The following is a 57671-nucleotide window of genomic DNA, read 5'->3' as shown; positions in this document are numbered from 1 at the left end:
CCCCATCAAGGTTACGTCCATCCATAGGTAATACCGAAATATGGTGATAGCTGCCATACATCGCTGGGCGCATTAGGTCATTAAAACCACTGTCTACAAGCACATAGTGGCGACTACCCATATCTTTAACGGCTCGCACTTCTGCTAATAGTACCCCAGACTCAGCAACTAAATAACGTCCGGGTTCTATTTCAAGTTCAATTTTGTGCCCTAAGTGTTGTTCGATGCGTTGGCGAGCGTTATCCCATAGGCTGTAATAATGCGGTACATCGATTAATTCATCACCTTCACGATAAGGGGTTGATAACCCACCGCCTGCTGAAATGGCATGAAGATCAACCCCTGCGGTTGTGACTAACGCCACCATAGAATCACACACATCGGCAAGATGTTGATAGTCAACCCCTGAGCCAATATGCATATGGATACCAACTAGCGATAAATTGTAATGGCGAATTTTCTCTAACGCTGCAGGTAAATCTTCATGCCAAATACCGTGCTTACTATTTTCACCACCAGTATTGGTTTTTTGGCTATGGCCGTGACCAAAACCTGGATTGATGCGTAACCAAACAGGATGGCCAGCTTTTTGTTCGCCAATTTGCTCAAGCATGTCAATAGAGCCTGCATTCACAGGGATATCTAGCTCAGTCACTTTCGCTAATGTGGCTCTATCGAGCACATCTGCTGTAAATACGATTTCTGAGTTCTCACGTCCAGGCTGGAACCCTGCCACCAGCGCACGTTCTATTTCCCCTAAAGAAACAGAATCGACTTTAACGCCTTGTTGTTTCATTAAGCGCAGAATATGAATATTCGAACATGCTTTTTGTGCAAAGCGGACAGTATCAAAAACTTGTAATTGCTTGATACGCTCAATAATCACCGCGCTATCATAAACCCAAACAGGGCTACCATACTGCTCAGGTAATACACGTAAATATTCAGGTGTTAAATATTGGCTTGTTGTCGTTGCGAATGAAGTCATTGTCTTTCTCGTTTGCAAGTTTTTATTATATTAAAAGCTATTATTCAAAGAATAATACGGGAAAAAAAATATCTATTTTGCTAAAGTCTATTCATATTTGATATAGACTTTATTTAAGGACTTCCTATGCAAGCCATTTCATGGCGGCACATTGAAATATTCCGTGCAGTAATGACAGCCCCCAACCTGACGGAAGCCGCTGCACTGCTAAACACCTCACAACCAACTATCAGCCGTGAACTTGCTCGCTTAGAATACCTTTTACAGTTTAAGTTATTCGATAGGGTCAAAGGACGTCTACAGCCAACAGCACAAGGATTACGGTTTCTTGAAGAAGTCGAACGCTCTTATTATGGTTTGGAACGCATTAAAAACTCAGCGGAAACTATCCGACGCTTCGAACATGCCCAAATCTCGATAACCTGTTTACCTGCTTTCGCGCAATCTTTATTGCCCCATGTTTGCCAATCGTTTATGGAAAATTACCCTGATGTCAGCATCACAGTGATCCCGCAAGAGTCTCCTGTTCTTGAAGAATGGTTGTCCGCTCAGCGTTACGATTTCGGTTTAACAGAACATTTGCAAATGCCTCCGGGCACTGAACAACAAACACTGGGAAGTTTAAATGAAGTGTGTGTCTTACCCGCAAACCACCCTTTAGCCCAAAAAGAAGTCCTAATCCCCAATGATTTTCAAGGCCAACGTTTTATTAGCCTATCATTAACTGACAGCTATCGTCAGTTGATTGACTCAACATTTGCGGAGCACCATGTCGAGCGCAAAATGGTCATGGAGACGCATTCAGCATCATCTATTTGCGCTATGGCACTAAAAGGGATTGGGATTTCTATTGTTAACCCTTTAACTGCATTAGATTTTCATCAACAATCTGCTGGGAAGTTGGCTCTGCGCCCACTCAGCTTTTCCATTCCTTTTACCGTTAGCTTGATAAAACCTATTCACCGCCCTTCATCACAATTGACCAATATTTTTACTCAACATTTAGAGGATAACTTTAATCAAATAAAAACCCAGCTAATTTCCGCGCTGTTGCATCAATAACTGCCAGTGAGGTGAAGTTGCAAACCAATTAGCGAGATAATCAATCACCACCCTCAATGCAGTTGGCATTTTTTGCCGACTCGTATACACAGCGTAAATACCTAGAGGCATTGGCGTATATTCAGGTAATAGTTGAACTAACGCCCCTGAGGACAAATGATCAGCAACAGAATAATATGGTTGCATAGAGATACCCGCGCCCTGCAATGTTACCTCAGCGAGAAATACGGATTCATTAGCACTTAATCGCCCATCAACCAATACACTATGCTGCATACCTGCCTTTTCAAAGACCCATAAGCTACGACCAAAAAAATTGTAGGTTAAGCAATCGAGTAAAACTAAATCTTCTGGTTTTTCGGGATGTTTTTTCCCTTTTAAAAAATCAGGTGAAGCACAAATGACAGAATGGCAAGTTGACAATGGTTTTGCGATTAAACTCGGCTCCAGCTGATTAGTAATACGGATAGCCAAGTCAATTCGTTCCTCTATTAAATTAACTGATTTATTCGATATTTGCATATCTATAGCCATATTCGGATAGAGTTTCATAAACTCAGCAATAGCCACAGAAAGTGCACTTTGGGCAATAGATTGTGAGCAACTAATGCGCACTAAACCGGATAATGCTTTTGCATCAAGCTCTTGCTGCACAGGGACCATTTGGGAAATAGCATTAAGTTGCAAAGATTGTTGATATACCCCTTCCCCCGCTGAAGTTAAACTTAATTTCCGCGTGGTACGATTTAATAAACGCACTCCCGCCCATTGTTCCATTTCCGACAAATAGCGAGTCACCATCGCTCTCGACATCTCTAATTTTTCTGCTGCTCCACTTAGGCTGCCTTGTTCAACGATAGTAATAAATACTTCTGCTGCCTTTAATCTATCCATACCACTCTCATTTGACCGAATTTTGCAACAAACAACACCTAATTATGGGGTTTTTCATCTTATCATTGCAATTTAATATACACGCCATGCAAAAAACAAGCTTTCCTGTATAACTTTATTTTAGGATACAAAATGAAATTTACCTTATTAGCTGCAACCGCGTTATTCGCCACTACGATAAATATGACCCAAGCTGAAACACTAACATTAGATGTTTATAATCCTGGAAATAACAGCGTATTTCCGGTTTCCTCTGAAATTATTAGCGGTTCAAGTGAAGTGGTGTTAATTGACGCACAATTTCAAAAAAATGATGCACAACAATTGGTTGATAAAATTAAAAAGCTCAACAAGAAATTAACCACGATTTATATTAGCCACTCAGATCCAGATTACTATTTTGGGCTCGATACCCTAACAAACGCCTTCCCTGAAGCTAAAGTGGTCGCGACAGCAAACACAGTTGAAGCCATTAAAGCAACTAAAGATGGCAAACTGGCTTACTGGGGTGGTGTATTAAAAGATGAGGCACCTGCCCATATTATCGTCCCTGAGGTCATTAAAGGAGATAGCTTCACAGTTGATGGTGAACGACTTGAAATTAAAGGCCTTGATAGCGCATCACCAGATAGAACTTATGTCTGGGTTCCATCATTAAAAGCCGTTGTAGGGGGCGTTATTGTTTCTGACAATATTCATGTTTGGGTAGCAGATACACAAACAGAAGAGTCACGTAAAAATTGGCAGCAAACATTAAAAGACATCAAAGCACTGAACCCAATAACCGTTGTTCCCGGTCACTTTACGGGAGCATCTAAATTAGATACAAGCACGGTTTCTTTTACTCAAAAATACTTACAAGATTTTGAAAATGCAGCAAAAACAAGTAAAAACTCAGATGAACTCATCCAAAAAATTGCGGTAAAATATCCACAATTGGATGACAAATCAAGTTTAGAACTTAGTGCAAAAGTTGTTAAAGGCGAAATGCAGTGGCCTCAATAACCAAGTGATACTCACTATTACAGCCATTTTGCGCGGTATGTTCCGTAGCAACTCACTGAATGACTAAAAGCAATTTGGCTGATTTCACCGAATGATAGTGGTATTAATTTTTTGATGATAATGATACAACTTAACTAAAATTATTTAAAAAGATCAAATAGAGAGAACTATTATGAGCAATATCACCCTACATTATATTTATGACCCTTATTGCGGCTGGTGCTATGCCGCTGCGCCTTTAATCGAAATTGCCAACCAACATCCAAGTATCAACATTGAAATGCATGGTGGTGGTATGTTAGCTGGCAATGCACGCCTACATTTAGATGATAATTTTCGCCAATATATTCTGCAAGCTGATAAGCGCATTGCATCCATGACAGGGCAAGTATTTGGCGATGACTATATAAAAATGCTACACGAACCTAATTTGGTTATGGACTCAACACCACCGCAAACCGCTATATTAGCGGCAACCAAGCAAGGCAAAGGCTTTGAGATGCTTAAAGCCATTCAAAAAACACACTACATTTCAGGACGCCATATTAAAGATACCGCGGTACTTCTTGAGCTCGCCAAAGAAATTGGCCTCGATGTAACCCAGTATGTGTCCGACTACAGTGAGTGTGAGCAACATGAAACTGCGGCCCACATTGAAACAAGTAAGGCTCTGTTAGCGCAGTCAGGTGCATCCGGTTTTCCAACTCTGTTAATACAACAACAGGGGAAATGGTTACGAGTTCCATTACAGAATTACCTCGGTGAGCCGAGTAAATGGCAGCAATTTTTAGATTCTTTGGTAACCGCAGCGTCTTAATAATCACCCTTTTTAATAAGCCACCTTTCAAATATGCGCATAAGGTTGTCATTTAATTTAATATTCAATTATTGATAAATACAACCATGTGCTAGCACTAATAATTAACGCGGGGCCAAATGGAATCGTCTTCGTTGTTTTAGCTATTTGCACCCCAGATAATATCTCGGCGTGGGCTAGATTTACCAGTTGCTTTTTTTGGTATATTTTAGGCCATAGCCCAAAGTTAACCCAGTATTGTAATAGCCCCAACCCTGCAGCGGTGGCCAAAAAGTAAGGTAACTCCCAAACACCAAGCCAAGCCGAACAAGCGGCAACGAGTTTAAAATCCCCTCTCCCCATTTGTGGTCGATAAGTTTGTTTTTCAACCAGTGTAACCACCATTAACATCACTAAGTAGCTGATCAGTACTGCATAAATAGCTGAGACTACATTCCCATTTGGTAAGTGAATTTGATATAGCAACCCCACCCATAATAATGGGTACGTAAGAACATCAGGGAGATAACCTATTTTATTATCAATGATAAATAATGGTATTATTAAATTAATATATAATGTTAAAAATAAAATAATACGTAAATTATTAGATGAATAATATATTATAAAAATTAGTACACTATATATTAGAAGTAAAACAGTATTTTTAATAATAATTTTGGATTTATCAAAATGAACAACGGGTAAATAAATAAGTAGTTTTTTAGTCGTAAAAAAGGATATTAGCAGCATAAAAAAAGAAGAAAAAACACAAATAAAATCAATGATATTTATAGATTTATCATTTTGACATGATAATGTAAATTGCTCAGACGGCGAAATAATAGATATAACCGATGATATTAAAGTACAGAGTAACTCCCTCATATTAACTCCTTATTCCTTTATGGAGATAAAAATAAATATACTGTGAATTTCTGCTATCCCCAACACTTTAATTCCGTTGAGTAGAGTCGGTTTATTCGAATATCATGATCTTCTAGTTTACTTTCATCACTGTTTAAGATGTCACCTATGGCACAGACATACTATAAAAGGTCAGTATTTCGTTATAAACTAGGTAGCAGCGCTTGAGTTTAACAATTCAACCCCCATATTCATCAAAGTTATATTATTTATTAACCCAGTCTGTACTAAGGAAAAGCTATGCGCATTCCACGCATTTATCACCCAGAGCCTCTTCAAATAAACACAACAATTTCTCTTGGTGATGATGCTGCAAACCATGTAGGTCGAGTACTGCGCATGACTGCAGGCCAAAAACTCGAACTTTTTGATGGCAGCAATAAAACCTTTAGTGCTGAAATTACTGAAGCAACTAAAAAAAATGTATTCGTACACATTAAAAATAGCCAAGTTGACGATAGAGAATCCCCTCTCGATTTACACCTCGGGCAGGTCATGTCTCGTGGGGAAAAAATGGAATTTACTATCCAAAAATCTGTCGAACTCGGAGTTAATACAATAACACCTTTGTTATCAGAACGTTGTGGTGTTCGCCTAGATGGCGAACGGCTCGAGAAAAAATTACTTCAATGGCAAAAAATTGCGATTGCAGCCTGCGAACAATGTGGCCGCAACCGAATTCCAGAAATTCGCCCAGTACAAACCCTTGAAGCATGGTGCGCGGAAACTGACGGTGCATTTAAAGTCAATTTGCACCCACGAGCAACAGAAAGTATTAATACGTTACCCACTGAACTGAAGAAAGTACGATTGTTGATTGGCCCGGAAGGTGGCTTGTCAGCAGACGAAATTGCCATGACAGCAAATTATCAATTTACCGATATACTGTTAGGGCCTCGAGTATTACGAACAGAAACGACTGCGCTAACCGCTATCACAGCACTACAAGTGCGCTTAGGTGATCTGGGGTAAGGAGAAAAAATGATCAAGCTCGGTATAGTGATGGATCCTATTTCATCCATCAAAATTAAGAAAGACACCAGTTTTGCAATGATGCTGGAAGCTCAGCGTCGAGGTTATGAAATCCATTATATGGAAATGAATGACCTGTATTTACACCAAGGTGAAGCTCGCGCACAAACAAAAATCGTGACAGTCGAAGAAAACCCAGAAAAATGGTACGAATTTCATGGGGAACAAGATATCCCCCTAAGTTCACTTGATGCCATTTTAATGCGGAAAGACCCGCCTTTTGATACTGAATTTATCTATGCGACTTATATTTTAGAAAGAGCGGAACAAGCTGGCACCTTAATTGTGAATAAACCGCAAAGCCTACGTGACTGCAATGAGAAACTCTTTACTGCTTGGTTTGCTGAGTTAACACCGGACACATTGGTCACGCGCAGCCCACAAAAGTTAAGAGAATTTCACCAAAAACATGGCGATGTCATATTCAAACCACTAGATGGTATGGGTGGCGCTTCGATTTTCCGTCTTAAACAAGATGACCCAAATGTGGGCGTAATTATCGAAACGCTAACGGAACATAGCTCCCGTTACTGTATGGCCCAAAACTTCCTACCAGCAATTAAAGATGGTGATAAACGTGTCTTGGTGGTGGATGGTGAACCTGTTCCTTATTGCTTAGCGCGAATTCCAGCTCAAGGTGAAACCCGAGGTAACCTTGCAGCGGGTGGCCGTGGGGAAGCTCGTCCATTAAGTGAAAGTGACTGGGCCATTGCACGTGCCGTAGCGCCAACATTAAAAGAAAAAGGCTTAATTTTTGTTGGCCTTGATATCATTGGTGACCGTTTAACCGAAATTAACGTGACTAGCCCAACGTGTGCACGGGAAATTGAAGCCGCATTTGATATCTCCATTACAGGTATGTTAATGGATGCCATTGAACGCCGTCTCAATAAATAATTTATAGTGGTGGTTTATCTTCACTGATGGCTTTTATTATTTTCACACAATAAAAGTCATCCGTTTTATTTACCACCTATAAGTTTGCCTTTTATTGTGTTCTCTCAATTGTTTTAAATTTGCTGGAGTCTAAGTTTGAATCTGCAAAACCATTTTCTTATCGCCATGCCATCCTTAACAGACCCTTATTTTGAGCAGTCAGTCGTTTATATGTGTGAGCACAATGAAAAAGGGGCGATGGGGATTGTGATTAACAAGCCTATTGATGATTTTTCTGTCGATAAGATGCTTAAAAAACTCGAAATCACGATTTCAGATAAAATTGATAACCGTAATTTAAAGAAGCCTGTCATTGCGGGTGGTCCCGTGGCTGAAGAGCATGGGTTCATCTTACACACACCGATAAAAGGCTTTTTATCGAGTCTGCACTTAAATGATGAAGTGATGGTGACAACGTCAAAAGATATCTTAGAGACTTTAGGAAGTGAGCACTCCCCCTCAAACTCTTTAGTTGCACTAGGTTATGCAAGCTGGGAACCTGGCCAACTTGAACGTGAAATCATGGAAAATAGCTGGTTGACCGTTGAAGCTTCTCCTGAGCTTATTTTTGATACACCAATTCATGAACGCTGGACTGCTGCAGCTAAATTAATTGGTATTGATATTCATACTATTTCAATGCAAGCGGGGCATGCTTAATGTCTGGAAGAACTTTGTTAGCCTTTGATTTTGGAACCAAAAGCATCGGTGTGGCCGTTGGACAAGAAATTACAGGTACCGCGCGACCATTAACCTCACTAAAAGCCAGCGATGGCCGCCCTGATTGGCAACAAATCGAAAAGTTACTTAAAGAATGGCAGCCTCAGTTGGTTATTGTTGGCCTTCCCCTTAATATGGATGGCACGGAACAACTGGTTACAAGCCAAGCCCGTAATTTTGCAAATCGAATTCATGGCCGTTTTGGTGTTAAAGTCGAATTACATGATGAACGTCTTTCCACGGTTGAAGCAAAAGCAGGCCTTTTTGAACAAGGTGGTTATCGAGCTTTGAGTAAAGGAAAAGTAGATTCTGCGTCTGCTGTTGTGATCCTTGAAAGCTGGTTTGAGCAACATATTTAAGCATTGCGTATTTTACGTGGTTATTTTTAGCTTAACCTCATGCAATGGTGCCGTTCTGATGTAATTTGCTTTACACTATGGTCAATAGCCGCTATTCATGTAAGACATGAATAAAATAGTATTGAATAAACCATATTGAATAAAATAATGACCATTCAAAATAATATCTCTGATGTCACCGCGCGTATTGAGCATGCTGCCGCAGAGTGTCAGCGCTCACCACAAGACATTACGCTACTCGCGGTAAGTAAAACCAAACCTTGTGAGGCTATTTTAGAAGCTATAGAGGCAGGCCAACGCCAGTTTGGTGAGAACTATGTACAAGAGGGCGTTGAGAAAATTCAATATTTCTCTGATAGAAATGACTTAGTTTGGCATTTTATCGGCCCATTACAATCGAATAAAAGCCGCCTTGTTGCTGAGCACTTTGATTGGTTCCATACCTTAGACAGAGCCAAAATCGCTCAGCGCTTAAATGACCAACGTCCAAGTGGAAAAGCGCCCCTCAATGTGCTAATTCAAATCAATATCAGCGATGAAAACAGTAAATCAGGTATAACACTCGCAGAAGTTGCAGACCTTGCGGCGCAAGTCGCTACGATGCCAAACCTTGTGCTACGGGGCCTGATGACGATCCCTGCACCTGAAACGGATTATGAACGCCAATGTGCTGCGTTTCATCAAATGAATGAGGCAGTTAAGCAATTAAAAACCACTTACCCCACTGTTGACACTCTTTCAATGGGGATGACTGACGATATGCGTGCAGCAATCCATTGCGGCTCAACACTTGTTCGCATAGGAACCGCTATTTTTGGCGCTCGCCAATATCACCAATAAGATAGGAGAACAGAATGCAACATCGTAAAATTGCCTTCATCGGCGCCGGAAATATGGCTCACGCCATCATTGCTGGGCTGGTTAACCATGGTTACCCTGCATCGATGATCACGGTGTGCTCTCCTACACCGGTACGTCGAGACAAACTGGCCGAGCAATATGGCATTATCAGCAGTCATGATAACTTAGCTGCGGTCAAAGCCGCTGAGGTCATTATCCTAGCGGTTAAACCACAAATGATGAAAGAAGTGTGTGAACCGCTGCAAAATGCCACAAACTTTGACCAAAAATTAGTGCTGACAATCGCCGCAGGGATCCCTGCAGAGCGTTATAATGATTACTTTGCACACCAACTGAATTTAGTACGCATCATGCCAAATACGCCATCGTTGGTGGGTAAAGGTGTTAGCGGGTTATTTGCTCAAGGGAAGGTTTCTGAGCCAGACAAACAGTTTGCTCAAGAGCTGATGCAAAGTGTTGGCTCCACGATTTGGTGCCAACAAGAGCAAGACATCAATAAGATTATTGCCATTACTGGTAGCTCCCCTGCCTATTTCTTTCTGTTTATGGAATCAATGCAGCAAAAAGCAGAACAACTCGGTTATGATAAGCAACAAGCTCGCGAGCTCGTTCTGAATGCAATTGAAGGGGCTGTAGAACTAGCTAAGTCACAAAGTGACACGGACTTTTCGGCTTTACGTGAACAAGTCACCTCTAAAGGCGGTACCACCGCGATGGCTTTAGAGCAATTTTATAATGGAAACCTTCCGCAAATTGTTGCCGATGCAATGCAAAGCGCAATAAACAAAGCAGAAGAAATGGAAAAACTTTTTTAAATTAATCGCGGAATTCACCATGCAGACCTTAGTATTCGTCGTTACTACCCTGATCCAACTGTATATTTTTGTATTACTACTGCGCGTATGGATGCAGTGGGTACGCGCAGACTTTTATAATCCTTTTTCGAAATTTGTCGTTAAAGCAACACAGCCTATCGTCGCACCATTACGCCGAATCATTCCTTCTTTTGGCGCGATAGATACCGCTTCAGTGGTTGTTGCGTTTGTTTTAGCTATTGCAGCCATTATCTTTGGTATGTGGGCAACAAACTTACTCCCTATTTTAGGTATAAGCATTTTACCTATGGGATTGATTTTATTATTAACCTATACCGGTAAATTAATTTTTTGGATGATTTTAATCCGTGCAATTCTAAGCTGGGTTAGCCAAGGCCGTAACCCAGTAGATTATTTATTATACCAATTAACCGAACCTTTAATGGCGCCAATCCGTCGCATCATTCCTGCTATGGGCGGGTTAGATTTCTCTGCAATGATTGTGATGTTTATTTTAATCGCATTGAATTACCTGCGTGTAGATATCTCACTGATGATTGACCCATCATTGACTGCAATGATGTATTCCATTGGTATTATGTAAAAACGAGTTTTAAATAATGCAAAAAGTTGTTTTAGCCACCGGTAACCCCGGAAAAGTGAATGAGTTAGCTGGCCTACTACGTGATTTTGGGATGGATATCGTCGCACAAACCTCATTAGGCGTTGAGTCCGCAGAAGAAACGGGCTTAACTTTTATTGAAAATGCAATCCTAAAAGCGCGTCATGCAGCAGCACAAACCGGGTTACCCGCAATTGCTGATGATTCAGGAATTTCCGTTGATGCCCTTGGTGGCGCGCCGGGGATTTACTCTGCCCGCTACGCAGGTGAAGAAGCAACAGACGAGCAAAACCTAGTTAAGCTATTAGAAGCAATGAAAAATGTGCCTGACGACCAACGTCAGGCTCAATTCAACTGTGTGTTAGTTTATTTGCGGCATGCAGAAGACCCTACGCCATTAGTATTCCATGGCCGTTGGCATGGTATCATCACCCGTAAACGCAAAGGTCAAGGCGGCTTTGGTTATGACCCCATATTCTATGTTCCAGAATTAGGTTGCACCTCAGCAGAGCTAACGAAAGCAGAAAAGCAAGCCGTTTCACATCGTGGAAAAGCACTCACGATGATGTTGGATGCGCTAAAGAATGCTTAAATTACCCCCGCTGAGCCTGTATATCCATATCCCTTGGTGTGTACAAAAGTGCCCTTATTGTGACTTCAACTCACACACACTTAAAGGTGAGATCCCTCAGCAAGAATATGTGGCACACTTATTGGCCGATTTAGACACCGATGCAAAATTAGTTGCAGGACGTTCGGTGAAAACTATTTTTATTGGGGGCGGAACACCCAGTTTATTAAGTGCTGAGTCAATGCAAGCTTTAATGGATGGCGTACGTCAGCGAGTTGATTTAGACCCACATGCAGAAGTTACCATGGAAGCAAACCCTGGTACTGTTGAAGCTGGTCGTTTTGCAGGTTACCAAGCCGCAGGAATTAATCGTATTTCTATTGGCGTACAAAGCTTCGGTAACGATAAACTAATCACTTTAGGGCGTATTCATGGCGCTGATGAAGCGAAGCGTGCTGCTCAGTTAGCCGCTAATCTTAATTTAAGAAGCTTTAACCTCGATTTAATGCATGGGTTACCCGCGCAAACTCAGGTTGAAGGTTTATCAGACCTGCGCCAAGCTATTGAACTTGCCCCTCCGCACCTGTCTTGGTACCAACTCACTATTGAACCTAACACTCAATTTGGCTCACGCCCTCCGGTATTACCCGATGACGATACACTGTGGGATATTTACACTGAAGGCCATAAATTATTGAGTGCGGCAGGTTACCAGCAATATGAAACATCCGCCTATGCTAAACCCGGTTACCAATGCCAACACAACCTCAATTACTGGCGCTTTGGTGACTATTTAGGTATCGGTTGCGGCGCTCATGGAAAAATTTCTTTTGAAGATGGTCAAATTTTACGAACCGTAAAAACAAAACATCCTCGAGGTTATATGGAGGGCCGTTATATGCACCAATCCTATGACGTTGGCGCTTCCGATAGACCATTTGAATACTTCATGAACCGCTTTCGCCTTCTTGAAGCCATGCCACGCGCTGAATTCACCCAATATACAGGGTTACCAGAATCAACAGTTAGAGCGGCTATTGATGAAGCTTTAGCTAAAGGCTATATCACAGAAACCGTGAATGAATGGCAGATTACAGAGCATGGAAAGTTGTTTCTCAATTCGCTATTAGAGCTATTTTTAGGTGAAGAATAGCGGCTATTCGGTTCATTTATAAATTACTTCACTGATAAATTAGATGAAAGCCCACTTCAAACGAAGTGGGCTTTTGTTTAGAGATAAAAATGAAATAGACAAGAATAACAATTGAGGTAATACATATTGCCACCATCAATAAGACAGTGGCAGATATCTGTTATAGAGCATTCACCACCGCATTAACTTGCTCTGTTAAGCTAACTAAACCGCCACCTGACAAGTACCATAAGTCAGATTGCAGGTAAGTAATTTTGCCATCTTTATAAGCTTTGGTTTCTTGAATATTGCTATCTTCAAATACTGTTTTATCCAATTTACCTGCACCAATCGCTTCGCTACGGTCAACAATCAGGATCACATCTGGGTTAGCTTGAGCAATAGTTTTGGTATCCACAACACGGCGTTTTGCTTTATCTGCACTTTCATCAACCGGTAGGTCAGCACGTTTTGCTTTCACAACGTTGTAAACAACGGCTTGGCTATTTGGAATTAATTTGCCGTCATTATGCATCAATACTAAAACTTTTTTATTGGAATCAGCCGCTTTCTTCTGGGCGTCTGCGATGACTTTATCTAATTGGACTAACTGCTCATCAACCGCTTTTTGGTTACCGTAGAGCTCACCAATCACACTAATATTGGCTTTTACAGAATCAATATAGTGTTTGCTATCAGAGCCTAAATTGATAGTGGGTGCAATTTTTGATAACTCATCATAAGACTTACCTTGACGACCTGTGATCACAATCAGATCAGGTTTTAATTGTGCGATTTTGGCTAAATCAGGTTGTTTCATTCCACCTGCGTTTTCCATTGATGCAGGAATACTGCCTTTTATATAAGCAGGAGCATTGCCAGTTGGTAGTGCAACAACCTTGTCACCTAAGCCGAGTTTTTGCATTGAGTCATAAACACCGAAATCAAACAGAACCACTTTTTGTGGTTTTTTCATGACTTCAGTTTCACCTGATAGGTGTTTGATCGTCACTTTTTCAACGCCTTGTGCTGTAACCGCATTTGGAGTGAAAGTGGTAGATTCAGCGCTAAGAGCAAAAGGCGCAGAGAATGACAACACAGAAACAAGCAGAGCAGGAATGAATTTTTTCATTTAAATGATCCCAATTTAGTCATTAAGCCAAACCCGCATTGTAAAGTGAGTGGCTTAGATGTCAATCAAATAAGAATCAATTTCATTTTCATTCCCATTAATGGAGTTAATATCACACAAATTGATGATAACGATTATATAGATAAATAAAAAAACAGTAATGTACAAAAATACATTACTGTTCATAAGGTTATTATTGATTTTAAATCGATCAGTGACTTTTGATTGAATTAAGTAATGAGACGCGTTGTTGCTCTATTGAAGTCACTTTAGAACAAACTTGTTGGCCGAATTGCTGGAAGCTTTTCTCTTGTTTTTTCCATTCAGATTCAAGTTCTTGTTGTAACCCGCCTAAGTTGCCTAGCATACCTTGTAACGCTTTATTGGCATCACCACCCGATAATAATTGCTTACGCCCCATCTCATTAATGCTGTCTTGTAAAATACCGCCTAAGCTTTCATTGACTAACTCGCGCCCTTTCGTTTCAACCGTTTTCATGGCTTTATGGTGAAACACATAACCATTGGGACGAGTCTCAATAATTTGGTTGATTTGCCCATTAAGATCTTTTTCTAATTTTGTTAACCGGTTACGGATATTGCTGTCACTACCAACCACTTTAACGACAACTTTGTCTATCGTTTCCCTTGAAGTTGATAATTTTTTTTCTGATTCTTGTTTTATCCAAGGTAAATCCTGACGAATATCGGCTTGGTAACGAATAGCTTGCTGCTTTTGCGCCTCTGTTGCAGCCACATTTTTACCGTTAAGTGTGATTTCACCGTTTGGCGTAATTTTTAAATCACCACTCGCACCAATGACTTGTACACTTTCGGGTGTCATAAAGATGTCATCCTTTGGTGTTACAGAACAGTTATAATCTGCAGCTTGGCTCGTCGCACAAGCAAGGAGTGAAAATGCAATTAATGTACGGCGTAACATAAAATCTCCTAGTAGAGCATTAATTAAAAAACAGAACGCCCAATTCGTTTCGATAATAACTCTAAAGCCGCACATCCGACTAAAGAGTTCCCCGCCGAGTCTAGCTCAGGTGACCAAACCGCGACCGTAAATTGGTTTGGTACTACGCAGACAATACCCCCGCCAACGCCAGACTTACCGGGCATTCCTATCCGAAATGCAAACTCACCAGAGCCGTCATACATACCACAAGTCATCATTAATGCATTGATTTGTCTTGATTGCAGCGGTGTGATGATGGGGTCAATAGAGCAAGATGACATTCCTTGCGATGTTAAATAAGAAAAACATCTCGCTAATTCAACACAGTTCATACTTAGAGAGCAATAATGAAAATAAGTTTCGAGAACTGTTAAAACATCATTTTCAAAATTCCCAAAAGATTTCATAAGATAAGCAATGGCCGCATTACGGCTGGCGTGTTCCAGTTCTGAGCGAGCGACAACTGTGTCATAGCTAATATCCGGTTCGCAAGACAACTTTCGGACAAACTCCAACATACGCTGTTTTGGTGCACTAAGGCGTGATTGCAGCATATCAGCGATAACAATGGCTCCCGCATTAATAAACGGGTTTCGAGGTATCCCCTTTTCCATTTCAATTTGAATTAGCGAATTAAATGGTAGCCCGGAGGGTTCTTTACCTACTCGGCTCCAAATTTCCTCTTCCTCATAACGCGTCATTGCAAGCGTAAGGCTTAATACTTTTGAAATAGATTGAATTGAAAAGCGTTGATATGCATCCCCTGCGGTAAAAATATCACCATCGATTGTGGATACAGCAATACCTAAATGGTGGGAAGGCACACAACCTAAAGCAGGAATGTAATTTGCAACACAACCTTGCCCAATCAGTGGGCGAACTTGGTCTAGGATATCGTTGAGTAGCTGGTTAGAAAACATGGCGCTCAAAACGTTGACTCCAGATAGTATTTGCAACAGAAAATAAAGGCACCCAATTTTTGGATGCCTCTTCAAGCGACTGAAAGTTCAGTTTATTTATTGAGGTTGACTCAATAAAATTATTCTTCCCACCAAACATCAAAAAGCTCAGAAACGACGACGTCATTCATACCTTTTGATTTTAACCAGTTTTCAACAATTTGACGGTGCTCTTCGGTACATTTGCCAATTTTTTGTAGGCAAACGATCCCTTCCCAGCTCATATAGCCACTTGCTTCAAATGCTAAACCATTCGGTTCAATCGCTTCTGCAATCAGTTGGTCAACGGTGCTGTCAACTTCCTCAATCGGCGTACCTTCTTTAAAGCTCCACTTAACGGTAAAGCCTAACTCTTGGAACTCATCCAAGCGTAATTTTTTACGTAAACGACGACTACGTTGTTGTTTAGCCATTATTTGATCCTCTCAAACATTAAATCCCATACACCGTGCCCTAACCGCTGGCCGCGCTTTTCAAATTTTGTTTCTGGTCTTGTTTCTGGACGAGGAACGTAATCACCTGATGGCGATAAGTTTTTATACCCTTCGACACTCGTCATCACTTCAAGCATGTGCTCTGCATAAGGCTGCCAATCCGTTGCCATATGGAAAACACCACCGATAGCTAGTTTACTACGAATTTTTTCTGCAAACGGAACTTGCACAATACGGCGCTTATTGTGTTTCGCTTTATGCCATGGGTCAGGGAAAAATAACTGAACCATTTCAAGGCTTCCATTTGGGATCATGCAGTCTAAAACTTCTATTGCATCATGGCACATCACCCGCAAATTGGTGACATTTTCTTCTTTTGCTGATGCTAAACATGCGCCAACACCGGGAGCATGAACTTCGATACCTAAAAAGTTTTTATCTGCATTTTGAGATGCCATGGTCACCAATGAGGCGCCCATCCCAAACCCAATTTCCAAGGTAACTGGATTTGAGTTATTAAATACTTTGGCAAAATCAAAAGGCTCATTGATAAAATCGATGCCTTTTTTTGCCCATTCTTTTTCTAATGCGTCTTCCTGACGTTTTGTCAGACGCCCTTGACGGCGGACAAAACTACGGACTCGGCGCATAACCCGCCCATCTTCATTATATTCGGGGGAGATAACATTATTGATCATAATAAAGGTTCTAAAATGAATGCCCAATTAAGTTAGTGTGCCAACAATCAAGTTTATAAGGTGATTGGTTACCAAATTTATCAATTTACAGCCCTAAATGCCCAAGTTACAGTGAGTACCCTTACCCTTGAAGCATGATGGATATCGGAGTTTAGCAAAACTTCCACAAGGATGCAGTTGATAATTAGCTAACTTTACACTAAACAACACAATAGCGGTTTACAGCCCTCTTCGTCTATGTTGCAATTCCTGCCATGACTGGAAATATCAATAAAAAATAAAATTATCAATGGAAGCTCAACAATTTTCATCTGCAGTGCTTGACTGGTATCACAAATACGGTCGTAAAACGTTGCCATGGCAACAGGAAAAATCGTCCTACCATGTTTGGTTATCAGAAGTCATGCTGCAACAAACCCAAGTGAGTACTGTAATCCCCTATTTTGAGAAGTTTATCTCTCGTTTTGAGGATGTTACCGCCCTTGCCAACGCACCTCTTGATGAAGTTTTACACCTATGGACAGGACTCGGCTATTACGCTCGGGCTCGGAACCTCCATAAAGCGGCACAAGTGATCGCGACTCAATATGATGGCTCGTTTCCCACTACATTTGATGAAGTATTAGCGCTACCCGGTGTTGGCCGGTCCACTGCTGGGGCAATTTTGTCTTTATCGCAAAAACAGCATTATCCTATTTTAGATGGTAATGTTAAACGTGTATTAGCTCGAGCTTATGCGGTTGATGGCTGGCCGGGTAAAAAAGAAGTCGAAAATCGCTTGTGGGAAATCAGTACTGATGTCACGCCAAAAGAGGGAGTTGAATTTTTTAACCAAGCGATGATGGACTTAGGTGCGATGGTCTGTACTCGCAGTAAACCAAAATGTGAGCTGTGCCCACTTAATTTTGGTTGCATGGCCTATGCCAATCATTCATGGCAAAACTACCCGGGCAAAAAGCCTAAACAGAAAATTCCTGAAAAAAGTGCTTGGTTTCTAATTATGCATCACGGTGACAGTGTGTGGTTAGAACAACGCCCACCATCCGGTATTTGGGGGGGGTTATTTGCCTTCCCACAATTCAATTCTTTAGAGCAACTCAATGATTGGTTGAGAGAATCAGGCCTTGAATATACTCAATTAGAGCAATTAATTTCCTTCCGTCACACATTTAGCCATTTCCATTTAGATATTATCCCTGTAAAAGTTAACATTCAGGCATTTAATTCTGCCATGGATGAAGGCAAAGGACTCTGGTATAACTTACACTTAGGCGCAACTATCGGCCTTGCAGCCCCAGTTGAAAGTTTACTAAAACAGCTCGCCTTACTACCTGATATTTGAGGAAAAATTAATGAGTAGAACCATTTTTTGTACATTTTTACAACGTGATGCAGATGGGCAAGATTTTCAGCTTTACCCAGGTGAGTTAGGAAAACGTATTTTTAACGAGATTTCAAAAGAAGCATGGAGTCAGTGGATGACAAAGCAAACCATGCTTATTAATGAAAAGAAACTCAATACCATGAACCCTGATGACCGCAAAATGTTAGAACAAGAAATGATTAATTTCTTGTTTGAAGGCCATGATATCCATATTGATGGCTATACACCTGAAAAATAATCTGTTTGTCTACCTACTAAGTAGGTAGACTTTTGCCCCAAGACTGTGAATCGTATGAAAAAACTATTTGCGCTGAGTTTGTTAATTCCCTTAATTGTTTCTTGTTCTAGCAAGCAAAAATCTGACTTTAACCCTAATTATGTCAAAGATACCAATGGGTTCGATATTTTAATGGGCCAATTTGCCCACAATATTGAAAATATCTGGGGCATTAAAGAAGTGTTAATTGCAGGCCCAAAAGACTACGTTAAATATACCGATGAATACCGAACTCGTAGCCATATTAATTTTGATGCGGGAACCATCACGGTTGAGACAATTTCAGCAATAGAACCTTCACAGCACCTAAAGAAAGCTATTGTCACCACCTTATTAATGGGAGATGACCCTAATTCCATTGACCTCTATTCTGATATTAATGATATTCCTCATAGCAAAGAACCCTTTTTATTTGGCCAAGTGCTAGATAACACAGGAGAAGCTATTCGTTGGGAATGGCGAGCCACAAAGTTTGCTGATTATCTGATAGAAAATAAAATGCAGCGCCGGCAGTCTGGTATGAATATTGTTTGGTCCGTAACTATGCAACTAGTACCAAACCATTTAGATAAACGGGCTCATAAATATTTACCTTATATTAAAAAATCTTCAGCCAAATATGGTGTTGATGAATCATTAATCCTAGCTATCATGCAAATTGAATCGAGTTTCAACCCTTATGCGGTTAGCCGTTCTGATGCACTTGGTTTAATGCAGATAATGCCAAATACAGCAGGGAAAGATGTTTTCCGCTCACAAGGGAAATCCGGTGTTCCTAGCCGTAGCTATTTATTTGACCCAGAGAAAAATATTGATACAGGCACTGCTTACTTAGCTATATTGCAAAACAGCTACTTAGGCGATATTCGTAACCAGACCTCACGCCGCTATGCGGTCATCACTGCCTATAATGGCGGAGCTGGTAGCGTATTACGTGTCTTCCACAGTGATAAAAAACAAGCAGCACAACGTATTAATAATTTAGAGCCTGGAGAAGTGTATGAAACTTTATCCACTAAACACCCAGCGGCTGAGTCACGTAATTATCTTATCAAAGTGAACAAAGCACAGAAAAATTATCTCCGCTAAAATTTTTCCAATATCGCATGCCAGCCAAAATTGGTTTTTAGGCTGGCATTTGTTATTAACCTTAATAATTTTATGTATATTCGATTAAAAACTGGCTAACATGTTGAAAAAAAGCGCATACAGTCAAAAGTTTATTGAAAGCGCCTTGACTCAACCAATGAAATCAGGTTTAATACGCTCCGTTGCCCGGATAGCTCAGTCGGTAGAGCAGGGGATTGAAAATCCCCGTGTCCTTGGTTCGATTCCGAGTCCGGGCACCACTAATTCTCAACAGACGTCAAATGACGTCTGTTTTTGTTTGTAACGCCCGCTAAAATTAACACTCCGCCAAAGTTTCACCTCAACTGAATTCTATTCGACTCTACCCACATCAACCCTACTGTGCAGGTACAATTGCGGGTATACACTAGTTCGATAGAATCTTGTACCCTCTTTATCTGGCACTATTGCAAAATTTAAGTAATAGGTATGCTAAATTAATTATTTTGTTACTGAGAATTGTTTGGTGAATGCATTTAAAGCTCGTCATTTCACAGGTATTATCATCCTTTGAGCTATGCATTGGTACTGCAAATACGGTATCAGTTATCAAGAACGCTTGGAAATGTTGGCTGATGGTGGTGTAAATTTAGTTCACACGACAATCTATCGCTGGGTTAAACGTTATGCGCCAAAAATAGAAAAGCGGTTATGTTGGTATCGGTGTAGTCCCTCCGACCTCAATAATTGGCATTTAAACGGAACTTATATCAAAGTGAATGGGAAAGGACGTACCTTTACCGAGCTGTCGATAGCCGGGTGCACAACATTGAATTTTACCTCTCACCACATCGTAATACCAAAGCTACCTATCGGTTTTTAAGAAAAATATTCAATCGAGTTAGAAATAGCAAATCCTCAGGGTTATCAATACAGATAAAGCCTCACCTTATAGTCGAGCTCTCAACCCTCTCAAAAAAGAAGGAAAATGCCCTACACATGTAGAGCAACGGCAAATCAAATTTCACAATAATGTCATTGAATGCGATCATGGAAAATTGAAGCGCGTGATAAATCCCACCTTAGAATTTAAATCAATTAAAACGGCACATGCGACTATTAAAGGTGTTGAGGTAATGCATGCACTTCGCAAGGGTTAAGCTGAACATTTGTTACTATGCTCAACCGCTAAGCGAAATGCACCTAGTGAATCGAGTCTTTGGTATGTAGCCCATTTCGAGTTGAAAAACTCAATCTCACCACTTTATTTGCAACAGTACCCTTAATTGGGATTCTGTTATTATTTTAATGGGTCACCTATTATTGAAAAACAATTTCAATATAAATAATCTTCATTATCAGGTAATATTTATTTAGCTACCTTACGACCCACATTTATTAAAATGAAGTGTAGCCTACAAATTCGCGAATACTTCATAAAACGAGGTTAAATGGAATGTGTACGAGTTTATCAATAACAGATAGCCAAAATAATATTTACCAAGGGCGAACATTAGAATTAACGGAAGACCTGCCCTCTTGGATAACATATTATCCTGCGAATACTTTTTTTCAGAAAAAAGCCCCTAACGGGGAAAATGGTATTAATTATACATCTAAATTCGATATTCTTGCGATAACGACCGAAGTTTATTTTGATGGAGATAACCATAATATATTCCAAGGGTTAAATAGTGCAGGATTAACGTTTAGTGCAAATATGATTTCTGAAGCAGAGCTTACGCCAATTAATCCGGAAAACTATTATTTATCATTGCCTGTTACCGCATTAGGCGAATGGGCTTTATCCCTTTTTAGTCATGTTGATGACGTTAAAAAAGCGGTTGAAAATGGTTACTTTTGGTCCCCTATTCTTGTTAATTTTAGGAATTTAACATCACCATTCCACTATGCTTTTTATGATAAACACGGTGGTAGCATTATTGTTGAAGCCGTAAATGGCAAATTACAGGTTTTTGATAACCCTACTCGTGTCATGACTAATGGGCCTGATTTTCAATGGCATTTAAAAAACCTGAATAATTATACTCAGTTATCAAACCTAGATATATCAACAAGTTTACTGGGTAATATTCGAGTTACTCAACCTGATAGTGGTATTGCAACATCAAATCTACCTTCGTCTGATACATCTGTTGGGCGTTTCATTCGAGCGGTTTTTTATAGTACTTATGCGCCAAAAGTTGACAATGCAAAAGACGCTATGATTACACTCGCTCACATTATGAATAATTTTGACCGTACTAAAAATATGACTGTTGATAATATGGGGGAAGGAGAAGGCACTCAAAATAGTTTACTTTCTGAATATACTGTTTGGAGCTGCTTATCTGATTTATCTAATGGTGTAATATATATTAGAGGTTATGGCGAAATGAATTATAACCAATATTCAATTAGCCAATTTAGTAGTGCAGGAAAACCTGTATTTCAACAACTGGACATTTATTAATTTATAATCGCAGAAGATAAATACTAGGTTATCTTCTGCTATCTCATAAACCTATTTTATCGTAGCGTCTTCATATTTTGGTAAAGCCCTTTCAATTTCACCTAATGCAAAGGCTAAATCCACAGCAGCAATAACTGAACCCGTATAAGAATCAATATGAGCAAGCTCGGCTGTTAATAATGCAATTTCTGCGGCATTAATTTCAGTCACTGTTCCTAAACCATTTTTATAAAAATCAACACTGGCGGTATAACTTAATTGAGTTGTTTCGACTAGGTTTTTCGCCGCTTTATTGGCCTCAACCGCTGATTTTAGTGCATTCTCAGTTAAACTCATCTCTCGAATCGCCATTTCTTGGCTTTTCCGCAAATTCTCTTGGGCAATAAGAATATCCGACTGAGCATTCTTCATACGTGCTTGCCTTATTCCCCCTTCATAAAGCGGAATACTGATACCTATCAAAATATTTGAAGATGAAGAACTTTGGTTGATACCCGGTAGTCCTTGCACATCTAAACGGCTGTTTCCCCCCGCGACGGCCCCCGCTAAATAGACTTTAGGGAAATAGTCGGATTCCACAGATTGGATCGTTTTCATCGCTGCCAGTGTAAGTTCATAGTTAGCAAGCACATCAGGGCGCTGGGCTAACGCATTTCTGATCCGTTCATGGGTCAACGGTGCGATATTATCAGGCAAAACATCGTTATCATTATATTGAATATTAATTGCTTTCAGTGGAGATATACCGATGGTAGAGAGTAATAATTGGTATTGATCTCTTTCTTTCCCTTTAGCTAATACGTTCTGAAACTCTAATTGTGAAACTTGCTGCTTCGCTAATGCAACATCCAGTACGGTTGCTAGCCCACGCGCTTTTTTTTGCTCTACGGCATACAATAAACGCTGGCTTCGCTCCAAAGCTTCATAAGTTATTTTTGTTTTTTTCTGTGCTGCACCATAAGCATAATAAGCAATGGTTACATCATGAATAATTTTTTGGTGAAGTAAATTAAAGTTAAGGTCAGAAGCTAAAGATGCATGTTTGGCTGCATCAGTTAATGCTCCTCGCTGACCAAAATCAAACAATAGCCATTGAAACGTTATCGCAGGGATAAAAACATGGTTAGAAACATCAATTTTATCGACTAAATCATTATGTGGTAACTTCAATGTTCCACGTTGATAGCCACTTAATGCTGTTGCAGTTATAACGGGTAAATAGGTACTTTCAACCATTCCCACATTGGTTGCGGCTTTTTTAGCAAGCTCCCAAGCAATACGTGTTTCAGGATTATTTTTTTGTGCAACATCGATAAGGCTTGCTAGGTCATATTGATCTTTAAATACTTCGTTATGTTCAGCATATAAATTCTCTTCAGGGGAAGAGATATATGTGTCAGTTTCATATTGTAAAGGCTGCAGCGCTTTATCCATAAATGAACGGCTCGTATCGACACAACCGACAAGAAAAATGCTGAATATCGAGATGAGTAAATATCGTTTTTTGTCATATCTCATTGATTGGGTCATTGTCATTACTTCTCGCTCACTAGTTCTTTAATGACTTGCTCTTTTTCTTGAGCCGATAAAGTTGAAGGTATCGTATTTAAGACATCATATTTCAAATCACTGGCAGATTTTAAATTTGTATTCGAATCAAAATGATCTTTATGATTAAAAGGAATAAATTCAGACGAATAATTTTGGTAACTATCTACTGAAACCTTGGTTAAGAATTGGTTTAAGAAATGAGTTAAAGCCCCCCCTTTATCTTTAAAGTGGGTTTCGAACATCAATAAATTAATATCATCTTTTGTTTTAATAATGCCCTCATTGATTGCAGCAACCAAGCTGAGAGCCTCGACATTGTTATCATAAGATTTTAATTTAAGTGCCGCATAACTATCTAGAATATTTCTAATTTGAGAGTTAACTGTAGTCATGATAGAGACTGGCCACACTTTAGTGAACATAATGTACATGACAACATTACCTAATAGGATACCGAGGATCCTATCGGAAGCAACATCCAGATCATAGCTCGGTTTAAAACCATGAAGAACGGTTAATAAAAATGCCAGCCCAACTTGGACTCCTGCATAGGATATACGCTCATTACCCGCAGCCACCCATGCAGCAGGCAAGATACAGAAAAAGATGAGTATCATTAGGCTAAAAATATCGGATAAATGAGGGATAATATACACAATCGAAATAACCCCGATTAATGCACCAATTAAACACCCTATAATACGCAGCGTTAGCTTATGTACTGTTTCACCAACAGAAGTCAATGCAACAACGTAGCAAGTGATCATCGCTGTGTGGATCCCCTGCCATTCAAAATAGTCATAAAAAACATAGCATATTAGTGCAGCACAGGTTGTTTTGATGGCGAAATATTTATGGTTTGGATTTGTAAAAGCGTCTTTAACAAAAAAGGGATTTTTAGCTTTAGGGTCACTCCCCACTTTCTTCTTAAATAGAATATCTTGAAAATCAGCCAGTATTTTCTGGTTTTCAAGGTAACTATTTTTTTCGCTTTTTAGCGTTTCCAATTGTTCAATTTGGTTTTTTTCCAAACACTGCGCAATAAATTGACATTTTTCCGCAAGTAATAGACGAATTTCAGCAGAAGTATCATCGGGTAAATTTAAGGACATGATCAGTATTTCATACGAATTATCAACCATGCTATCTAGCCACTGGATTTCCCTTTTTCCTTTTAGAAAAAAGAGTTTGATGAGCATTAGGTTCCGTTTACATTCAGCCTGCGTACTTAAAGCTTCACTAATTTGAATTGAATACGGCATTTTCCCTAAAAAAAATTGGTTTGCAGCCAAAAAACGCTCAGCTAGCTTATTCATTAATAATTTTTTAGGGCTAATCCCAAAAAAGTAATTAAAGATAACCACCAATAACATGGGGGATACAGCCATTAATAGTGCGTATAAAAGCCCTCTTGTTGCGGCATCGCCAAAAGGAACATCATCAATCAATGTCATTAGAAATGCAATTACAAGGGCAATTAAGTTACCGACATCACCAAGGCTGCTCGCTGAAGACAAATACATAAATAACCCTGAGAAAAGGGCCATAAAGAAAAAGCGCAACATCACATTTTGAATCGTAAAGTTAAACAATATAAAGATTACACAGACCGCTATACTGCATAGCACTATGACACCAATACATAACAGAATATTTTCAATCGCATTGGCTTTAACAAGGTAGATAATTAAATAGCAGCTAATCGCCGATTCTGGAATTTCGTATAACATCGCAATGCCAGCCATTAATGCGCACAGTAAAGCAATCCGCCATGTTGTCGCGAAACGAAAATTAAATGGCAACAAATCTTGTTTTATTTGTTGAAGAACCAGTAAAGCTTTAGCAGTCATCATCTTGGGATACAATATTAACAGTGGCAGTCGCACCAACACGCATCAGATTTTTCGGTGGATTTTCTAAAATTACTCTCACAGGAAAACGTTGTTCAACACGCACCCAATTTAAAGACTTGGGGACATAAGGTAAGTCTCGAGGTATATTCAACAGATCAGTAGACATTACTCCCCAACCTGCACCTTGTACTCGGCCTTTAATAGGTTGTTTGTTATTAATCATTGAATAAACAACTGCACAGCTGCCCATTTGGATGTTATCTAACTCTGTTTCTTTAAAGTATGCGGACACAAACCATGTCTCTGTATCAATTAAGGTAAAAACAGATTGCCCTGAAAGGACAAACTCACCCGCTGATATCGTTAGTCCAACAATATACCCATCACTCGGTGCCTTAATTTCCGTGTTACCCAATTCCCACTCAGCCATGGCGAGTGATATTTTTAATGACTCAACAAGTGCTTCTTCAGATTTGGTGTTATTAATTAATGCTTCTGATGCCACATTTTGTTTTTGAGCTTGTTTTAAGCTGACTTCTGCATCACGTTTTAAGGTTCGGGCGTCATCCACTTGTTGAGCGGTAACAAAACCTTTCGCCAACAATGGCTCTAAACGTTTTAAAGACTGAGTTGCCAATGCAAGGTTAACTTGTGCACGTTTTATTTGCTCTTCAGCCACTTCAGAATTTGATGTTTCAGCGACAATCACTCTCTTTTTGTTGCTTAACGCCGCTTCTGCAACAAGTAACTCGGCTTTAGCTTGGTTCACTCGTAGAGCATACATAGTCGGGTCAATGGTAAATAATCGATCGCCTTTTTTGACTTCCTGATTTTCTTTAACATAAAACTGGCTTATCCGTCCCGGAACGACAGAAGAAATGTTAATTTTATTGGCCTCAATCACGGCCTCTTCACTTAGTGGATTCAGAATCGATGATTGCAGGCTTTTCCATAGTAATAGTAATAAAGCCGCAAATATGCCGATTGTGAGAATGACGGCTATCTTTTTTTTATTTTTTATATTCATAATTTAATGAGAAAAATAAAGTAAGGATATGGTAATAGAGATTGTCAACAAGACACCAAAGTAAAACATCAGAGGAAAAGGTAACTTATCATCAATTTCTAAATAAACGAGAACAACACGCAATAATATAGCGCCAACCAATCCAATTAAGACACATAGCATCCAATAAGGGAAATAAGCGCCTAACATTGGGAATAATGGGGAATGTCCTTGGTTGCATCCCATTAACAATAAGGATAGCAGGCTAACGCTGATAATATGGCGATATTTTCTAATTAAGCTCAAGATAACTCACCTATCATATTATGATTAATTAACTTATTAATTAATCACTACTATAACTCTTTTTAAATAATAATCGAATGATAAATCGAAAGTTTATTAAACCTATAAAATGAAATGAAATAAAAAAATGAATTAAAGATACATAAACCAGCCACTAAATGCCGAGAACCCTCCCAAGAGGGCAATTGAGGGTTACTTCAAAAGCTATTTTTGCTTTATACCTACCGGTAAAAATGACTAAACAAAACGCCCTGTATCGCAACTAGCTTATGCGGATAACACTAAAAGTTAGTAACAGCTTATCATTTGTTTATCCGCTTATTTAAAATACCAATTAACCCGTTATTTGCCTCTCACCTTGCGTATCAACCAATAAGCGCTGGTTAATATACTCAATCGCCTCATCTATAGTCATGATTTTATTCACAACATTAGTAATTCCTTGCCCAATAATGACTTCAGCTTGGCGCAAATTAAACAACTTACCGTTTGGAATTGAAGATTCACGGATACCTCGATTTATTTCTTGATAAGCCAGTGGCATCCATGGATAGCGATAGCAAACCTCTTGATTATGGCTGAAATCTTGATGATTACTGTTTCCACCCAACAAAATGAGGTGATCCATTACTATTGGTGAATAAAGCCAACGATAAAATTGTTCTGCATAATGTGTTTTTTGGCTATAGCGAGATACCCCTAATGCCCCACCCCCCAATTGAGGGACTCCCCCTGGTACAGGGGCAAAACCAATTTTAGGGAAAATATTACTGTGAGCAACATCGTTAAATAGGTTCATATAAGCAATCAGCATAGCAAGTTTCCCTTGCTCAAATTGTTCGACTGATTCGCTCCACCATTTATTATGAATATTTTCTGTAATAGAAACCTGGTGGAGGTATTCATCTAATACCTGACCCGCTAATGGCATTTCTAATCTAGGAATATTACCATTACTTATTAACTTTCCTCCTGCCGCGTAATACCTTAATAAGTACTCAGTGGCAATTAACCCCGCACTGCCTAACGTCGTTGATGCACCGATAGGCCGTAAAAACTCACCTTCTTCATGTAGCTCTGTAAAAAATTGGGTTACCTGATCGTATTCATCAAAAGAAGTCGGTACTGTTAGTTCTTGTCCTGTTTTCTCGTAATACATTCTTTTTAAAATAGGATCTTCAAAGAGATCTTTACGATAAAATAACATTTGTGCACTGGCATCAAATGGCATTGCATAAGCAGTATCATTCACCAAACTAAATTTTTGCTGTGTTGGTAAGGAAAAGTTACTTAATAAATCAGTCACCCCATTCCCGACTTTATCTAACGGTTGCAAGATGCGTTCCGCAAACCAAGGAAAGCAGGCCATATCGATACGTAGTAAATCATAATAAGGATGTAAATGGAGCTGCCCTAAAATTTGGTAAACTTCATCATAAGGATAAACTGCTAAATTAACCTTAATTCCTGTTTGTCGATAAAAATGTGGCAGTAGCTTTTTAAGTGCGTTTGTTGAAGGGCTGGGTAAAATGAGTAAATTTAAGGTTGGATCGGATTTATTGTCAGTAATTATTGCCGATGTTGCCGTATAAAGGTTACCACTTTGATTACGAACGTAGACAGTATTCTTCCCCACCGTTTTCTTTGCGTGATCTTCTCTCATCAGTTCATCGACCACTTCCAACCCTAATTGTGCATAGTTCATTGGGAAACAATGTAACCCTTTTAGTATCGGAGGAATGTTACCACTTAAAGCAAAAATTGCAGGGCAATCACCTTCACTACCAAAAAAACTAGCTTGGGTTAAAAAACTAGCTTTTTCAATGTCTTCAGCAACAAATAAATCGGGTATTTGCTCCTCAGAGAAAAAATCAAAAGCTGCCTTATAAGATTCATCATTAGAAGCACGAATAATAATAAATTTTTTATTCGGGGCCTGCTGTTTAAGGTTATTTTGTAACTCACTGACAAAGGTGGCGTGCTCTAAATCACCATGATCATCGCTAAAAATACCCACTAGCTGGCTTCGACTTGTCGCAATTTGTTGGCAAATGGCATCAGCTGCCTGAGAGTAATCCAATGTGAAAAAATGGTAAGCGTTTACAGGCTGACGATAAATAAAAATAATTTGAGAAGCGGCTAATTTTAAGGTGTCAAAATAGATAGCGGCATCCTGCAAACAACTGACTGCTACGACTTGCTTATAGCCACCAGCGGCAATTTTTTGTAATGCATCGAGTTCTGTCGTCTCCAGATCATCCGTCAAGAATAGATCATAAGTTATCTCTGGATACTGAGCCATAGATTGCCTAAATGAATTAAAAAATATTGCATACTTATCAGACACCAATTGCGGTAAAAGTATTGCTATCTTTTGGCTCTTATTGGTTCTCAATAATTGAGCTTGTGTATTTAACTGGTACCCCATTTGCTTGGCGGCTTTATAGACTGCTTCAATTTTCTCAACACTCACATTCCCCCGCTTATTCAAAACATTAGAAACGGTTCCATGAGAAACACCTGCTAATTTTGCGATATCCTTGATTGTTGCCATTTGTCTTTTTCACCTTGATTATTGCTGCCAATAGCATACCTGAATTATTCATCGCGACTACCGATAATTGATTTGAACGTTCCACTCTCAATTAGTTTATAAAACAAACGAATAAAATAAAGATTACTTTTCTTGCCTTTCTTTTGCAGGGCAATATTAAACAATAACAAAATCAATGACATAAAAAATAATCTTTGAATGAGATCACTGATCTAAATAACATTTATTGGCAATAACAACCCCCAGCATTACTATTGGAACGTTCAAATTGATTTATTTTTTGTTTGAACACCAACACCAGGGATCAAAAATTCCAAAATAAAACTATAAAATACAGGTAATTATTATGAAACTTCACTTTTTAGGCACCGCGGCTTCTGAAGGCATACCAAATCCTTTCTGCCGCTGTGAGCACTGCCAAAAAGCAAGAGAGCTTGGAGGAAAAGATATTAGAACCCATTCTTCCGCCATTGTGGATGATCTTATGTTGATCGATGTTTCCCCGACATTTAGCTATCAGTTAATGCGTGACGGAATGGATGCAACTAAGTTTGAAAGCTTACTATTTACCCATACTCATCCTGACCATTTTAATGTCGGCGATTTATTCAGCCGCATGGAAGGTTATGGTTTTGAAATTCACCATCCATTACATATTTTTGGTAATGATCGAGCAATTAATGGCTGCCTTGACGTTCTACCCGGCTACAGTAAAGAGCGTTTCGATTTCCACTGTTTAATCCCTTTTGTCACCGTCGAAAGGAACGGTTATAAAATTACGCCATTACTTGCAAACCATGCTAAATGGGAACTTTGCTATGTCTATCATATTGAAAAAAATGGAAAAGCTATTTTTTATGGACATGATTCAGGTTGGTTCCCTGAATTAACCTGGAAATGGTTGGAAAATAAACAACTTGATATCGTCGTATTTGAATGCACTTACGGGCTCAATGGGAAAAACCGTACAGATAATCACATGAGCCTAGAAACCGTCTTTGCAGCTAAAGAAAAACTGCAGCAACAAGGCTGCCTGCATTCAGAAACTCAAATTGCTGTTTCACATATTTCCCATAGTGGCAAATTACTTCATGACGAATTAGAAGCGGTTTGTGCACCTTATAATATCCGCGTTGCTTATGACGGATTAACGCTAGAAGCATATTAAGAGGAAAACTAATCATGGATATGAAAATAACCTCTCGCTTACTGATCATGATGTTTGTGCAATATTTCATGCAAGGCGCATGGAATATGACAATGGGACTTGTGTTAAGTACTTATGGGATGGCAAACATCATTGGTAATGCTTACGCTTTATTAGGTGTAGCAACCATTATTTCCCCTTTATTCATTGGTATGGTTGCTGACCGTTTCTTTGCTTCACAAAAAGTAATGGGAACACTGCATTTAATTAATGCGGCCGTTATTCTATGTGTTCCTCAATTTATTGAGGCACAAAATAGCGGCATGACCCTGTTTATGATTTTTATTATTGGGCTACTGTTTTATCCAACAACTGCGCTTTCTAATAGCATCAGCTTCTCTCATATTAATGGTGTGAAATATTTCCCTATTATTCGTGTATTTGGCACATTCGGTTTTATGGCTATCGGATTTATATTAGGGGAAATGGGCTTCTCAGGTAGTACTATGACTTGGTATATCGCATCCGCTGTTGCTGTATTACTAGGTTTCTACTGCTTTACTTTGCCAAATACACCACCAAAAGCGAAAGGTAAACCTTTCTCCGCTAGAGATATTCTATGTTTAGATGCACTTTCATTATTTAAAGACCGTTATTTCGCTATCTTAATGTTTAGTATCTTTGTATTAATGATACCGAAAACAGCTTACTCCGCTTATATCCCTGTATTTATTAAAACACTTGGATTCGATAATGCAGCATCTATCATGCAAATTGGTATTGCATGTGAAGTCCTATTTATGTTTGTGCTGTCATTCTTCTTAATGAAATTCGGTTTCAAAATCACCTTACTTCTTGGCGCAGTAAGTTGGATTATTCGTTCAATGTTATTTTCCTATGCTGCAGTAGATTCCGGTTTCTACTTCATTATTTTCGGATTGATGCTTCAAGGATTATGCTGGGACTTCTTCTTTACAGCAGGTGATATCTACGTTGACCGTAAAGCAAAACCTGAGATCAGAGCGCAAGCTCAGGGTTTACGCTTTATTGTTTCAAATGGCTTTGGCTTATTATTTGCTTCAACAATTTGTGGTGAAATCTTTAATTCAACTGTCACAGAGGCAGGTAGCGCAGCATTACCACAATGGGGAACATTCTGGCATTACCCAGCTATCGTCGCCGCTGTTGTCACCGTTTTCTTTATCTTCTTCTTTAAAGACGATGTGTCTAAAAAGAAAAATGGGGAAAATGAAAAACCAGCAAATCGCGTTACAGCACAATAATAATTAAGGAAAGGGTAAGGTCACGTCAGGAGCAAGCCATGGATTTATTTATACAGTTTGTTGGCACCATTGGCCCTTTATCACTATCAAGTATTGCTAAACTACTAGCCGCCTTCGTTTTAGGCGGCTTAATTGGCTTAGAACGTGAATCAAAAGGAAAACCTGTTGGTTTTAAAACTTGTGTCATTATCGCCGTTGCCAGCTGTTTATTAACCATCGTTTCTATTCAGTCAGCGGAATATTACGCCAATATCTCTGACAATATACGTAGCGACCCAATGAGATTAGCTGCACAAATAATTAGCGGAGTGGGCTTTCTAGGCGCTGGGGTTATATTGCATCGTCGTGATGATGCCATTTCAGGTCTAACAACTGCAGCCATTGTTTGGGCTTCAGCCGGTGTTGGAATTGCCTGTGGTTCAGGGTTCTACTGGCATGCTATCATCGTTACAATCCTTTTTTTCTTAGCAATACAACTCAGTCCTCAAGTTGCTTTATTTCAGATGAGAAACCAAAAACTAGGAAAAATTAAAGTTCGAATGCTATTTACTCATGAAAAAGGTGTTCCTTTGCTTATTGAGTACCTAAAAAGCCACAAAGACTTAATTGAGAATCTCACCATCAGAGATATCAAGAAAGAGCGTGTCGAGGTAAATTTAAAGCTATTAGTACGCCAAAAAATCACTTTACCTGAATTTTACTGCTCCTTAAAACAGTTGGAGTATGTCCACTCTGTTTCTTTAGATCACTAATTCTTTCTTTTTCAAAGTGATATATTTTCGCTAAATAAAATGTGAATTATTTTAATAACCTGTTTATTTTAGCAGGTTATTTATCTATAAATTCCCCATCGACACTATAAGTGCCGTAAATCCTCTGGAATATTCTTTTTTAAAATGCGCCAAAAGTCCTCTGCAGTTTTATTTAGCCTTGTATCCATACGGTAGATATAAGCTTGGATAGGTATCGTTAATTCAGGCGTATCTAGACAAACGAGTTTCTTTTCTTTCAATTCATTCACTACAGAATAAATAGGCAACCATGCTATGCCATGACCATCCAAAGCCATATTTTTTAATAACTCACTCATTGATGACATAAAAAGTGTTTTCGAATTGATCGTACCAAATTCACTTAACCGACGATTAACTAACCTTCCCATATATGAAGCACTTGTGTAATTCAACAACGGCACTTGAGGTTGATAGATGTCAAATAGCGGCTTACCATGCTCATCTGCGGCACAAATTGGGTATAATTCAGATTCAAATACATTCAATGAGGAAAATGGAGATTGCATGAGATCTTCATCATAAAATGAGATAATAAAGTCACTCTTCCCTTCTCTCAATGCGTTGACAACTTGTACGACATCAATGGCTTCAACATGGTAAACAAACTCCTCACCGTAACCGGACAGCCCATGGACTAATTTAGGTAGTAATGTTAATGACAACGAATGAGCGGCAGCAATTTTAATATTTGGTAGACTCAATACATTATGGCCGGATAATTCATTTAAGTTACATTCCAGTTGTTGTAGTAAACTACGTGCTTGGGAATGGAAAATTTTGCCCTCTTCAGATAACTGTAAAGGGGAAGTCGTTCTATCAAATAATTCAACACCAATAGCTTCCTCTAACGCTTTAATACGACGGCTAAACGCGGGCTGAGAAATATTTCGTTGTTCTGCGGCATGAGAAAAATGTCGGCACGACTCTAGTGTTAAAAAATCATATAGCCATTTTGTTTCTATATTCTTCATCTTATTAAGCCTTAAATTGACTTGCTGTTAAAATATAAGAAATTAAAAGTATTTTTATTGATATTTTAAGTTAATGATTAGTTAAGCAACCAAACAAAATTTGTAGATACATTATTTGTATTATGCATAGACCTACTATTTAAAACATTAACAAAAATCAAAAATTAATTTTATTTAATTTATTTACATCATAAAACCTAGTCTATTCAGGCTCTCAGAGCAATTTATTAAAATAACTTTATTTTGAATAAAAAACTTAATGCATATCTTGCATCAACCCATACTTACTTGCATTTCTCATCCAAGATAAACATTGATAAATATTAGCCATAGGTTATGGCAGTAATATTTAGGTTAATAATTATTTTAATGCCAACCTATATGTTAAATAAATGAAGGAATATAAGCATTTATTGATTTTTATTTTATAAAAAAGCTAATGAAATGCAGGGGTATTAAAATGAAAGGTTTAATTGGTGTATTAGGTGGTATGGGACCTGCCGCTACTGTCGATTTATTTAATAAATTCGTTAATTATACCGTAGCAAATAGAGACCAAGAGCATATCCCTTTAATTATATCATCTATTCCTGATATACCAGATCGAACAGAGGCGCTATTAAACCGTGGTGAATCTCCTCTACCTTTAATGACTGACTATCTAAAAAAACTAGAAAATGCAGGTGCTGAATGTATTGTTATTCCTTGTAACACCGCACATTATTGGTTTAGTGAACTGAAAGATATTTGCCACGTCGATATGCTAAGTATTGTTGAGACAACAATGAAAGAAGTGCTAGCAACCAAGAAAAAAAATATCGGATTACTTGCAACAAATGCCACTATGTATATGGGGTTGTATCAAAAAAATATAGAAAATAAATATTTAAACTGCATCACGCCTGATAAAGAAAGCCAAGACAAAGTTATGGAAAGCATTTATTTATTAAAATCAGGAAATAAAAAAATGGCTGAGGCCATTATGAAAAAACAAGCTGAGGCATTATTCTCCCGAGGTGCAGAAATTATTGTTCTTGGCTGCACTGAAGTTCCCGTCATTCTTGAAAATGAAATAAATAATTATCCAGATAAATATATCGACTCAACCAGTACCTTAGTCAGAGCAAGTATTCACTGGTATGAAAGTAGAGTCGGAAAACAAAATTTAATGATAAATAAAAATATTTAATTTTATATCAAATATCAAAAATTAATTTTTAATATTACTAATGACAATATATTGTCTATTGGAGACGATTATGGTTTGGCTAGAAATCATTGTTGTATTAGGTGCAATATTCTTCGGTATACGGATGGGGGGAATTGGTATAGGACTCTGCGGTGGATTAGGATTAGCAGTTCTAACCATTGGGTTTGGTTTACCTATTGGCTCCCCACCTGTTGATGTTATTTTAATTATTATGACCGTCGTGGTAGCAGCATCTGCGTTACAAGCTGCAGGTGGAATGGATTATCTCGTACGCCTCGCCAGTAAGTTTATGCGTAAAAACCCTAAGTACCTGAATATTATAGCGCCAATCATCACTTGGGTGATGACTATCATGGCTGGTACAGGCTTCATTGTTTTCTCTATGCTACCAGTGATAGCCGAAATCGCAAAAGATTCAGGCATTCGCCCATCCCGAACATTAGCAGGCTCAGTGGTTGCATCACAAATTGCTATTTCAGGTTCGCCAATCAGCGCCGCAATGGCAGCAATGTTGACAATAATGGAAGGTAATGGCGTTACTTTCATCGTTGTCATGTCAGTCTGCTTACCTGCCTCTTTTGTTGCAGCCATGGTTGCGGCATTTATCGCATCACGCCAAGGCTGTGAACTAGAAGACGATGAAGTTTATCTTGAGCGCTTACAAAAGGGCTTAGTCCATAAATACGAAGAAAAAACAGGTGAAAGCACCACCAGAGAAAAGTTTTCAGTTGTCTTGTTTATCATTGCCACTGTCGCGATTGTCATCCTTGCTGCCTTTCCGCAATTGCGTCCCGGCTTTGATATCGGTAAACCTATGGGCACTCGCGATATTATTATCATCTGCATGTTAAGTGCTGCATGTTTGATGGTGATATTCTGTAAAACATCACCAAACTCAATCGTTCTAGCACCCACTTTCCGTTCAGGAATGAGTTCACTTGCAGTGATATTGGGTATTGTTACCTTAGGGACGACATTTGTTGATGCACACATGGACCAAATTAAAGCGATAGCTGGAGATGTGTTATCTGCATATCCTATTTTATTAGCTTTAGTTCTGTTTTTTACCTGTGCATTGTTATATTCACAAGGTGCCACAACACCATTAATTATTCCGTTAGCTATTGCCTTAGATGTTCCCACATGGGCAATTTTGGCCTCTTTTGTCGCCGTCACCGGAGTATTTGTCTTACCCACTTACCCAACATCATTAGCAGCAATTGAATTCGACTCAACAGGGTCTACTCGGGTTGGAAAATATATTTTAAATCATCCCTTTATGTTACCAGGCCTAGGTGGAATTATTGCAGGTGTCGCCTTCGGTTTTATCATTGCACCAATGATTGTCTAACATAAAGACGTGAGGCTTCCACATATTTATAACAAGATAACAAAATGATTTTATTGACAAAATGAAGTTAAACTTTGGCTCTATTTGGCTTTATACTTTGCAAGATTGGCAAAATACAATAACAAAGTATAAAGCTGTTTTTTTATGCCTTCTTCAATGTTCATTAGGTACATCTGCAAAGAAAATATAATTAACAGCACGTAAAAATACCCCATTACTCTATTCAATTTTTTAAATTAAATTTTATAAATTAAAAATAACGTTCTATTAACCATTTTGTGTCTCTTTATTTAATGTAAATTTAATTTTTTTTCATATAAAAATGTGAGCTGAAATGTTTTTGCATAAATTATCCACTTCTGAAAATAGTTAAAATAATTATACTCGGCTTCATATTCATTTCTTGAAAAACTAAAAAAAGGAATGGAATAAGATTTTTATTATAATTTTCATTGTGTTACAAAATCATTTTTGACAGTCTCATTTTCCAATGAAAGTACTCAATTAGGTGACTAAAATTAGGGGTTAAATCACAAATTTTAGTTTTTTACATTCATACTTTCAAAAATGACGACGTCGTCATATTAAAAAGAATTTATTTTATCTATAACATTAAACAACCATTTTTCTTACATACATATCATTATTGATAGTTAAGCGTTAAAAAACTAAAGCAAATGCGTTATAAAAAAACGCTTAATGTTGACGTCAACATTAGGGTTAACAACTAGAAAGAGGTTTTAGAACATGAGTAACCTACCTGAAAAAATGAAAGCTGTTGTTTGTCATGGACCGCATGATTATCGCTTTGAAAACATTAAAAGACCGACGCCAGGATTTAGAGAAGTTGTCATCAAAGTTGATGGATGTGGGATCTGCGCTGGCGACTGTAAAGCCAATGATGGCGCTCAAATGTTCTGGGGTGATGACCCATGGATTAAAGCACCTGTAGTTCCTGGCCATGAATTTTATGGGCGCGTTGCTGAACTCGGTGAAGGTTCCGCTGAAAAATTCAAATTAAAGGTAGGCGACCGCATCTTAGCTGAGCAAATTGTCCCGTGTTGGGAATGCCGTTTCTGTAAATCAGGCAAATATTGGATGTGTGAAACCCATGATATTTACGGTTTCCAAAAAGAAGTTGCCGATGGTGGTATGGCTGAATATATGCGTTTTTCAGAGCGTGCCATTATCCACAAAATCCCTGATGAACTATCTGATAAAGATGCCGCATTAATTGAACCGATGGCTTGTGCTATCCACACCGTACGCCGTGGTGATATCGATTTAAATGACGTCGTCGTCATTGCTGGTGCAGGCCCACTTGGGCTATGCATGATCCAAGTCGCCAAATTAAAAACACCGAAAAAATTGGTTGTTATTGATGCGATTGATGAACGTCTTGAATTAGCGAAAAAATTTGGTGCAGATGTTGTTATCAATCCACTGAAAGAAGATGCCATCAAATTAGTCAAAGATATGACGGAAGGCTATGGCTGTGATGTTTATATTGAAGCAACTGGCGCCCCAATTGGCGTTACTCAAGGGCTAGAAATGATCCGTAAGCTTGGTCGTTTCGTTGAGTTTAGCGTGTTTGGTAAAGAAACAACCGTTGACTGGTCAATCATTGGTGACCGCAAAGAACTTGATATCCGCGGAGCTCACTTAGGCCCATATAGTTATGAAGTCGCTATTGACCTATTTAGCCGTGGCTTAGTTAGTGCTGATGATATCGTTACCCACTTCTATTCCATCGATGATTGGGAAGAAGCTTTTGTCATGGCGAAATCGGCAGACTCAATTAAAGTCGTCATCAAGCCATAAACATGTTTTTAACTGGTAGTAATAATTGATAATTCAAATAAACACTAAATAAGTAAAAACCCTACATATAATTAAACGCTCTTTTAGGAGAACATCTTATGCTGAGTAAATTTAAAAAGTTGGCTGTAGCTGCAAGTGTACTGACTTTAGGTATGGCTTTTAACGCTACCGCTAAGCCAGTTTCAGTGGGTATGTCATTTCAAGAATTAAACAATGAATATTTTGTCACCATGAAGGAAGCCTTAGAGAGCGCAACAGGTGATATGGGTGCCCAACTATACATCTCTGATGCGGCTCATGATGTATCAAAGCAAACCAGTGATATCGAAGATATGTTACAGAAAAAAATCGATATTCTGTTAATTAACCCGGCCGATAGCGTTGGTGCAGAAACAGCTGTACTGGCTGCGAAAAAAGCGGGCGTTGTGGTTATCGCTATTGATGCACAAGCAAATGGCCCAATTGACTCTTTCGTCGGTTCTAAAAACTATGATGCTGGCTTAATGGCGGGTAAACGTTTAGGTGAAGCATTAGGCGGCAAAGGTGAAGTGGCTATTTTAGATGGTATTCCTGTCGTACCAATTCTTGAGCGTGTTCGCGGCTTTGAAGCAGCGATGAAAGAATACCCAAATATTAAAATCGTAACTAAATTGAACGGTAAACAAGAACGTGATACTGCGATGAACGTTACCGAAAATATGCTGCAAGCGAATCCAACTCTCAATGGGATCTTCAGTGTTAACGATGTCGGTTCTTTAGGTGCACTAGCAGCGATTGAATCTTCTGGCCGTGATGTCAAATTAGTGAGTGTTGACGGTTCTCCTGAAGCTGTTGCTGAAATTGCCAAAGGCAACTCTCCATTTATTGCAACTTCAGCGCAATTCCCTCGTGATCAAGTGCGTATTGGTTTAGCAATGGGCTTAGCAAAATACTGGGGTGCCAATGTTCCTAAAGAAGTCCCAATTGATGTTAAATTGATCGACAAAACCAATGCAAAAGATTTCCACTGGTAATCGCTAGTTATCAATAACCGATGTATTGCACCTGTATTTCTGATGTTCGGTGCAATACATTTTCATAAATATTAATTATTAAATGCATATTGGAATAAAAATTCCAAATGGCTTTGTTACCCATTTTTAAGCAGTTGAGAAATATAGGGAAGCAATATGATGCAATTATTAGCATTAAAAGATGTCAGCAAAACTTTCCCTGGGGTTAAGGCGTTAGATAATATTAATCTTTCCCTCGAAAAAGGAGAGGTTCACGCATTATTAGGTGAAAACGGCGCAGGTAAATCAACGCTAATGAAAGTGTTATGTGGAATACATAAACCTGACAGCGGACAAATCCTGATTGAGGGCAAAGAGCACACCTTTCATAACTACAGAGATGCAATCAAAGCTGGCGTAGGTATTATTTTCCAAGAATTTTCTCTTATTCCTTATTTAAATGCTTTTGAAAATATATTTTTAAATCGAGAGTTAAAAAATAAGTTTGGTTTATTAGATAGAAAATTAATGCGAAAAAAATCACAGGAAATCTTAGCTGAGCTGGGTGTCAACATTAATATTGATGAACCTATTAGCCATTTAAGTATCGCGGAACAGCAGTTTGTTGAAATCGCAAAGGCATTATCTTTAGACGCTAAAATTTTAGTATTAGATGAACCAACTGCAACATTAACCCCCAATGAAGCAAATCATTTATTCGATGTAATGCGTGATTTAAAAGCTAAAGGGGTTGGAATGTTTTTTATTTCACATCATTTAGAAGAAATTTATGAAATCTGTGACACCATCAGTGTACTGCGTGATGGACAATATATTGGGTCACGTAAGGTTGATGAAACAGATTTAGACGTTATCATCGAAATGATGGTTGGCCGTGAAGTTGAAAATATTTATCCTCATAAACGCCAATTCAACGAGCAAGAAGTCATCTTAGATGCTGAAATTCAGCGCTTCTCATATAGCCCAACTAACCACCTTCAATTAAAAAAAGGTGAAATTCTGGGGCTTGCGGGGTTGGTCGGTTCCGGTCGTACAGAGACTATTCTTGCCATGATTGGTGCTGACAAAGCATACAAGAAAAAAGTTATTTTAGAAGGCAAAGAAGTTAAAGTTAAATCGGCTGCAGCTGCGCTGCAATTAGGTATCGGTTTATTACCCGAAAGCCGAAAAACCCAAGGTCTTGTATTACCCTTCTCCGTTAAAGAAAATATATGGTTAAACAATCACGCTCAAAAATTATTTTTAATTCAAAATAAAAAAGAACTCACTTTATCTATTGATCTAATTTCCCAAGTAAAAGTTAAAACACCAGAGCCTCACACTGCGGTTTCTACTTTAAGTGGTGGAAATCAACAAAAGGTTGTTATTGCTCGCTGGCTAAATAAACAAGCCAAAATTCTTATTTTCGACGAACCCACTCGAGGAATTGATGTCGGGGCAAAATCAGAAATTTATCAGTTAATGCGCTCTCTAACTGAAAAAGGAATTTCCATTATTATGATTTCATCGGAGCTACCAGAAGTTATTGGTGTCAGTGATAGAGTTTTGGTTTTTCGAGATGGCGAAATTGCCGCTGAGTTAACTGGAGATGAAATAAACTCAACTCAGATCATGGTACATGCGGCCGGCAATATTATATAGGATAACGACTATGTCTAATCAAAGTGCAATTCCATTAACTAAAAATAAGTTTAGTTTTTCTAAGTTAACTAAAATACCTGCATTTTTACCACTTGTTGGTTTAATTCTTTTATTTGTCTGCATGTCCATTTTTAATGAACATTTTTTAACTGTAAATAACCTTTCTACTATTGCTCGTCAGGTTTCTATTAATGCCATTATCGCTATCGGTATGACATTTGCTATCTTAACTGGTGGAATTGACTTATCCGTTGGTGCTGTTATGGCACTTTCTGGAACCTTGATGGCTGGCTTAATGAAATATTATGGAATGGATCCTTATGCAGCCATTGCTCTGGGGTTATTATCCGGTGTTGCTTTTGGCTTTATTAATGGGATTTTAGCGGCTTATGGTAAAATGCCGCCCATCATTGTCACCTTGGGTGCCATGATCATTGCTAAAGGCCTCGCCTTAATTTATACCGGTGGCTACCCAGTTTCAGGATTACCTCAAGAGTTTGCTTTTTGGGGACGAGAAGAATTAATGGGGATCCAAGTTCCTATTTTATTAATGCTTGGCCTTTATCTTATTTTCTATGTTGTACTAAATCATGTCTCTTTTGGCCGCTATATTTACGCGATAGGCGGTAATGAAGAAGCCGCTCGTCTCAGTGGTATCCGCGTTGAACGTTATAAAATGTTAGTTTACGTCATTAGCGGTTTTACTGCGGCTTTCGCTGGGTTAATATTTACCTCTCGAGTCATGAGCGGGCAACCCAATGCAGGCGTAGGCTTTGAGTTAGATGCAATTGCTGCAGTCGTACTCGGCGGTGCTTCAATCGCAGGGGGCCGTGGTATGATCATTGGCACACTCATTGGCGCAATGATCTTAGGTGTACTCAATAATGGTTTAAATTTATTAGGTATTTCACCTTATGTTCAATATATTGTAAAAGGCCTAATTATTTGGGGGGCGACCTTAATTAGTTCAATGAAACGCTAAATGAATAGTTTCTCATAACCATTAAAATAGGCAGGTATCGTTACCTGCCTATTTATATTTTTCATACATTAAATTACATGTATGTTAACTGTGCTCATATGCAACTCAAATTCTTTAGAGTACATATAAAAATCATAACGTACTTTATTTCTGATTCTTATTAATAAACAACAAGTTTCCCATCAACAAATATTTGTTTTGTTTTATGATCTTTATGTGAATCTCGTTCTATCTCAGAAAACAATAACTCAGTTGTTAATTCACCAAGATATACCGAATCATGGTGTACACCAGAAATAGATAAATGGTAAGTATCTGCATAGGGAGGTAAATCAACAGAAAAATAGCGGCAAGAAAGGCCTAATTCTAAAATGATTTTATACATTCCAGCTGTAATAATTCCATTCAACCCAACTATATACATATTAGGTGTGTACAGCTCTTGGACTTTTTTCCTTAAATAATCTTCATCATTCTTATTAAACATATAGCTACTGTATAAGACATTGATGCTTTTTCTATTTGGAAAATTTTCATATATCCCCGCTAAACGGGATAAACTAATTTCGGAGCCTTCTGGCCCTGAAACAATAAGTGTATTCTCACTATTTTGTTGGTTAAGAAATTTTCCTGTTAAAGCACCTATTTCAAAGTTTTTCAAGAATAAACCCGAATACTTATTTTGATAACCATAAATTGAACGGTCAACAAAAACCAAAGGCACATTGTGTTGGTCAATTAATGATAAGTAACTTGGTTGATAGTCTTTATCGTCACGAACTGGCGATAGTAGAATACCGCTCGCCTTGTAACTGACTAACGTTTCAATTGCTGTTTTTTCTGCTTTTTCATCGCTATCTGAATCAAAAATCATGACTTGATAGCCTTTTTCTTTCGCTAAGCGTGAAACTGTTTGAATAAGCACCACATAAAATGGGTTAAATGTACTGTCAGTGACCACACCTATTATACGGCTATTTTTATTTTTCAGATTACGCGCAAAAAGGTTTGGGACATAATTGAGTTCTTGCGCAATAGCTAATATTTTATCTCGAGTTTCTTTCTTTACCATCTCAGGATGATTAAATGCTCTAGAAACTGTAATATCAGTTACATTAGCACGTTTTGCTATATCAATTATCGTTGTTGAGCTATCTTGTTTTGTCATAATTATACTAGTCAACCTTTAATGATTACCCGGAAGAATATATTAGCAATCCATTTTACTATTATCTGGGTAGAAAAAATGCGATTATTCATTATACCTCTTTGAGCTTGAAGATAAATCAATTTCACTTTCATTAAGGAGAATAAATGACTGATAATTCAAAATAGTGACACATGCCGCATGAATTATAAAAAACCACTTAATTGCTTGATATTTAAAATCTATTTTAAATAACATTTAATTCAATCAGTACTGATAAAATCAACCATAGAGCAACAAAGATAACAACACTTGAAAATAATATTTGGATAGCCTTATTGGAAATATAATGCGTTATTAATCGACCAATTAATAAACCAATAACACAAGAAGCAATGAAAACAAGACTAATTTCTTTAGGGTACTGGAACCCATTCCAGACATTAATGAAAATACTAATACTACCAATACAAAAAATGACCATTAATGATGTTGCAATAATACTCTTCATATTTAAATTAGTGAATTTTCGCAATGCAGGAACAATAATAAAACCACCTCCCACACCTAACAGCCCAGTAAGTAACCCAGTAACAACACCAATGCACCCCAAGATTAAAGCAGTTTTAGTATTCCAAATAAATTTTCCAGTGTCTTTATTAATTATACAATGAGCATCATTCTGCACATCTGCTCGATTGAAAAATATACGGCATCCGACATAAATCATAACGAAACTAAAAGCAAGCGTTAACCAAACTGGTGGGGTAATATGGGCAAGATAAACACCATATTTAGCGGAAGGAATGCTCAATAATGCTATCCAAATAGCCGCTTTATAGCGAATGTTATTTTTTATAAGACCCTGAACAACACCAATAAATGCAGCAATTGTAACCGCTAAAAGACCAACGGGTGCCGCTAATGCCACACTCCAATTTTGGCTTGCCATTAACACTGGAACAGCAAGAATACCACCACCGGCTCCCGTTAAACCAAGTAGGCAACCTATCAATAACCCTTCTAATATCAGTATTAGCATTGTGAATGACTTATCATTATTTTCAAATATATTCGCTAAGCATTAACGCTTCCCAAGTACTTTATTCAATACCATTAATGCACAATTAAATGACACTTCTCCAGCAATAATATCGATTAAACGAGTATCTTGGAAAATCGCAATTGTCGGCACTGATTTTATACCATATTTAGGAGCCAAAGTGGGTGACTGAGCAATATCCACAAGACCAAAAACAATATTATTTTGTTGAAAATGCTTAGAAAGTTTAATGAAAATAGGGTGCATGCTTTTACAAGGCAAACACCAAGATGCCGAAAAATAAACAACTACCGTTTGATGCTCTTCCTGACCTAGAGGGTAAAGTGTGCTTGAGAAATTATCACTATCTAACTGTAAGATATGAGGCATTATACGCTACCTTTTTATACATTTTTTCTTAAACTAACATACTGAAGTGATACTTCAGATAATATATCACCTCTTATCCATTAGTTGTTCAATATTATTGATAAATTAAATATTACCTAAAAATCAATTGGTTGAGTTAAATTTAATCATAAAAAAATACACGCGTGAAAAATAATAAGTAGTTAAAATAAAATCTGTATTCATTTAACAAAAAATAACCATACAATATATATACGCTACTTTTATTTTTTATTATGCATTAATTTTTTATTTGTGAATATTCTTGTCGTTATAGTAACGACGTCGTTTAATATAACTTAAAGGTGTTCATAATGAAAAATAGACTATATCTTTTACTCTTATTAATATTTAGCCCTTCAATTTTTGCTCATTTAGATTCTGCTTATTACAGAAGCGCTTCTGATGGATTTACGGCGAAGCCTAAATGGATGGATACTCTTAGAGATGATATAATGCTTTCCGAAATAGCATTACCTGGGACTCATGATAGTGCTGCATATAAAAATTTTGTAGATAGTGTGTCAACACAAGCATTAAATTTTGACCAACAATTAGAATATGGTATTAGAGTATTTGATATCAGGGTGAGGCATACGAGTAATGCATTTGCCCTACATCATGGTAGTATATTTCTTGATGTTATGTTTGGTGATTTTATGAATTCCATTAATATTTTTTTATCAAAAAACCCTTCTGAAACCATTATTTTTAGGTTAAAACAAGAAATAGCCCCTGACAATAATAACACTCGCCCCATGAATAAAACATTAGAGTATTACATTGAATTATATAAAGATAAATATTTTAATTTACAGTCTATGGATACAAAATTAGGTGATGTTAGGGGAAAATATATGATACTTAGCAATAATGCTGCTTTTCATAATTATGGTTTAGCTTACGAACTTACAAGTATACAAGATAATTTCCATTTAAAAACCAATTGGCATTTATATTCAAAATGGGAGGCAGTAAAAACACAATTAGACCGTGCAAGTAATGGAAATAATAATAGAATCTATATCAATTACTTGAGTGGCTCTGGCGGTTCGTTTCCTTATTTTGTTGCAAGCGGGCATTCATCTCCAGGTACCTCAGCACCCCGTCTTTCTACCGGCTTAACCACTCCAGGATGGAAAGATAGTTATCCGGATTTCCCTAGAACATCTTGTGCTGGTATTTGTACAATTTCCTTTGAAGGTACAAATATTCTAACTCGAGATAAATTAAAATATTATAATAGCCTAAATATGAAACGCTCTGTCGGGATAATTATGGCTGATTTTCCTGGTGAGTCTTTAATAAGCCATGTAATAGATAATAATAAGAACCTACGAAAATAATTATTTTAAAATAAAGCATATAAAAGAATAAATTTTTCCCTTTATTTTTAATAATATCCAAACAGATTTTATTTTAACTAGAAATTTATTACAAAATCACTTAACACCCAAATTTCTAATTTGCTATTTGACTGGTGAGAGATAAGTTTATTAATGCAAGTCCCAGTATTTTCTAAGACTTGCATCCGTCCCGCAATATCCGTGATTTGTTTGCCTAACTGCTAATGACCGCACCATCGAGCTGGGCGTGAATGCCAGCGGTCACTTCTGTGTCGGTATAAAACTGGCTGTCACTCTTTTCAAATCCGCTGCCTTTATTCACACTCGCATTGACATTCCAACCGCCTGTACTGATACCCGCACCGATTGAGCCACCTTTACTTTCATTTTTGCCACCCACCGTTTGCGTATTCGTCGCACTGGTCAGGTTAATATCATTTTTGGCAGTTATCCGGGTATTTTGTCCACTGATCTCACCTGAAAGTTGATTAATAACGGTCGTTGTGTTTAAAGCCAGTTCGCCAAGACTAGAAAATAAACAAGGAAAAACAATTTATTGATTTTCGGCTGATAACACAAAGCGGGAAAAAATACGCTTTATCCCGCTTTGTCAACAACCTCAAGGGCAGTTTTACTTTGCCCTTATATTCTGTGAAAGGAAAAATATCTAACTATTACTTATATTCAGTTTCAATGCAGCGGCGATAGCGAGAGGAGAAAAGGTAATGCTCGCTGCAAATAACGCGGCAAGAATGGCAAAATAGCCATCGAGAGGCATTTTAAAGCTATGTGCCTCCATCGTACCCGTTGCATAAATAAGCACTGGAATATAAAGCGGCAAAACGAGCAGACTAACTAAAACCCCGCCTTTTTTTAAGGAAACCGTTAATGCCGCACCAATCGCGCCAATAAAACTTAATACCGGCGTCCCTAGTAATAAAGTACCCGCCAACACCAATAGCGTGTCTGCACTAAAAGACAACATTAATGCCGCAACCGGAGATAACAAGATCAATGGCAACCCAGTTACTAGCCAGTGGGCGATCACCTTAGCAAATACGGTTACAAATAAAGGATGTGGCGCAAGTAACAATTGCTCAAGGGAGCCATCAAGATAGTCATCCTTAAATAAACGCTCTAGTGATAATAGTGAAGACAAAATAGCCGCGACCCAAAATACCCCAACGGCAATACGCGCTAATAATTGAGGCTCAGGACCGATACTAAGCGGAAATAATGTGATAACAATTAAGAAAAACCACAACGGGTTAACGAGCTCAGAAAAACCTCGGAAAGCAATTTTAAGCTCCCGTTTAATTAATAACCAAAACATGATTCAACCCCACCCGTCAGTTTTAGTGAACCAAATTGCCCTGACATCGCTTGGTGAGAGGTAAACAAAATAATCCCCCCCTGCTCTGCATGCTGATGAAAACGTTCTGTTAAACGAGCGACTCCCGCCACATCAATTGCGGTGAAAGGCTCATCAAGTATCCACAGAGGGGCTTCGCTTAGCCATAGCCTGGCTAAATTAACGCGCCGTTGTTGCCCTGCAGAAAGTTGGCTAACAGGAATATCTTCATAACCGATTAATGAAACTTCCTCTAAAGCAGACCAAATCCGCTCGCCTTCATGCCCTTTATGGTGCATTTGATAATAAAACTTGAGGTTTTCATAAGGTGTCAGTAACGATTTAACCGCAGGTTTGTGGCCTAAATAAAGTAAATGGCGAGTGAATTCTTCTTTTAGCTTATCAATCGATTGATTATTCCAACAGACCGCACCTTCATCAGGTTTTAATAACCCAGCCATCATACGTAGCAGGGTTGTTTTTCCCGCTCCATTAGGCCCTTCAACTTGTAAGATTTCACTGGGCTGCACAATAAAATCAAGTTGATGGAATAACACCCTATTTTGCCGATGGCAACTCACTTGTTGAGCACTTAGCATGAAGCACAATTCCTGTTGTTTTTATTTTGAGGTTAGCTTTTTGCAACTTTGTTCAACAGCATATCACTAATAGAGTCACTCGATATTGCTTCACCGCAAAGCACTTGCATCAAAACCTCTGAACCTAAGGTCGATAATGAAAACAACATATCAGGTTTAAGTAAGCGAACTTTATCCATATTACTTTCTTGGTTAATTAACACCACGGTTTTCACCGTGCCCTCAACACCCGCTTGTTCTTTCACGCCCAATAGGGCAAAAGTGCTGAGCGAATCGCTATCCGTCATCACCAGTACGCACTTAGCATGTTTTACGTTTGCTGCTGCAAGCAATTCCGAACTGGTGGGGTCGCCCGTTACAATGTTATCTTTTTCTGGATAATGGCTACGATGGTTTTCTTGGCAAATCACGGCTACAGGTAGCTCTCGTTTTTTCAGCCCTTGATAAACATTGACGGCCATCGGTGTGCTACCAATCACCACATAATGATTTTTCATATAAGAAAACCTCTTACGCACAATTTCTTTCGTGCCTTTTGCTAACACCCCAACAATATAAACCACTGAAGTGGTAAAAATTGTGATCCCTAAAATAATCACTGTCACCGTGAACACACGCGCATCCACGGTGACCGGTACAATGTCACCAAACCCGACCGTCGTCATGCATACTAAAGCAAAATAAAAGGCCGTAGTGCCATCTTTAACCACTGGCGAAAATTCATTACCAATGTATAAAGTGCCAAAAATGGAGTAAAGCAACAATGCGATAATACACGTGATCGCCACAAACCCTGCACTAGTTAAGCTATGATGATGATATAGCTTCCAAAACACACACAATGCAATTAATAAAAAGAGCGAGAAATAACCTTGGTGAATGTTTTCTTGCGCTAACCTCAAATCAACAAATGAAATAATTCCAAGTAAAAATAATGAGAACACCCAGGCGATACGGGCTCCATTAACCATAAATAGCGATAGGAAGATAAGCGAAATCCCCAATAGAAAACGAGGAATATCCAGCAGTTTCATAAAACCGAGTGATTTCAACCACTGTGTCAGCCCAGACTCACGCCAATCAATATAGTCGGTATAAGCACTTAACACAGGCTTTAGAATCATTGTGCCATCAATAATAATTAATAATGAGAGCAGCACCCTGATTGATAAGGATGATTTCAAAAAAGCCACAAATGAGTTGTCTAACATAAGTTGCTCTCACCCTTTATTGATAATGTTGGTCAAATTTTTATACACCATAAATAGGTTAAAAGATAATATCAACTGAATGAAATATTATTAAACAATAATTCAAGATTTTACTGTTTTAGTATCAACGTATAAAACATTGTCTATAATGCAATATCATAGAAACAGTTTCGAGCTGTAACTTGGCTCAGAAGTGCAGTTAACCCCCTGCATCTTGAAAGATGCCGATTCATACTCTAAATATTTCGAGAGGCAGGTAGGCGACAAATGACGATAGGCAAGGAGCATAGGTAAACTATGTGACTTGGCGAGCGGAGTGCAGTTAACACCCCTGCATCTTGAAAGATGACGAGTATGGGGAACTTAAATTACATCTTCATATCTAAAAATCGATTTCTCAATTATTTTTCAATTCGACTTAACAATAATAGAAACAAGAGTTTAAAAACCTATGAGTAACACTACACACTCGGAAAAGTTTAGCTGGACCTCTCTGTTCTGGTTACTAATCTACTTTTGGTATTTTTCATCGTTATTACAGCTGTATGTGCTCGTAACCGGGCAAAGTAACTCCATTGGCCTTAGAGACTCACTACTTTATAGCTCCCTTTGGCTAATTCCTGCTTTATTGTTCCCAAAAAGAATCAAATTAGTTGCTGGGGTGATAGGTATTGTTCTTTGGCTATCCTCTGTTGTTGCACTCGCCTATTTTGTGGTTTATGGCCACCAAATATCGCAAAGTGTCATGTTCGTCATGTTTGAAACTAATACCAATGAAGCTGGTGAATTTCTTAAGCAATATTTTAGCTTCAAAGTCCTAGGCGTCATACTCGCCTATACTGTCGTGGCGATTCTCCTTTGGACGCGTCTAAAACCTGTCACATTACCCAAACCAGGGCGAATTGGTATTTCATTACTGATTTTAGTTATTTTATTCGGAATTCCTTATTATAACAAAGGGATAAAACAAGACCGACCAATGGCTAATGTTGCGTCTTATTTGAATAGTAAACTCGCCTATGCTGCACCATGGCAATTTGTTAGCGGTTACTTTTTATATAAAAACCAGTTGGCAAACATGGAAGAGCTAATCCGTGACAACAGTAAAATTCCGCCACTAGAAAACTTCGTCGATGCAAACGGTGATACACCACGTACATTTGTATTAGTGATTGGTGAGTCCACCAGCCGCGATAGAATGAGCCTGTATGGTTATTCACGCCCAACCACGCCTGAGTTAGAAGAACTTGCAAGGGATTATCCTAACAACTTATCAGTATTCAATGATGTTGTGACATCACGACCTTATACCATTGAAGCGCTACAGCAAATTCTGACGTTTGCGACACAAACTGAACCTGAACTGTTCAATTCACGCCCTTCTATGATGAATATGATGAAGCAAGCGGGCTTTAAAACGTTTTGGATCACCAACCAGCAGACAATGACTGAACGTAATACCTTATTAACTGCGTTCTCTCGCCAAACAGATAAGCAATATTATTTGAATAATGATATGGCTCAAAGCTCACGTATCTATGATGACGTGGTTTTTTCTCCATTCAAAGAAGCACTTGCAGACCCTGCTGAAAAGAAATTTATCGTTGTTCATCTGTTAGGGACTCATATGCGCTATGAATTCCGCTATCCTGAAGATAAAGCTATTTTCAAAGACAAAGATAGCGTAGTTCCCGCTAATTTAAATGAGGACGAAGTAAAAGATTATAATGCGTATGATAACGCACAACATTATAATGACTATGTTGTTTCAACATTAATCAAAGACTTTGATTCTTCAAAAGAAAATGGTTTTTTGGTATTTTTCTCGGACCACGGTGAAGATGTTTATGATACCCCGCCCCATGAAATGTTAGGGCGTAGTGAAGGTAAGCCGAGTAAAGTCATTTATAATGTGCCTTTCCTAGTTTGGCAATCACCCGAGTGGTTATCAACTCATCAATTTGATTTGAATGATAAAACAACTCGACCGTTCAGTAATATGGACTTTATCTATGCTTGGTCTGATTTAGCGGGTTTAAACTATACTGGATTTGAACCTGAAAAAAGCCTATTTAATGAATCATTTAAGCCTCAGCCTCGATATATTGGTGACCCAGATAATAAATCCTCATTAATGCTCTATGATGATTTGAAAAAATAATTAAGCCTCTGTCGGTGAAATATTTTTTGTATTTCACCGACCTATTCATTTAAGCAATAACTTTTAGATGCTGTGCATTTTTGCGGTTTATTTTACCATCTCGCAAAATAAACGTGACTTCACCGCGCCAAAATTCAGCCAAGAAAATATCACTTATTGATTCAATGCCTTGTAATTCAATTTGCTGCATTAACCAGCTTTCATCTCTTTCGATGGACTCCAAACCATAGCTTCTAATAACCCCTTCTTTTATCAGGATCACTGATGGCATATTTTTTTCATCGCAAATAATAGTTAACTGCCCATCGGGCTCTATTTGTGCATAATAAATCTCTTGAAAAGAGTGAATTCCTTGCGCATGAATTCGAGATGAAATATTGATAAGGTCTATCTTATTGGCTTTCTCTAAAATGTTTTCCATTATAAATTGGCCTTTTTTAATGATGGGTATGGGATTACCAATCGCCACATTACGAAAAAAATTAAATCTTTTTGTTAAAAAGTTTAAAAAGCTAATAAACAAAACACCAATAATTAAAATAGTCACATACTGGTACAATGGGATAGTATCACTGTAAATCACCCCGCCAATAATGCCCCCTAAGACGAAATTACCAATGAAATCAATAGGAGTCATTTGAGAAAGCTGCGTTTTTCCCGATAGATTCATATGAATGATAACAATGGCAAAACCGATAATAAACTTTAAAATAATCAACGAATAATAGTACACCATATTGCTATTCCTTTGTTATCTAAAACATACATTTGTTTTCATTATTTATTTAACTATTAAGTTTCGATCAGTTTAGCTTGATTATCTACCTTTTATAGCCCTATAGCATGGAACAAACGATTATTTTCCCAAAAAATAGGTTTCAATCCGAATCCAAATTCTAAAAACATCTTTACATTTCAGTGCATTAGATATTTGGTTTATAATACTCTTAATTTCAACTATAGTTAAATATACACATTGGCAATCATGCCAATATCGGGATTTAATAATGTTTTACCTACATCGTGCTAAGGATATGTTTATGAATATAAAACTCATTACTTCACTTCTTTTCGCGGGTCTTGTTACTGTTATCGCTGGTTGTGATGACTCATCCAAACCAAGTGATACCGTTAAACAAGCAGAAGAAAAAGCACAGCAATTAAAAGAAGATGGTGAAAAAAAAGCCAATGAACTGACTGAAGATGCAAAAAATAAAGCTGAAGAGTTGAAACAAAACGCGTCAGAGCTAAGCCAAGAAGTCAAAACAGATGCGATTAATAAAGCCGATGAAGTAGCAACCGATATGAAAGAAAAAACGGAATCGCTCAAAGCAGAAAATGACGCTGAAACTGATAAAAAATAATTTTCTCCTCAGTTCTCTTCAAGAATGTGGGCTTTAAATGCCTGCATTCTTATTTGGTGCAAAAAAAAACAACAAAACCCGCCTAACTAGTTCGCCATTCCACGATATAATTACACTTCTTATTCATTAGCAACTAGGAAAACTAATGCAAATTAAACACAGTATTGGGTACGCAAACCCAGAACTCCTTACCGATGCTTTCAGCCTGCGCCAACAAGTTTTTACTCAAGAGCAGGGGTTCCCCGCTGATATCGATGTCGATGAATATGATGAATCCGCATTACATGTAGTTTTGTATTTAAATGATCAGCCAGCAGCTGTATTACGCTGCGTACTACTTGAAGACACTCTCATCAAAGTTGGTCGTGTCGCAGTACAAAAGCCACACCGCGGCAAAGGGCTTGGACGTGAACTAATGAAATTTGTAGAACAATATGGTCGCTCCCACCATTACCCTAGAATTGCTCTTTCAGCACAACATACGGCCATTGATTTTTACCATACCCTTGGGTATCAAACTGAAGGCGAAATGTATGATGAGGACGGAATGGACCACATTTACATGACATTATCTTTAGAGTAATAATTGCCCTTGAATTAAATTCTCTCGTCCCTATATTGATAGAAGGTCAAGATTTAATCAAATAGAGGTGAATAATGGCAAATGGTTGGGCAAATGAAGATGCCGTTCAAGAACAAATTGATGCCACTCTTGATGATGCGGTAGCGAAAGCGCGACGGCAATTACACTCCGGTGAAAGCGCCGAGTTTTGTGAGGAGTGTGGTGAAGCCATTCCTGAAGCCCGCCGCTTAGCATTGCCCGGCGTTAAATTCTGTATTAACTGCCAAAATGAATTAGATAAAAAACAATCTGCATTTAGTGGTTATAATCGACGTGGCAGTAAGGATAGCCAATTACGTTAGTTACATTTTCATCCCAATTTATCTGTGCTTTTTACTTACCTAGCACTTACTTTCACGTATTTGCGTTAACTTATTGGTAAAACATGTAAATAGTGCATCATTAACTATTAATTTAATGATAATTAACATGATATTTTCATCCCTTATTTAATCTTATTTCCCACTTTTGTTGATCATTCATCTATATCATGGCAGTATAACCGCCTATTTTTTAACTTATGAAGGTGGCAAAGACTCGGATTTCATTACTACTTTAGGCAGTTTAGCCTGTCATCAACACCATATTATTGTTCTTTCTATCTTGTTTCCTTAGGGAACCTTTTCGCAATTATTCATTGTTTCATTAAGAAGGACAGCGCGTTGCATACTTTGTCAATTTCGGTATGCCAAAAATAAAATAAAACAAAAGAAGGTTGTTATGAGTCAAATTGCTACTGATTCTAAAAAAGTTCGTTCTAAAATTAGTCCCCCTGTGTTTTATAGCTCTGCCATTATTATTTTGGTTATCGTTGGCTTTGCCGCTTTGATGCCAGAAGTCGCAGAATCTCATCTAAGTCATCTTCAACAAAATTTATTTAATAACGCAAGTTGGTTCTACATTCTTGCTGTCGCTATTATTCTTTTGAGTGTGACTTATCTGGGACTCTCCCGTTACGGGCAAATAAAATTGGGCCCAGACCATGCCCTGCCAAATTTTAGCTATGTGTCATGGTTTGCGATGCTGTTCTCCGCAGGTATGGGGATCGGCTTAATGTTCTTTGGGGTTGCAGAACCCGTAATGCACTACCTCAACCCACCGGTCGGTGAAGCACAAACGGTTGAAGCCGCTAAAGAGGCTATGCGCTTAACGTTCTTCCACTGGGGGTTACATGCTTGGGCGATTTACGCCATTGTCGCATTAATTTTAGCGTTTTTTAGCTATCGCCACGGCCTCCCTCTCACATTACGCTCCGCCCTTTACCCAATTATTGGTGAGCGAATTTATGGCCCTATTGGTCATGCGGTTGATGTCTTTGCTGTGGTAGGTACGGTATTTGGTGTTGCCACTTCTCTCGGGTTCGGTGTGCTACAAGTAAACGCAGGTTTAAACCATTTGTTTGGTTGGCCTGTGAATGAAACTGTACAGGTGATCTTAATTATCACCTTTACGGGTTTAGCGACACTTTCTGTGGTTTCAGGCCTTGATAAAGGTATCCGTATTTTATCTGAACTCAACCTTGGCCTTGCTTTCTTATTACTGGTACTTATTGTTGCTTTAGGGCCAACAGTGCTTCTGCTTAAATCTTTCGTTGAAAATACGGGGGGTTATCTATCAGAGATCGTCACTAAAACCTTTAATTTATATGCGTATGAACCTAAGTCCAGTGGCTGGTTAGGAGGTTGGACCTTACTGTATTGGGGTTGGTGGTTATCATGGTCACCATTTGTCGGGATGTTTATTGCACGTATCTCCCGCGGCCGCACCATCCGTGAATTTGTCATGGGCGTATTATTCGTCCCTGCAGGGTTCACATTGATGTGGATGACGTTCTTTGGTAACACGGCGATAGATTTAATCAAAAATAAAGGCGCAACACTATTAGCAGATACGGTACAAGCTGATGTGTCTCTCGCTTTATTTGAGTTTCTTAATTACTTCCCATTTTCTTCTGTGCTCTCCTTTTTTGCTATGTTGATGGTAATTGTATTCTTTGTTACTTCAGCAGATTCAGGCGCTATGGTCGTTGATACCCTAGCCTCTGGTGGTGACTCAAATACCCCAATTTGGCAGCGTATTTTTTGGGCTGGGTTAATGGGTGTCGTTGCCATTACCATGCTGTTAGCCGGTGGTTTGCAAGCCTTGCAAACACTGACAATAGCCAGTGCGCTACCGTTTGCGATGGTGTTATTGGCCTCTATTTATGGGTTATTTAAAGCACTTCGAGTTGATGCGTATAAACGCGATAGCCAGCAATTAGCGACCATCGCCCCAACCGCCAGTCGTAACCCTATTCCATGGCAAAGGCGTTTACGTAACATCGTATATTTCCCTAAACGCGCGCATGTTAAACGCTTTATGGAAGAATCTGTGAAGCCATCAATGGAAATGGTATCGGAAGAACTGGCCAAACAAGGTACTGTATGCCATATCCATACTGACAAAGATGACCGAATAGGTTTTGAGGTCGATTTAGGCGACGATATGAACTTTTTATACGAAGTTCGCCTCCGTTACTATATTCAGCCCTCTTTTGCCTTAGCGGGTATGGGCACAGAAAGTGATGATGAAAAGAGTGAAGAACAACGCTACTACCGCGCTGAAATTCACTTAAAAGAAGGTGGGCAAGACTACGATGTGATGGGCTGGGCAAAAGAGCAGATCATTCACGATATTCTTGATCAGTACGAAAAACATATTCACTTTTTACACTTGTTGGGGAAGTAGCCCAAAAAGAGTGAGATTGAATATTAAAGACTGAAGTTTACACAGTAGTAACCGCCATCGTTACGTAAAGATGGCGGTTATTTATGATTATTTCCTAGCTTTGCCTTGTTTTATTTTTTCGCTTAATAGCCCATAACCTTAGTCATGGTACATACGCGGAAAATACTCACTAATTTTATCGTTATCCAGTAGCCTATCTTTTGTGAAATCAATGGTATCAGATATCGCAATTCCATGGCGCAATTCTTCAGGAAAGTCTTCAATTGAAGCATAAATAGTCGGCATCAAATAACGAAAATAATCCCCCATCTTAGTTTCACCTTCATAGCCGACAGGGTAATCATCTCCAGGGTTATTGCCTTCTATCGCTTGATAAATAAAAAAACCTTTATTGACTGTCAGATTAGTATCACTGTAATGTCCCGAAGTCATTAACTCATTTTCTATGCACTCTTCAACTTCTTTTTTCGAAGATAGATGTCGATAAAGACATGATGAATATAAATCTAAAATAGCTGAGCCACCTTTATTGAGGGGATAATTTACAAAGGTTGCTGATTCTTCCCACATGTATTCATTTAAATCATTCAAAAGCTCTGTAACATTATTAATCGCCAATAACGATTTAGGTAAATCACCAAAACCATTATTAATCATGACAGCAATTTTTCCGTTTTTATCCATGGCAAACCAAGTAAAAACCGAACCAAAGCTAGGTTCCCAATTAATATCTAACATACTCATCTATCTACTCCTGTTGGCCATGTAACTAGGCAATTGTCACATGTTTCTTTTATTGCTTTTAGCGAAATTGTATCTTTTCCCCAAACCTCTCGAGGCCTGACCGCTTGGGTAAATCGGATATTTTCTGGCTTAACTCCTTGGCGGATCAACGAGTCTGCTGCTGATACCTCAGCACAGGCGCCCACTTTATTTTTACAAAATGTTGTATATTCAGCTATTTTAACACCAAGTTTTTTCTCAACATAAATTACAGTGTCCTTGTTCAGCATTTCAGCTGAAATTTTACCATCGCTGTATCCAATAGCTATCTTCCCCGTTACAGGATCATATGCACCTATCATGGTGGCTGTATTTGCAGCCTGCGTCTTAGACGGGAGTCTATTAATTTCCGCAACCAATTTGTTAGTCGCAGAGGCATGTAATTGCTCTTTTTCTATGATGGGGATTAATTTAGAGGTATTAAGTTTGCCAGATGTTAATAACTCCTTTGAGGTAGTTGGTATTGCATTTTTTAATGATTTAAGTGCCTCCTCAGAGTTCGCTACAACCTTAAAGCCAGCCCCCCCGATTGCAGCTGTCGATATAGCAGCTTCAGGTGCGGCTATCTCTGCGACTGCCAAGCCTAGCTTATTAGCACAGAAACTGACGCTTGCTTTACAACCAGCAAAGCCTAATTTTAGCCCTTCTGCAATTTGTGGAGTTGCGGCAATAACTACTTCACCTCCGAGTATGATAACTACCCCTCCGACAGCAACTAAGCCCACCACTCCAGCAGCCTGTTCTCTTGCGGCTACTCTTTGTGCGGCGGCTTTATCTCCCTTAGCTGCCGCCATCATATCGAGATTGTTCTCTATAATTATTTGCTGGAGTTGATGCTCTGTATAATTATATGTATAAACCAATTCAGCAGAATTAGCGGCAGAAAAAGCGCCTTCCGGCTTATGGGTAATTAATGCCCCTGCAAGTCCACCTAAGACTTTAGTGAATTGAGTTTTGGCTTCATTACCTTTGATAGCATCTTGTACCAATGCAAGTTGTCTTTCTTGCTCATTGAGATATTTAGGCTCAAACAATTTACTGTTCAATGTTATTGCAGCTAACTCTGCCGCTAACGCACCAACAACTGCGCCTTTGACATTAGCCCCAGATATTTCGGCACTCAATCCTGCCAATGCCATATGGCTAAGTGTCTTTCCAGCATGACCGATGATTTTTCCCTGTTTATCTACATATAAATACTGGAATTTATCACCTATCAGGTTAGCCCCTTCGGCTTGAATTTGCCCTGCCACACTATTGAGTAGGGCTGTTTTAAAGTTGTCCGTGAAGCTCCCACCTTGAATCGCTGTTCCGATAG

Annotated in this window: 55 protein-coding genes, 1 tRNA gene and 1 pseudogene (1 of these 57 running past the window's edge); 33 read left to right on the top strand and 24 right to left on the bottom strand. The window is 38.5% G+C overall.

Annotation, left to right across the window (positions count from 1 at the left end):
• On the bottom strand, positions 1-988 hold the 5' portion of the coding sequence (lysA, locus tag PR767_RS14915; RefSeq protein ID WP_198641889.1) for a diaminopimelate decarboxylase. The gene continues 272 nt to the left of window position 1, outside the view; 988 of the gene's 1260 nt are visible here — the first part of the coding sequence; its start codon is at positions 986-988; its stop codon lies beyond the left edge, outside the window.
• A gap of 126 nt (positions 989-1114) precedes the next feature.
• On the opposite strand from lysA, the gene PR767_RS14910 reads away from it, so the two are divergent.
• Positions 1115-2050, top strand: a complete 936-nt coding sequence (locus tag PR767_RS14910) for a LysR family transcriptional regulator (protein ID WP_109911967.1) — start codon at positions 1115-1117, stop codon at positions 2048-2050.
• Here PR767_RS14910 and PR767_RS14905 read toward each other — a convergent pair.
• Positions 2024-2944, bottom strand: coding sequence for a LysR family transcriptional regulator (locus tag PR767_RS14905; protein ID WP_272520544.1), 921 nt, complete (start codon positions 2942-2944; stop codon positions 2024-2026). The two genes, PR767_RS14910 and PR767_RS14905, sit on opposite strands and share 27 nt — an antisense overlap.
• 132 nt (positions 2945-3076) lie before the next feature.
• Between PR767_RS14905 and PR767_RS14900 the strand changes: the two genes are divergently transcribed.
• Both PR767_RS14900 and PR767_RS14895 read left to right on the top strand, forming a co-directional pair.
• A complete protein-coding gene (locus tag PR767_RS14900) occupies positions 3077-3949 on the top strand; it encodes an MBL fold metallo-hydrolase (protein WP_004914125.1) in 873 nt (290 codons plus the stop codon).
• Between the two features lie 172 nt (positions 3950-4121).
• Positions 4122-4766, top strand: a complete 645-nt coding sequence (locus PR767_RS14895) for a DsbA family protein (protein ID WP_004914127.1) — start codon at positions 4122-4124, stop codon at positions 4764-4766.
• A gap of 57 nt (positions 4767-4823) precedes the next feature.
• On the opposite strand, the gene PR767_RS14890 is transcribed toward PR767_RS14895, so the two are convergent.
• The gene (locus PR767_RS14890) at positions 4824-5633 is read right to left on the bottom strand and encodes a prepilin peptidase (protein ID WP_272520543.1); all 810 of its coding nucleotides are present in this window, start codon (positions 5631-5633) and stop codon (positions 4824-4826) included.
• Positions 5634-5912: 279 nt separating this feature from the next.
• Here PR767_RS14890 and rsmE point away from each other — a divergent pair, with 279 nt between their 5' ends.
• From rsmE to hemW, 9 genes are all read left to right on the top strand, one after another.
• Complete coding sequence (rsmE, locus tag PR767_RS14885) at positions 5913-6644, top strand: 16S rRNA (uracil(1498)-N(3))-methyltransferase (RefSeq protein ID WP_109911964.1); 732 nt, start codon at positions 5913-5915, stop codon at positions 6642-6644.
• A 9-nt stretch (positions 6645-6653) separates the two neighbouring features.
• A complete protein-coding gene (gshB, locus tag PR767_RS14880; protein ID WP_004914137.1) occupies positions 6654-7601 on the top strand; it encodes a glutathione synthase in 948 nt (315 codons plus the stop codon).
• Positions 7602-7736: 135 nt separating this feature from the next.
• On the top strand, positions 7737-8300 hold the full coding sequence (locus tag PR767_RS14875; protein ID WP_004914139.1) for a YqgE/AlgH family protein: 564 nt from the start codon (positions 7737-7739) through the stop codon (positions 8298-8300).
• Entirely contained in the window at positions 8300-8719 is a 420-nt protein-coding gene (gene ruvX, locus PR767_RS14870) for a Holliday junction resolvase RuvX (RefSeq protein ID WP_004914142.1), read from the top strand. Before PR767_RS14875 ends, ruvX begins: the two co-directional genes overlap by 1 nt.
• A 147-nt stretch (positions 8720-8866) precedes the next feature.
• Entirely contained in the window at positions 8867-9559 is a 693-nt protein-coding gene (locus PR767_RS14865) for a YggS family pyridoxal phosphate-dependent enzyme (RefSeq protein ID WP_272520542.1), read from the top strand.
• Between the two features lie 14 nt (positions 9560-9573).
• Entirely contained in the window at positions 9574-10395 is an 822-nt protein-coding gene (proC, locus tag PR767_RS14860) for a pyrroline-5-carboxylate reductase (RefSeq protein WP_272520541.1), read from the top strand.
• Between the two features lie 19 nt (positions 10396-10414).
• Positions 10415-10999 (top strand): YggT family protein, encoded by a 585-nt coding sequence (locus tag PR767_RS14855; protein WP_042851654.1) that lies wholly within the window; start codon positions 10415-10417, stop codon positions 10997-10999.
• A gap of 16 nt (positions 11000-11015) precedes the next feature.
• Positions 11016-11609, top strand: a complete 594-nt coding sequence (gene rdgB / locus PR767_RS14850) for an RdgB/HAM1 family non-canonical purine NTP pyrophosphatase (protein WP_004914153.1) — start codon at positions 11016-11018, stop codon at positions 11607-11609.
• Positions 11602-12741 carry a radical SAM family heme chaperone HemW gene (hemW, locus tag PR767_RS14845; RefSeq protein ID WP_004914156.1) on the top strand — a complete coding sequence of 380 codons (1140 nt, stop codon included), beginning with the start codon at positions 11602-11604 and terminating at the stop codon, positions 12739-12741. The genes rdgB and hemW overlap by 8 nt, the downstream gene beginning before the upstream one ends.
• Positions 12742-12901: 160 nt before the next feature.
• Here the strand turns inward: hemW and PR767_RS14840 are convergent, their stop codons facing one another.
• The 5 genes from PR767_RS14840 to trmB form a co-directional block, all read right to left on the bottom strand.
• Complete coding sequence (locus PR767_RS14840) at positions 12902-13852, bottom strand: siderophore ABC transporter substrate-binding protein (protein ID WP_004914159.1); 951 nt, start codon at positions 13850-13852, stop codon at positions 12902-12904.
• Positions 13853-14063: 211 nt separating this feature from the next.
• Complete coding sequence (locus tag PR767_RS14835; RefSeq protein ID WP_004914162.1) at positions 14064-14795, bottom strand: DUF2884 domain-containing protein; 732 nt, start codon at positions 14793-14795, stop codon at positions 14064-14066.
• A gap of 23 nt (positions 14796-14818) precedes the next feature.
• Complete coding sequence (gene glsB / locus PR767_RS14830) at positions 14819-15745, bottom strand: glutaminase B (RefSeq protein ID WP_094962054.1); 927 nt, start codon at positions 15743-15745, stop codon at positions 14819-14821.
• 110 nt (positions 15746-15855) lie between these two features.
• Positions 15856-16188 (bottom strand): YggL family protein, encoded by a 333-nt coding sequence (locus PR767_RS14825; protein WP_109911960.1) that lies wholly within the window; start codon positions 16186-16188, stop codon positions 15856-15858.
• Positions 16188-16907: a tRNA (guanosine(46)-N7)-methyltransferase TrmB gene (gene trmB / locus PR767_RS14820; RefSeq protein ID WP_272520540.1), complete on the bottom strand. Its 720-nt coding sequence runs from the start codon at positions 16905-16907 to the stop codon at positions 16188-16190. Before trmB ends, PR767_RS14825 begins: the two co-directional genes overlap by 1 nt.
• A gap of 289 nt (positions 16908-17196) precedes the next feature.
• On the opposite strand from trmB, the gene mutY reads away from it, so the two are divergent.
• The 6 genes and pseudogenes from mutY (at position 17197) to PR767_RS14790 (ending at position 22109) form a co-directional block, all read left to right on the top strand.
• Positions 17197-18249, top strand: coding sequence for an A/G-specific adenine glycosylase (mutY, locus tag PR767_RS14815; RefSeq protein WP_272520539.1), 1053 nt, complete (start codon positions 17197-17199; stop codon positions 18247-18249).
• Between the two features lie 10 nt (positions 18250-18259).
• Entirely contained in the window at positions 18260-18529 is a 270-nt protein-coding gene (locus PR767_RS14810; RefSeq protein ID WP_198641881.1) for an oxidative damage protection protein, read from the top strand.
• 54 nt (positions 18530-18583) lie between these two features.
• Complete coding sequence (mltC, locus tag PR767_RS14805) at positions 18584-19657, top strand: membrane-bound lytic murein transglycosylase MltC (RefSeq protein WP_109911957.1); 1074 nt, start codon at positions 18584-18586, stop codon at positions 19655-19657.
• A 184-nt stretch (positions 19658-19841) separates the two neighbouring features.
• A tRNA-Phe gene (locus tag PR767_RS14800) sits at positions 19842-19917 on the top strand.
• A 296-nt stretch (positions 19918-20213) separates the two neighbouring features.
• Positions 20214-20866: pseudogene (locus PR767_RS14795) on the top strand (IS6 family transposase).
• A gap of 226 nt (positions 20867-21092) precedes the next feature.
• Positions 21093-22109, top strand: coding sequence for a linear amide C-N hydrolase (locus tag PR767_RS14790; RefSeq protein ID WP_004905208.1), 1017 nt, complete (start codon positions 21093-21095; stop codon positions 22107-22109).
• Between the two features lie 51 nt (positions 22110-22160).
• Here PR767_RS14790 and PR767_RS14785 read toward each other — a convergent pair whose 3' ends face one another.
• The 5 genes from PR767_RS14785 to PR767_RS14765 form a co-directional block, all read right to left on the bottom strand.
• Positions 22161-23645, bottom strand: a complete 1485-nt coding sequence (locus PR767_RS14785; RefSeq protein WP_442959806.1) for a TolC family protein — start codon at positions 23643-23645, stop codon at positions 22161-22163.
• On the bottom strand, positions 23645-25513 hold the full coding sequence (locus PR767_RS14780; RefSeq protein WP_272520537.1) for an FUSC family protein: 1869 nt from the start codon (positions 25511-25513) through the stop codon (positions 23645-23647). The genes PR767_RS14785 and PR767_RS14780 overlap by 1 nt, the downstream gene beginning before the upstream one ends.
• Positions 25500-26540: a multidrug transporter subunit MdtN gene (gene mdtN / locus PR767_RS14775; RefSeq protein ID WP_109911955.1), complete on the bottom strand. Its 1041-nt coding sequence runs from the start codon at positions 26538-26540 to the stop codon at positions 25500-25502. Before mdtN ends, PR767_RS14780 begins: the two co-directional genes overlap by 14 nt.
• 3 nt (positions 26541-26543) lie before the next feature.
• Positions 26544-26825 carry a YtcA family lipoprotein gene (locus PR767_RS14770; protein ID WP_004905217.1) on the bottom strand — a complete coding sequence of 94 codons (282 nt, stop codon included), beginning with the start codon at positions 26823-26825 and terminating at the stop codon, positions 26544-26546.
• A gap of 334 nt (positions 26826-27159) precedes the next feature.
• Entirely contained in the window at positions 27160-29379 is a 2220-nt protein-coding gene (locus PR767_RS14765; protein WP_004905219.1) for an extracellular solute-binding protein, read from the bottom strand.
• Positions 29380-29725: 346 nt separating this feature from the next.
• Between PR767_RS14765 and PR767_RS14760 the strand changes: the two genes are divergently transcribed.
• Genes PR767_RS14760 through PR767_RS14750 form a run of 3 tightly spaced genes read left to right on the top strand, consistent with a single transcriptional unit; the run spans position 29726 to position 32561 of the window.
• Positions 29726-30547, top strand: coding sequence for an MBL fold metallo-hydrolase (locus PR767_RS14760; protein ID WP_109911954.1), 822 nt, complete (start codon positions 29726-29728; stop codon positions 30545-30547).
• A gap of 14 nt (positions 30548-30561) precedes the next feature.
• Positions 30562-31809 (top strand): MFS transporter, encoded by a 1248-nt coding sequence (locus PR767_RS14755; RefSeq protein WP_109911953.1) that lies wholly within the window; start codon positions 30562-30564, stop codon positions 31807-31809.
• 38 nt (positions 31810-31847) lie between these two features.
• Positions 31848-32561, top strand: a complete 714-nt coding sequence (locus tag PR767_RS14750; RefSeq protein WP_109911952.1) for an MgtC/SapB family protein — start codon at positions 31848-31850, stop codon at positions 32559-32561.
• A gap of 104 nt (positions 32562-32665) precedes the next feature.
• Here the strand turns inward: PR767_RS14750 and hypT are convergent, their stop codons facing one another.
• A complete protein-coding gene (gene hypT, locus PR767_RS14745) occupies positions 32666-33574 on the bottom strand; it encodes a hypochlorite stress DNA-binding transcriptional regulator HypT (RefSeq protein ID WP_004914205.1) in 909 nt (302 codons plus the stop codon).
• A 460-nt stretch (positions 33575-34034) separates the two neighbouring features.
• Between hypT and PR767_RS14740 the strand changes: the two genes are divergently transcribed.
• The 6 genes from PR767_RS14740 (at position 34035) to PR767_RS14715 (ending at position 41592) form a co-directional block, all read left to right on the top strand.
• Positions 34035-34763, top strand: a complete 729-nt coding sequence (locus PR767_RS14740) for an aspartate/glutamate racemase family protein (protein WP_109911951.1) — start codon at positions 34035-34037, stop codon at positions 34761-34763.
• Between the two features lie 70 nt (positions 34764-34833).
• Positions 34834-36135, top strand: coding sequence for an anaerobic C4-dicarboxylate transporter (locus PR767_RS14735; RefSeq protein WP_004914207.1), 1302 nt, complete (start codon positions 34834-34836; stop codon positions 36133-36135).
• Positions 36136-36882: 747 nt separating this feature from the next.
• The gene (locus PR767_RS14730) at positions 36883-37956 is read left to right on the top strand and encodes a zinc-binding dehydrogenase (protein ID WP_004914213.1); all 1074 of its coding nucleotides are present in this window, start codon (positions 36883-36885) and stop codon (positions 37954-37956) included.
• Between the two features lie 152 nt (positions 37957-38108).
• Positions 38109-38969, top strand: a complete 861-nt coding sequence (locus PR767_RS14725; protein WP_370661211.1) for an ABC transporter substrate-binding protein — start codon at positions 38109-38111, stop codon at positions 38967-38969.
• Positions 38970-39125: 156 nt separating this feature from the next.
• The gene (locus tag PR767_RS14720) at positions 39126-40610 is read left to right on the top strand and encodes a sugar ABC transporter ATP-binding protein (RefSeq protein ID WP_109911950.1); all 1485 of its coding nucleotides are present in this window, start codon (positions 39126-39128) and stop codon (positions 40608-40610) included.
• A gap of 10 nt (positions 40611-40620) precedes the next feature.
• Complete coding sequence (locus PR767_RS14715; RefSeq protein ID WP_004905244.1) at positions 40621-41592, top strand: ABC transporter permease; 972 nt, start codon at positions 40621-40623, stop codon at positions 41590-41592.
• 160 nt (positions 41593-41752) lie between these two features.
• On the opposite strand, the gene PR767_RS14710 is transcribed toward PR767_RS14715, so the two are convergent.
• From PR767_RS14710 to PR767_RS14700, 3 genes are all read right to left on the bottom strand, one after another.
• Entirely contained in the window at positions 41753-42760 is a 1008-nt protein-coding gene (locus PR767_RS14710) for a LacI family DNA-binding transcriptional regulator (RefSeq protein ID WP_109911949.1), read from the bottom strand.
• A 226-nt stretch (positions 42761-42986) separates the two neighbouring features.
• A complete protein-coding gene (locus PR767_RS14705) occupies positions 42987-43781 on the bottom strand; it encodes a sulfite exporter TauE/SafE family protein (RefSeq protein WP_272520536.1) in 795 nt (264 codons plus the stop codon).
• A 42-nt stretch (positions 43782-43823) separates the two neighbouring features.
• Positions 43824-44171: a thioredoxin family protein gene (locus tag PR767_RS14700; protein WP_109911947.1), complete on the bottom strand. Its 348-nt coding sequence runs from the start codon at positions 44169-44171 to the stop codon at positions 43824-43826.
• A gap of 332 nt (positions 44172-44503) precedes the next feature.
• Here PR767_RS14700 and PR767_RS14695 point away from each other — a divergent pair, with 332 nt between their 5' ends.
• A complete protein-coding gene (locus tag PR767_RS14695; protein WP_004914233.1) occupies positions 44504-45535 on the top strand; it encodes a phosphatidylinositol-specific phospholipase C in 1032 nt (343 codons plus the stop codon).
• A 214-nt stretch (positions 45536-45749) separates the two neighbouring features.
• On the opposite strand, the gene PR767_RS14690 is transcribed toward PR767_RS14695, so the two are convergent.
• The 4 genes from PR767_RS14690 to PR767_RS14675 form a co-directional block, all read right to left on the bottom strand.
• Positions 45750-46052 (bottom strand): hemagglutinin repeat-containing protein, encoded by a 303-nt coding sequence (locus tag PR767_RS14690; protein WP_231136608.1) that lies wholly within the window; start codon positions 46050-46052, stop codon positions 45750-45752.
• 150 nt (positions 46053-46202) lie between these two features.
• Complete coding sequence (gene ccmB / locus PR767_RS14685) at positions 46203-46868, bottom strand: heme exporter protein CcmB (RefSeq protein ID WP_109911945.1); 666 nt, start codon at positions 46866-46868, stop codon at positions 46203-46205.
• Positions 46853-47485, bottom strand: a complete 633-nt coding sequence (gene ccmA, locus PR767_RS14680; RefSeq protein ID WP_004914240.1) for a cytochrome c biogenesis heme-transporting ATPase CcmA — start codon at positions 47483-47485, stop codon at positions 46853-46855. The genes ccmB and ccmA overlap by 16 nt, the downstream gene beginning before the upstream one ends.
• 32 nt (positions 47486-47517) lie before the next feature.
• Complete coding sequence (locus tag PR767_RS14675) at positions 47518-48696, bottom strand: ion channel (protein WP_004914242.1); 1179 nt, start codon at positions 48694-48696, stop codon at positions 47518-47520.
• Positions 48697-49147: 451 nt separating this feature from the next.
• Between PR767_RS14675 and cptA the strand changes: the two genes are divergently transcribed.
• On the top strand, positions 49148-50857 hold the full coding sequence (gene cptA / locus PR767_RS14670) for a phosphoethanolamine transferase CptA (RefSeq protein ID WP_272520535.1): 1710 nt from the start codon (positions 49148-49150) through the stop codon (positions 50855-50857).
• 49 nt (positions 50858-50906) lie between these two features.
• Here the strand turns inward: cptA and PR767_RS14665 are convergent, their stop codons facing one another.
• On the bottom strand, positions 50907-51590 hold the full coding sequence (locus tag PR767_RS14665; protein ID WP_272520555.1) for a DUF421 domain-containing protein: 684 nt from the start codon (positions 51588-51590) through the stop codon (positions 50907-50909).
• Positions 51591-51897: 307 nt separating this feature from the next.
• Between PR767_RS14665 and PR767_RS14660 the strand changes: the two genes are divergently transcribed.
• The 4 genes from PR767_RS14660 to PR767_RS14645 all read left to right on the top strand — a co-directional run bounded on the left by PR767_RS14660 (position 51898) and on the right by PR767_RS14645 (position 55570).
• Entirely contained in the window at positions 51898-52221 is a 324-nt protein-coding gene (locus tag PR767_RS14660) for a hypothetical protein (protein ID WP_272520534.1), read from the top strand.
• A 145-nt stretch (positions 52222-52366) separates the two neighbouring features.
• Positions 52367-52804 (top strand): GNAT family N-acetyltransferase, encoded by a 438-nt coding sequence (locus tag PR767_RS14655; protein ID WP_004914258.1) that lies wholly within the window; start codon positions 52367-52369, stop codon positions 52802-52804.
• Between the two features lie 74 nt (positions 52805-52878).
• Entirely contained in the window at positions 52879-53145 is a 267-nt protein-coding gene (locus PR767_RS14650; RefSeq protein ID WP_109911943.1) for a DksA/TraR family C4-type zinc finger protein, read from the top strand.
• A gap of 418 nt (positions 53146-53563) precedes the next feature.
• Entirely contained in the window at positions 53564-55570 is a 2007-nt protein-coding gene (locus PR767_RS14645; protein ID WP_004914264.1) for a BCCT family transporter, read from the top strand.
• 138 nt (positions 55571-55708) lie between these two features.
• On the opposite strand, the gene PR767_RS14640 is transcribed toward PR767_RS14645, so the two are convergent.
• Both PR767_RS14640 and PR767_RS14635 read right to left on the bottom strand, forming a co-directional pair.
• Positions 55709-56314: a hypothetical protein gene (locus PR767_RS14640; protein WP_164528463.1), complete on the bottom strand. Its 606-nt coding sequence runs from the start codon at positions 56312-56314 to the stop codon at positions 55709-55711.
• The coding region (locus PR767_RS14635) for a DUF637 domain-containing protein (RefSeq protein ID WP_272520533.1) at positions 56311-57671 on the bottom strand (1361 nt) is incomplete at its 5' end. The genes PR767_RS14640 and PR767_RS14635, both read right to left, overlap by 4 nt.

The organism is Providencia sp. PROV223 (assembly GCF_028479245.1).
GTDB lineage: Bacteria > Pseudomonadota > Gammaproteobacteria > Enterobacterales > Enterobacteriaceae > Providencia > Providencia rettgeri.
Note: the sequence above shows the minus strand (reverse complement) of the source record. Positions and strands in the feature narration are given on the sequence as shown.

Bases quoted from the DNA above. Each gene is read 5' to 3' on its own strand.
- PR767_RS14910 (WP_109911967.1), top strand. From the start codon at position 1,115: ATGCAAGCCATTTCATGGCGGCACATTGAAATATTCCGTGCAGTAATG.
- PR767_RS14905 (WP_272520544.1), bottom strand. From the start codon at position 2,944: ATGGATAGATTAAAGGCAGCAGAAGTATTTATTACTATCGTTGAACAA.
- PR767_RS14900 (WP_004914125.1), top strand. From the start codon at position 3,077: ATGAAATTTACCTTATTAGCTGCAACCGCGTTATTCGCCACTACGATA.
- PR767_RS14895 (WP_004914127.1), top strand. From the start codon at position 4,122: ATGAGCAATATCACCCTACATTATATTTATGACCCTTATTGCGGCTGG.
- PR767_RS14890 (WP_272520543.1), bottom strand. From the start codon at position 5,633: ATGAGGGAGTTACTCTGTACTTTAATATCATCGGTTATATCTATTATT.
- rsmE (WP_109911964.1), top strand. From the start codon at position 5,913: ATGCGCATTCCACGCATTTATCACCCAGAGCCTCTTCAAATAAACACA.
- gshB (WP_004914137.1), top strand. From the start codon at position 6,654: ATGATCAAGCTCGGTATAGTGATGGATCCTATTTCATCCATCAAAATT.
- ruvX (WP_004914142.1), top strand. From the start codon at position 8,300: ATGTCTGGAAGAACTTTGTTAGCCTTTGATTTTGGAACCAAAAGCATC.
- PR767_RS14865 (WP_272520542.1), top strand. From the start codon at position 8,867: ATGACCATTCAAAATAATATCTCTGATGTCACCGCGCGTATTGAGCAT.
- proC (WP_272520541.1), top strand. From the start codon at position 9,574: ATGCAACATCGTAAAATTGCCTTCATCGGCGCCGGAAATATGGCTCAC.
- PR767_RS14855 (WP_042851654.1), top strand. From the start codon at position 10,415: ATGCAGACCTTAGTATTCGTCGTTACTACCCTGATCCAACTGTATATT.
- rdgB (WP_004914153.1), top strand. From the start codon at position 11,016: ATGCAAAAAGTTGTTTTAGCCACCGGTAACCCCGGAAAAGTGAATGAG.
- hemW (WP_004914156.1), top strand. From the start codon at position 11,602: ATGCTTAAATTACCCCCGCTGAGCCTGTATATCCATATCCCTTGGTGT.
- PR767_RS14840 (WP_004914159.1), bottom strand. From the start codon at position 13,852: ATGAAAAAATTCATTCCTGCTCTGCTTGTTTCTGTGTTGTCATTCTCT.
- PR767_RS14835 (WP_004914162.1), bottom strand. From the start codon at position 14,795: ATGTTACGCCGTACATTAATTGCATTTTCACTCCTTGCTTGTGCGACG.
- PR767_RS14825 (WP_109911960.1), bottom strand. From the start codon at position 16,188: ATGGCTAAACAACAACGTAGTCGTCGTTTACGTAAAAAATTACGCTTG.
- trmB (WP_272520540.1), bottom strand. From the start codon at position 16,907: ATGATCAATAATGTTATCTCCCCCGAATATAATGAAGATGGGCGGGTT.
- mutY (WP_272520539.1), top strand. From the start codon at position 17,197: ATGGAAGCTCAACAATTTTCATCTGCAGTGCTTGACTGGTATCACAAA.
- PR767_RS14810 (WP_198641881.1), top strand. From the start codon at position 18,260: ATGAGTAGAACCATTTTTTGTACATTTTTACAACGTGATGCAGATGGG.
- mltC (WP_109911957.1), top strand. From the start codon at position 18,584: ATGAAAAAACTATTTGCGCTGAGTTTGTTAATTCCCTTAATTGTTTCT.
- PR767_RS14790 (WP_004905208.1), top strand. From the start codon at position 21,093: ATGTGTACGAGTTTATCAATAACAGATAGCCAAAATAATATTTACCAA.
- PR767_RS14785 (WP_442959806.1), bottom strand. From the start codon at position 23,645: ATGACAATGACCCAATCAATGAGATATGACAAAAAACGATATTTACTC.
- PR767_RS14780 (WP_272520537.1), bottom strand. From the start codon at position 25,513: ATGATGACTGCTAAAGCTTTACTGGTTCTTCAACAAATAAAACAAGAT.
- mdtN (WP_109911955.1), bottom strand. From the start codon at position 26,540: ATGAATATAAAAAATAAAAAAAAGATAGCCGTCATTCTCACAATCGGC.
- PR767_RS14765 (WP_004905219.1), bottom strand. From the start codon at position 29,379: ATGGCAACAATCAAGGATATCGCAAAATTAGCAGGTGTTTCTCATGGA.
- PR767_RS14760 (WP_109911954.1), top strand. From the start codon at position 29,726: ATGAAACTTCACTTTTTAGGCACCGCGGCTTCTGAAGGCATACCAAAT.
- PR767_RS14755 (WP_109911953.1), top strand. From the start codon at position 30,562: ATGGATATGAAAATAACCTCTCGCTTACTGATCATGATGTTTGTGCAA.
- PR767_RS14750 (WP_109911952.1), top strand. From the start codon at position 31,848: ATGGATTTATTTATACAGTTTGTTGGCACCATTGGCCCTTTATCACTA.
- hypT (WP_004914205.1), bottom strand. From the start codon at position 33,574: ATGAAGAATATAGAAACAAAATGGCTATATGATTTTTTAACACTAGAG.
- PR767_RS14740 (WP_109911951.1), top strand. From the start codon at position 34,035: ATGAAAGGTTTAATTGGTGTATTAGGTGGTATGGGACCTGCCGCTACT.
- PR767_RS14735 (WP_004914207.1), top strand. From the start codon at position 34,834: ATGGTTTGGCTAGAAATCATTGTTGTATTAGGTGCAATATTCTTCGGT.
- PR767_RS14730 (WP_004914213.1), top strand. From the start codon at position 36,883: ATGAGTAACCTACCTGAAAAAATGAAAGCTGTTGTTTGTCATGGACCG.
- PR767_RS14725 (WP_370661211.1), top strand. From the start codon at position 38,109: ATGGCTTTTAACGCTACCGCTAAGCCAGTTTCAGTGGGTATGTCATTT.
- PR767_RS14720 (WP_109911950.1), top strand. From the start codon at position 39,126: ATGATGCAATTATTAGCATTAAAAGATGTCAGCAAAACTTTCCCTGGG.
- PR767_RS14715 (WP_004905244.1), top strand. From the start codon at position 40,621: ATGTCTAATCAAAGTGCAATTCCATTAACTAAAAATAAGTTTAGTTTT.
- PR767_RS14710 (WP_109911949.1), bottom strand. From the start codon at position 42,760: ATGACAAAACAAGATAGCTCAACAACGATAATTGATATAGCAAAACGT.
- PR767_RS14705 (WP_272520536.1), bottom strand. From the start codon at position 43,781: ATGCTAATACTGATATTAGAAGGGTTATTGATAGGTTGCCTACTTGGT.
- PR767_RS14700 (WP_109911947.1), bottom strand. From the start codon at position 44,171: ATGCCTCATATCTTACAGTTAGATAGTGATAATTTCTCAAGCACACTT.
- PR767_RS14695 (WP_004914233.1), top strand. From the start codon at position 44,504: ATGAAAAATAGACTATATCTTTTACTCTTATTAATATTTAGCCCTTCA.
- ccmB (WP_109911945.1), bottom strand. From the start codon at position 46,868: ATGTTTTGGTTATTAATTAAACGGGAGCTTAAAATTGCTTTCCGAGGT.
- ccmA (WP_004914240.1), bottom strand. From the start codon at position 47,485: ATGCTAAGTGCTCAACAAGTGAGTTGCCATCGGCAAAATAGGGTGTTA.
- PR767_RS14675 (WP_004914242.1), bottom strand. From the start codon at position 48,696: ATGTTAGACAACTCATTTGTGGCTTTTTTGAAATCATCCTTATCAATC.
- cptA (WP_272520535.1), top strand. From the start codon at position 49,148: ATGAGTAACACTACACACTCGGAAAAGTTTAGCTGGACCTCTCTGTTC.
- PR767_RS14660 (WP_272520534.1), top strand. From the start codon at position 51,898: ATGAATATAAAACTCATTACTTCACTTCTTTTCGCGGGTCTTGTTACT.
- PR767_RS14655 (WP_004914258.1), top strand. From the start codon at position 52,367: ATGCAAATTAAACACAGTATTGGGTACGCAAACCCAGAACTCCTTACC.
- PR767_RS14650 (WP_109911943.1), top strand. From the start codon at position 52,879: ATGGCAAATGGTTGGGCAAATGAAGATGCCGTTCAAGAACAAATTGAT.
- PR767_RS14645 (WP_004914264.1), top strand. From the start codon at position 53,564: ATGAGTCAAATTGCTACTGATTCTAAAAAAGTTCGTTCTAAAATTAGT.
- PR767_RS14640 (WP_164528463.1), bottom strand. From the start codon at position 56,314: ATGAGTATGTTAGATATTAATTGGGAACCTAGCTTTGGTTCGGTTTTT.